50 protein-coding genes and 2 pseudogenes (1 of these 52 cut by a window edge) are annotated in these 57,671 nt (G+C 61.2%); 37 read left to right on the top strand and 15 right to left on the bottom strand.

Features of this window, described 5'->3' with window-relative positions:
- From HSW_RS01030 to HSW_RS01005, 6 genes are all read left to right on the top strand, one after another.
- Positions 1-1,050 carry the 3' portion of a hypothetical protein gene (locus HSW_RS01030; RefSeq protein WP_155832755.1) on the top strand. It extends 54 nt beyond the left edge of the window, so only the last 1,050 of its 1,104 coding nucleotides appear in the window; its start codon lies off the left edge, out of view; the stop codon is at positions 1,048-1,050.
- A complete protein-coding gene (locus tag HSW_RS01025; RefSeq protein ID WP_044000415.1) occupies positions 1,047-1,562 on the top strand; it encodes a hypothetical protein in 516 nt (171 codons plus the stop codon). Before HSW_RS01030 ends, HSW_RS01025 begins: the two co-directional genes overlap by 4 nt.
- Before the next feature lie 278 nt (positions 1,563-1,840).
- Entirely contained in the window at positions 1,841-2,191 is a 351-nt protein-coding gene (locus HSW_RS01020; protein WP_044000414.1) for a nuclear transport factor 2 family protein, read from the top strand.
- Between the two features lie 61 nt (positions 2,192-2,252).
- The gene (locus HSW_RS24670) at positions 2,253-2,666 is read left to right on the top strand and encodes a S41 family peptidase (RefSeq protein ID WP_052345965.1); all 414 of its coding nucleotides are present in this window, start codon (positions 2,253-2,255) and stop codon (positions 2,664-2,666) included.
- Positions 2,667-3,065: 399 nt separating this feature from the next.
- Complete coding sequence (locus HSW_RS01010) at positions 3,066-3,881, top strand: PhzF family phenazine biosynthesis protein (protein WP_044000413.1); 816 nt, start codon at positions 3,066-3,068, stop codon at positions 3,879-3,881.
- Positions 3,871-4,329: a DinB family protein gene (locus HSW_RS01005; RefSeq protein ID WP_044000412.1), complete on the top strand. Its 459-nt coding sequence runs from the start codon at positions 3,871-3,873 to the stop codon at positions 4,327-4,329. Before HSW_RS01010 ends, HSW_RS01005 begins: the two co-directional genes overlap by 11 nt.
- A 173-nt stretch (positions 4,330-4,502) precedes the next feature.
- Here HSW_RS01005 and HSW_RS01000 read toward each other — a convergent pair whose 3' ends face one another.
- The 4 genes from HSW_RS01000 to HSW_RS00985 form a co-directional block, all read right to left on the bottom strand.
- On the bottom strand, positions 4,503-5,237 hold the full coding sequence (locus HSW_RS01000; protein WP_262489379.1) for a type IV secretory system conjugative DNA transfer family protein: 735 nt from the start codon (positions 5,235-5,237) through the stop codon (positions 4,503-4,505).
- A 25-nt stretch (positions 5,238-5,262) separates the two neighbouring features.
- Positions 5,263-6,318, bottom strand: a complete 1,056-nt coding sequence (locus HSW_RS00995; protein WP_155832754.1) for a hypothetical protein — start codon at positions 6,316-6,318, stop codon at positions 5,263-5,265.
- A gap of 426 nt (positions 6,319-6,744) precedes the next feature.
- A complete protein-coding gene (locus HSW_RS22300) occupies positions 6,745-7,767 on the bottom strand; it encodes a DUF5712 family protein (RefSeq protein WP_262489378.1) in 1,023 nt (340 codons plus the stop codon).
- A gap of 52 nt (positions 7,768-7,819) precedes the next feature.
- Positions 7,820-8,344, bottom strand: a complete 525-nt coding sequence (locus HSW_RS00985) for a BfmA/BtgA family mobilization protein (RefSeq protein WP_044000409.1) — start codon at positions 8,342-8,344, stop codon at positions 7,820-7,822.
- 986 nt (positions 8,345-9,330) lie between these two features.
- Here HSW_RS00985 and HSW_RS00980 point away from each other — a divergent pair.
- The 4 genes from HSW_RS00980 (at position 9,331) to HSW_RS00965 (ending at position 13,006) form a co-directional block, all read left to right on the top strand.
- Positions 9,331-10,098, top strand: coding sequence for a ParA family protein (locus tag HSW_RS00980; protein ID WP_044000408.1), 768 nt, complete (start codon positions 9,331-9,333; stop codon positions 10,096-10,098).
- A complete protein-coding gene (locus HSW_RS22295; protein WP_052345963.1) occupies positions 10,098-10,574 on the top strand; it encodes a hypothetical protein in 477 nt (158 codons plus the stop codon). The genes HSW_RS00980 and HSW_RS22295 overlap by 1 nt, the downstream gene beginning before the upstream one ends.
- A gap of 836 nt (positions 10,575-11,410) precedes the next feature.
- Positions 11,411-12,457 (top strand): replication initiation protein, encoded by a 1,047-nt coding sequence (locus HSW_RS00970; RefSeq protein ID WP_044000407.1) that lies wholly within the window; start codon positions 11,411-11,413, stop codon positions 12,455-12,457.
- Between the two features lie 213 nt (positions 12,458-12,670).
- Positions 12,671-13,006, top strand: a complete 336-nt coding sequence (locus HSW_RS00965) for a Dabb family protein (protein ID WP_081768198.1) — start codon at positions 12,671-12,673, stop codon at positions 13,004-13,006.
- A 419-nt stretch (positions 13,007-13,425) separates the two neighbouring features.
- Here HSW_RS00965 and HSW_RS00960 read toward each other — a convergent pair whose 3' ends face one another.
- From HSW_RS00960 to HSW_RS00930, 7 genes and pseudogenes are all read right to left on the bottom strand, one after another.
- Positions 13,426-14,391 (bottom strand): glycoside hydrolase family 43 protein, encoded by a 966-nt coding sequence (locus HSW_RS00960; protein ID WP_044000406.1) that lies wholly within the window; start codon positions 14,389-14,391, stop codon positions 13,426-13,428.
- Between the two features lie 46 nt (positions 14,392-14,437).
- Positions 14,438-16,362: pseudogene (locus HSW_RS00955) on the bottom strand (alpha/beta hydrolase-fold protein).
- Between the two features lie 132 nt (positions 16,363-16,494).
- Entirely contained in the window at positions 16,495-18,108 is a 1,614-nt protein-coding gene (locus tag HSW_RS00950) for a RagB/SusD family nutrient uptake outer membrane protein (RefSeq protein ID WP_052345962.1), read from the bottom strand.
- Between the two features lie 25 nt (positions 18,109-18,133).
- Positions 18,134-21,565, bottom strand: a complete 3,432-nt coding sequence (locus tag HSW_RS00945; protein WP_052345961.1) for a TonB-dependent receptor — start codon at positions 21,563-21,565, stop codon at positions 18,134-18,136.
- Positions 21,566-21,723: 158 nt separating this feature from the next.
- Positions 21,724-22,761: a FecR family protein gene (locus HSW_RS00940; protein WP_155832753.1), complete on the bottom strand. Its 1,038-nt coding sequence runs from the start codon at positions 22,759-22,761 to the stop codon at positions 21,724-21,726.
- Between the two features lie 139 nt (positions 22,762-22,900).
- The gene (locus tag HSW_RS00935; protein WP_262489377.1) at positions 22,901-23,497 is read right to left on the bottom strand and encodes an RNA polymerase sigma factor; all 597 of its coding nucleotides are present in this window, start codon (positions 23,495-23,497) and stop codon (positions 22,901-22,903) included.
- Between the two features lie 328 nt (positions 23,498-23,825).
- Entirely contained in the window at positions 23,826-24,086 is a 261-nt protein-coding gene (locus HSW_RS00930) for a hypothetical protein (protein ID WP_044000404.1), read from the bottom strand.
- A gap of 16 nt (positions 24,087-24,102) precedes the next feature.
- Between HSW_RS00930 and HSW_RS25130 the strand changes: the two are divergent.
- From HSW_RS25130 to HSW_RS00845, 19 genes and pseudogenes are all read left to right on the top strand, one after another.
- Positions 24,103-24,252 (top strand): annotated as a pseudogene (locus HSW_RS25130) (hypothetical protein); the annotation flags it as partial.
- A 205-nt stretch (positions 24,253-24,457) separates the two neighbouring features.
- A complete protein-coding gene (locus tag HSW_RS23320) occupies positions 24,458-24,589 on the top strand; it encodes a Tn3 family transposase (RefSeq protein ID WP_081768197.1) in 132 nt (43 codons plus the stop codon).
- 374 nt (positions 24,590-24,963) lie between these two features.
- A complete protein-coding gene (locus HSW_RS00925; RefSeq protein ID WP_044000403.1) occupies positions 24,964-26,403 on the top strand; it encodes a hypothetical protein in 1,440 nt (479 codons plus the stop codon).
- Positions 26,404-26,672: 269 nt separating this feature from the next.
- Positions 26,673-27,116 (top strand): BLUF domain-containing protein, encoded by a 444-nt coding sequence (locus tag HSW_RS22290; protein ID WP_052345958.1) that lies wholly within the window; start codon positions 26,673-26,675, stop codon positions 27,114-27,116.
- A gap of 163 nt (positions 27,117-27,279) precedes the next feature.
- Positions 27,280-28,443, top strand: coding sequence for a response regulator (locus HSW_RS23315; RefSeq protein WP_071883031.1), 1,164 nt, complete (start codon positions 27,280-27,282; stop codon positions 28,441-28,443).
- Positions 28,443-30,560: a Wzz/FepE/Etk N-terminal domain-containing protein gene (locus tag HSW_RS00910; RefSeq protein ID WP_044000402.1), complete on the top strand. Its 2,118-nt coding sequence runs from the start codon at positions 28,443-28,445 to the stop codon at positions 30,558-30,560. The genes HSW_RS23315 and HSW_RS00910 overlap by 1 nt, the downstream gene beginning before the upstream one ends.
- Entirely contained in the window at positions 30,523-31,794 is a 1,272-nt protein-coding gene (locus tag HSW_RS00905) for an MATE family efflux transporter (RefSeq protein ID WP_044000401.1), read from the top strand. Before HSW_RS00910 ends, HSW_RS00905 begins: the two co-directional genes overlap by 38 nt.
- On the top strand, positions 31,787-32,980 hold the full coding sequence (locus HSW_RS00900; protein ID WP_044000400.1) for a glycosyltransferase family 4 protein: 1,194 nt from the start codon (positions 31,787-31,789) through the stop codon (positions 32,978-32,980). Before HSW_RS00905 ends, HSW_RS00900 begins: the two co-directional genes overlap by 8 nt.
- Positions 32,973-34,271 carry an O-antigen ligase family protein gene (locus HSW_RS00895; RefSeq protein WP_044000399.1) on the top strand — a complete coding sequence of 433 codons (1,299 nt, stop codon included), beginning with the start codon at positions 32,973-32,975 and terminating at the stop codon, positions 34,269-34,271. Before HSW_RS00900 ends, HSW_RS00895 begins: the two co-directional genes overlap by 8 nt.
- A gap of 208 nt (positions 34,272-34,479) precedes the next feature.
- Positions 34,480-34,860, top strand: a complete 381-nt coding sequence (locus HSW_RS00890) for a hypothetical protein (RefSeq protein ID WP_044000398.1) — start codon at positions 34,480-34,482, stop codon at positions 34,858-34,860.
- 87 nt (positions 34,861-34,947) lie between these two features.
- Positions 34,948-35,145, top strand: coding sequence for a hypothetical protein (locus HSW_RS00885; RefSeq protein ID WP_044000397.1), 198 nt, complete (start codon positions 34,948-34,950; stop codon positions 35,143-35,145).
- 59 nt (positions 35,146-35,204) lie between these two features.
- Complete coding sequence (locus HSW_RS00880) at positions 35,205-35,531, top strand: hypothetical protein (RefSeq protein WP_044000396.1); 327 nt, start codon at positions 35,205-35,207, stop codon at positions 35,529-35,531.
- A 335-nt stretch (positions 35,532-35,866) separates the two neighbouring features.
- Positions 35,867-38,338 carry a nucleoside/nucleotide kinase family protein gene (locus tag HSW_RS00875; protein ID WP_155832751.1) on the top strand — a complete coding sequence of 824 codons (2,472 nt, stop codon included), beginning with the start codon at positions 35,867-35,869 and terminating at the stop codon, positions 38,336-38,338.
- Positions 38,335-39,066: an acyltransferase gene (locus tag HSW_RS00870; RefSeq protein ID WP_052345957.1), complete on the top strand. Its 732-nt coding sequence runs from the start codon at positions 38,335-38,337 to the stop codon at positions 39,064-39,066. The genes HSW_RS00875 and HSW_RS00870 overlap by 4 nt, the downstream gene beginning before the upstream one ends.
- Complete coding sequence (locus tag HSW_RS00865; protein ID WP_044000394.1) at positions 39,067-40,311, top strand: glycosyltransferase family 4 protein; 1,245 nt, start codon at positions 39,067-39,069, stop codon at positions 40,309-40,311.
- Positions 40,308-41,435 (top strand): glycosyltransferase, encoded by a 1,128-nt coding sequence (locus HSW_RS00860; protein WP_052345956.1) that lies wholly within the window; start codon positions 40,308-40,310, stop codon positions 41,433-41,435. Before HSW_RS00865 ends, HSW_RS00860 begins: the two co-directional genes overlap by 4 nt.
- A gap of 155 nt (positions 41,436-41,590) precedes the next feature.
- A complete protein-coding gene (locus tag HSW_RS00855) occupies positions 41,591-42,802 on the top strand; it encodes a DUF1972 domain-containing protein (protein WP_044000393.1) in 1,212 nt (403 codons plus the stop codon).
- A 530-nt stretch (positions 42,803-43,332) separates the two neighbouring features.
- Entirely contained in the window at positions 43,333-44,691 is a 1,359-nt protein-coding gene (locus HSW_RS00850; protein ID WP_044000392.1) for a sigma-54-dependent transcriptional regulator, read from the top strand.
- A 48-nt stretch (positions 44,692-44,739) separates the two neighbouring features.
- Positions 44,740-47,934, top strand: coding sequence for a PAS domain-containing hybrid sensor histidine kinase/response regulator (locus HSW_RS00845; RefSeq protein ID WP_052345955.1), 3,195 nt, complete (start codon positions 44,740-44,742; stop codon positions 47,932-47,934).
- Between the two features lie 638 nt (positions 47,935-48,572).
- Here HSW_RS00845 and HSW_RS23960 read toward each other — a convergent pair.
- The 3 genes from HSW_RS23960 to HSW_RS23955 all read right to left on the bottom strand — a co-directional run bounded on the left by HSW_RS23960 (position 48,573) and on the right by HSW_RS23955 (position 50,365).
- The gene (locus HSW_RS23960; protein WP_155832750.1) at positions 48,573-48,815 is read right to left on the bottom strand and encodes a hypothetical protein; all 243 of its coding nucleotides are present in this window, start codon (positions 48,813-48,815) and stop codon (positions 48,573-48,575) included.
- Positions 48,816-49,220: 405 nt separating this feature from the next.
- Positions 49,221-49,814, bottom strand: coding sequence for an SMI1/KNR4 family protein (locus HSW_RS00835; RefSeq protein WP_044000390.1), 594 nt, complete (start codon positions 49,812-49,814; stop codon positions 49,221-49,223).
- A 191-nt stretch (positions 49,815-50,005) separates the two neighbouring features.
- Positions 50,006-50,365 (bottom strand): hypothetical protein, encoded by a 360-nt coding sequence (locus tag HSW_RS23955; protein WP_155832749.1) that lies wholly within the window; start codon positions 50,363-50,365, stop codon positions 50,006-50,008.
- 20 nt (positions 50,366-50,385) lie between these two features.
- On the opposite strand from HSW_RS23955, the gene HSW_RS00825 reads away from it, so the two are divergent.
- From HSW_RS00825 to HSW_RS00815, 3 genes are all read left to right on the top strand, one after another.
- Positions 50,386-50,661 (top strand): hypothetical protein, encoded by a 276-nt coding sequence (locus tag HSW_RS00825; protein WP_155832748.1) that lies wholly within the window; start codon positions 50,386-50,388, stop codon positions 50,659-50,661.
- A gap of 222 nt (positions 50,662-50,883) precedes the next feature.
- Positions 50,884-51,243, top strand: coding sequence for a hypothetical protein (locus HSW_RS00820; protein WP_155832747.1), 360 nt, complete (start codon positions 50,884-50,886; stop codon positions 51,241-51,243).
- A gap of 228 nt (positions 51,244-51,471) precedes the next feature.
- A complete protein-coding gene (locus tag HSW_RS00815; protein ID WP_044000386.1) occupies positions 51,472-51,786 on the top strand; it encodes a hypothetical protein in 315 nt (104 codons plus the stop codon).
- 1,244 nt (positions 51,787-53,030) lie between these two features.
- On the opposite strand, the gene HSW_RS00805 is transcribed toward HSW_RS00815, so the two are convergent.
- Positions 53,031-53,471 carry a hypothetical protein gene (locus HSW_RS00805; RefSeq protein ID WP_044000384.1) on the bottom strand — a complete coding sequence of 147 codons (441 nt, stop codon included), beginning with the start codon at positions 53,469-53,471 and terminating at the stop codon, positions 53,031-53,033.
- Positions 53,472-53,604: 133 nt separating this feature from the next.
- Between HSW_RS00805 and HSW_RS00800 the strand changes: the two genes are divergently transcribed.
- The 5 genes from HSW_RS00800 to HSW_RS00780 all read left to right on the top strand — a co-directional run bounded on the left by HSW_RS00800 (position 53,605) and on the right by HSW_RS00780 (position 56,511).
- Positions 53,605-54,177, top strand: a complete 573-nt coding sequence (locus HSW_RS00800; RefSeq protein WP_044000383.1) for a hypothetical protein — start codon at positions 53,605-53,607, stop codon at positions 54,175-54,177.
- A 96-nt stretch (positions 54,178-54,273) separates the two neighbouring features.
- Complete coding sequence (locus HSW_RS00795) at positions 54,274-54,774, top strand: hypothetical protein (RefSeq protein ID WP_044000382.1); 501 nt, start codon at positions 54,274-54,276, stop codon at positions 54,772-54,774.
- Between the two features lie 170 nt (positions 54,775-54,944).
- Complete coding sequence (locus tag HSW_RS00790; RefSeq protein WP_044000381.1) at positions 54,945-55,274, top strand: hypothetical protein; 330 nt, start codon at positions 54,945-54,947, stop codon at positions 55,272-55,274.
- Between the two features lie 241 nt (positions 55,275-55,515).
- Positions 55,516-55,719, top strand: coding sequence for a hypothetical protein (locus HSW_RS23950; protein ID WP_155832746.1), 204 nt, complete (start codon positions 55,516-55,518; stop codon positions 55,717-55,719).
- Positions 55,720-55,824: 105 nt separating this feature from the next.
- Positions 55,825-56,511, top strand: a complete 687-nt coding sequence (locus tag HSW_RS00780) for a hypothetical protein (protein WP_044000379.1) — start codon at positions 55,825-55,827, stop codon at positions 56,509-56,511.
- Positions 56,512-57,671 lie beyond the last annotated feature (1,160 nt).

Here is a 57,671-nt window from a genome sequence, read left to right as displayed (position 1 = left end):
ATGAATTTCCGGCAGCAGGCGTGGCGGCTGTATGAGCCGGTGGCGCCGGTGCTGATGCCCGCCTTCGGGCAGGAGTGGTGGCTGCGGCCGGGCCTCACCTTTACGCCCTTTGCCAACGCGGTGCGCTGCACAGCCCACTGCGCGTTTTGCTCCGAGGAGCTGCAGCGCTACGATGGACACCAGCTCACGGCCCGGCGCCTGATTGACGACTACCCGGCTTACTTCGACCGCCTGCGGACGGTGCTACACCCGTTTCAGGGCTGGCCGCTGGGCCTGAGCTTGTCGGGCCTCGAAGCCACGGCCGAGCCGCAGTGGCTGCGTGAGCTGCTGGCCTGCCTCACCCAGGTGGAACACGAGGGCGGGATATTCGACGAGAAAGTACTCTACACCAACGGCAGCGGCTTCGTGAATAGCCCCGACCTGGGTCTGGGCCTGCAGGACTTTGGCCTGGACCGCCTGGAGCTCTCGCGCTGCCACGACGACGAGGCGGTGAACCAGCAGATTATGCGCTTCAACCGTAACCAGCCCATGCGCCACAACGCCGTGTACGCCAGCACCGTGCGCTGGCTTCATCAGCACCTGCCCGTCAAGAATTCCTGCATCCTCACCCAACTGGGCATCGCGACCCTGCCCGACGTGGAGCGCTACCTGACCTGGGCCGCCGGGCTGGGCGTGCGGCAGGTGGTGTTCCGGGAGCTCAGCCGGCTGGAGGGCAGCTACCTGCCCAATGTCTTCACCGAGTGGATTGAGGCGCAACGCGTGCCCATCGAGCCGCTGCTGGCGGCCGTTGTGCCCACCCTGGAAACGCCACGCTCCGGCTGGCAGTACGCGGGCAGCACCTTCGGTTACTACTATTACAATGAGCACTACCGCTGGCAGGACACCGAGGTCATTTTTGAAACCTCCAGCTACCCGGCCCTGCAGGCTGCCAACGCAAGCGGCGTGCTGCAGAAGCTGATTCTGCACTCCGACGGCACCCTTTCCGGCGACTGGGACCCCGACAGCCGGGTGCTGAGCCGGGTGGCCGCTCCCGTCCCGGCACGGCTATGACGGCGGCCCACGAGCGGTTGTATCGGCGCACGCTGCACCAGCTGGTAGCGGCTGGCGTACCGTTTGGCGTACTGGGTACCTTTGCCCTGCGCCAGCAGTGCCCCACCCTGCCCCGCCACCTGGTAGCCGACTGTGACCTGCTGCTGCCGCCCGACCCCATGGCACTCAGCCACCTGACGACTTTGCTACAAGCCGATGGCTGGCACGTCACGCTCTGGGAGCAGCCCCTCGTGCTGCCACTGCGAGCGGCTGACCTGACGGGCAAATACTACCTGCGGGCCCGGCGGGCCGGGGCTGTGCTGGACTGTGCCTACGAAAACGACTTTCTGAGCTGGCCGGACTTCCGGGCCGAATGCCAGTGGCACCACGGGCTGCCGCTGCTGACACCCGCGGCCATCCTGCGGCAGAAAGCGCAGGTGGGCCGGCCTACCGACCTGGTCGTGCTACGCTGGTGGCAGCGGGAGGCTTTGGCTTGCGCAACGATTCGGTCACAACCGCCGACTGCGCCCTAACCTACCTCCATCCGATCCGCAGTGCCCTCCCCCCCTGACTCTGCGTGCGCCCCCAAACCGCCCCGTACCCCCCCCGGCCGGCGAACCTACTGGCTGGTCCGGGCTAGCTGCCCTCCGACCTGAAGGAGGGAATATTTTACCCGGGTTGCTACTGAGCCAGGCAGGGTTTCGCCGGCTGTCTACCCCAACCTATCGACTCCTGCGCTTACCACCTTTGTCAGCAACTGGTGCTACTTGCACCGAATCCAATAAACTACGACACCTAACTCCCTCACCCCATGAACCCTAATGAAGACCTCATTACCGCAGCGTACGCGGCATTCAACGCGCGCAACCTGCCGGCGGTCCTGGCCACGCTCCATCCGCAGGTGCGCTGGTCCAGGGCCTGGGAAGGCGATTACGCCACGGGCCACGAAGAGGTGCGACAATACTGGCAGCGCCAGTGGCAGGAGCTGGATCCACACGTCGAGCCAACGCGCATACGCGAGCTGGCCGACGGTCGCCTGGAGGTAGCCGTGCACCAAGTCGTACGGGATAAACAGGGAAACCTGCTTTTCGAGGGCCCGGTAAAGCACCTGTACACCATCCGGGAGGGTTTGCTGCAGCAACTGGACATCGAGCAAGGGTAATCCCCGCTAACGAGCGGGCGTTGAGCTGTCATTCACACGTGAACCGCTGCGCGGGCCGTTCGTGGTGGGTAGCCACCCAATTAGGGCGGTACTTGGTAGTGCCGCCTTCCTGCACCTGGATCGAGACCAGAAAGCGGAACCGCTCGCGCAGCTCGGTCGCGGTGAGGGGGGCGATCCGGTAGTGGCCGTGCTGACCGATACCCTAACGGCCAGCTCGGGCGAGGCCGTTGCGGTCGCCTTCAAAGCCCGAAAGCACACGAGAAGCTTTGGGGCGGGCACGTGCGGGGTATCGACCGGCAGAAGCCGCTTTGACTTGTCCGATGGGTCCGTTCTCCTGCTGACAACTGCCGTGTTCGCTGACCGCCGCCTGGTACGGTATGGCCACTCCATCGCCCCCGACGAGCCGCTCAAGCCAGCCGAAGTAGTGCCGCGAGCCACTCGCTGGATTAGAGAAGAATACCAAGCGAAGAACTAAGTGGCAGCCTCGAGGAGCGGGCCGAACGGGTCAACAAGGGGAGGCCAGCAGGATGCGGTAGGTTCCACTTTCGGGCCCCGTTTCCACCGGCCTAACGGCCACCAACTGGCGGGGCCGGCAAGGCGCACTTTGCCGGCTTCTACCTCATCGTAGCTGGACGCGTTGACACTCCCTCCCGAGTGACCGTTCGTTTACCCTTTGTACCAAATTTTCAACCAAGGCCAAGCGTCTTCCCAGGGCTGGTTTCATATTTTATCCTTCCCGGCCCGGATGTATTATCTTCGACGCCACCGCGCACACCAACCGCGTACCCGCGTTAAGTATTCATCCCGGGCCCCGGAGGGGCGCGGGGCAGGAGCACTTTTTTACCGAAACATCCACTGGCGGCCGCGTTGCTTTATGCAGACCTACTTCGTCGACTCCTTCACCACCACGCGGTTCGCAGGGAATCCGGCCGCCGTCTGCCTGCCCGCGCATGAGCTGAGCGCGGCTACCATGCAGCAGGTTGCCCGGGAGATTGGCTTTTCCGAAACCGCTTTCCTCCGTCCCGCTGCTACCGGGTCCGGCTATCGTATCCGATTCTTCACGCCCAAGCAGGAAATTCCCCTGTGCGGGCACGCTACCCTGGCGGCGGCGAAAGTCCTGTTTGAAACGACCGGCCGGCGGCAGGCGCTGTTTGTTAACCACGCCGGCATAGAACTGCCGTGCGAGCAGGCAGAAGACAGCATCCGTATGCGCTTTCCAGTCTACCCAACTGAAGCATTACCGGTGCCCGCGGCGGTGCTGCAAGCGCTGGGACTCGCCACATGCCTTGCTGCCCGCTACAGCCAGCGCAACAAAATCATCCTCCTCGAAATCGCCAGCGCCGCAGCCTTGGCTGAGCTGCAACCGGACTTTGAAGCGTTACTCCGCGCCTACGACGGTATCAACGGCGTATTGGTCACGGCTCCGGGCGACACGCCCGCGTACGACTTTCACTACCGTTACTTCTGGCCCTGGGCCGGTACCAACGAAGACCCGGTCACGGGCGGGGTGCATACCTTTTTGACCAAGTATTGGGCCGATAAGCTGGGAAAGCCTCACCTGCGGGCTTTCCAGTCGTCCCTGCGCACCGGCCATATGCGTACCGAGCTGCTGGCTGACGGCGTGCATATTTACGGGGAGGCCGTACTTGTCCTGGCCGGTACATTTTACTTGGAGCCGCATGAGCACTGAAACCTTGATTGCTTTGTTCCGCCGGGATTTGGCGCGCCTGCGCCGGGAGATTGAACTCTATAACCAGGAGCACCGGCTGTGGCTGACTGCCGGAGCCATCCCTAATTCCGCGGGCAACCTGTGCCTGCACCTGTTGGGTAACCTGAACACCTACATCGGCCAGCAGCTCGGTCGCACCGGCTACGTGCGGGAGCGGGAGTTGGAGTTTTCGCTGCGTCACGTGCCCCGGGCAGAGCTGCTGCTGCGCATCGATCAGACAAGCGAGATGGTTACCGCCACCCTGGCCAGCCTGCCGGCGGCCTCCTTGCCGGCAGAATACCCCCTGCTGGTACTCGAGCACAAGACCTCTACCGAGTACCTGCTCATCCACTTGGCCACGCACCTAACCTACCACCTGGGCCAAATCAACTATCACCGCCGTCTGCTCGACCACGTTTCTGACCAATGAACGCGGCACCAGGGGCACACCCACCGGGGTTAGTACCACTGGCTTGTTTGCCTGGCCTTCCACGCCTGCGCTGGTATAACCCGTTTGGGAAAGTAGCTACCCGGCAGCGCGGGCCGGTTGGCAGCCAGTTCGGCCCACGTCAGTAGCCTGGGTGAGTAGCCCGGGTGGACTCCTTACCGGTCGCCTTCGAGTCCTCCGGCTAGCGTGTTTACCTGCAGGGCCACGGTTTCTTTGATCTGCTGCTGCACCCGCCGGTAGTTTTCCTGCACCACGGCCGACAACGCGGCGCCGCCGTCCTCTTCGCCGGTTCCAAACGTGGCCACCGGGTGCAGCGGAAAGCGCTCCTGGGTAGCATCGGCCCGGGAGATGACGCCCTGGAAGAAGGTGCGCTCGGTTTCCACGGTCTGCCCGATAAACTCGCCCTGCTGCAGGCCGATGGCGTCCTGCACCCGCACTAGGCTGCGCTCCTGGTAGCTGGTGCTCAGGTTGGAGCTGTGGCTGCCGCGCCCGCCGCCCCCGCCCTGGCTCTTGCCGGCGCTGGTGCTGTGGATGAGCTTATCTTCCCGGCCCACGAGCTCGGAGATGAACTTAGCCGTGTCGAGCGAGTTGACCTTGCCAAAAAACTGGTTGTTCAGGTTAGAGACCATCACCTTCATCTTTTCAGGCCCATACGCGTCGGTCATTTGCGCCAAATCCTGGGTCATGTAGATGGTGACCACCTGGTTGCTGCGCGCAGTGGCCGGCAGCAGTTCCAGCCCCGGCACGTACACCGTGGCGCCCTCGTCGAGCAGTACGTAGCTGCGGTGCTTGTGCTGCTGGTTCATGAGCTTGATGGCTACGGTGATGATGCAGCTGACTACTGGCGAGAAGGTTTCCTTCAGCGTCGGGTCGTTGCCGATGCATAACAGCGCCGGCTCTTTTGGGTCGTTCAGATTAAGCGAGAACCCCCTCCCCTTTCGCCTCGTCGGGCGTGAGCACCCAGACGATTTCGGGGGAGTTGATGCGGTTGAGAATTACCTGCAGCGTACCCACCACGGCCGCTACCTGCTTCTCGGCCCGCTGCTCGACGGCCCTCACGATACTGCGCACCATGCCGGCGCACTCGGGGTCGGTTTCCAGCATGCTCAGCACGTGCTTGAAGTCCTTGTGGATGGCCGTAGCCACCACGTGGGGAATGGTGCAGTAGCGGGGAAAGTGCTTTTTGTAAAACCAGATGATGCCCGTCAGGTAAGCCACGGCGCTGATGTCGAAGAACTCCATCTTGCGGATGCTCTGCGGATTGAGGTTGTTGATGACCCGGGAGTACTCTTCGGCAAACGCCACCACCGGCAGGTCCTCGGCCCGCAGCGGGTTCACCCGCTCGCTGCGCTGCAGGTCGCGGAAGTTGATCACGTGCAGCACCACCGCTGGCTCGGGCTCCCCGCTGGGCAGCGGCCGCGGCGGACTCTGCCGGCGTCCGGCCAGTTCCAGTGCTTTCTGGGCCACCTCGGCCAGCACCGGAAGCTTGAAGTCGTAGATGAGCTCGGTAAAGTTCTTGGCCGCCAGCTGCTCAACAACCGGTTCCCCGATGAAGTAAGTCTTACCTGCCCCGGCGCCGCCCAGCACCAGCACGCCGCGGTAGGGATTGGGTACGTTCACCCAACCACCCCCTTCCGTGGGCAGGTTAAACCCGTCCGGGGTTGCCAGCTTCTTACGATCCACCCGCAGCCCAAACGCCGGACACTTGGTCGCGGCCCGCAGCAGGCCCACCACAAAGCCACTGGCCAGCGCCACAGCTACTGCAACGGGGTAGCCCACCTGAATAAAGCCCGGCTGGTAGGAAGCCATAGTGAGCAGTACGTAGGCGCTGAGCAGAAACAGCCCCGCGCAGCTGGCCACGACCACACGCACAGCCTCGGGCCGCAGCGGCTTGCGCCGGACCGGACCGCCGGGCTTGCGCGCGGGTGCCGGCAGCACGAACACCAGCACCCCGGCCGCGAGCAGCACCACTGCCCGCAGCAAGAGGCCAGCCGCGTCATAGAGCCGGCCGCCTTGACCAGCAGCCTGCCTTTGAACCCCTGCCCGGCAGTAGCCACGCGCAGTGCGGCTGCCCCTCCCCTACTCACCACTCGGTCGCCGGCCCGGCTCGTGGCCGTGGCCAGCCCGGCGGCTGGCCTGCCGACCACCGGCGTTGCCTGCTGCTGCTGCCGCGCGCGGCGGGCCTCGGCGCGTTGCTGGTTGATGACGGCCATTCGGGCCGCCAGGCGTTGGCCGGGCGCTAGCTTGGGAGCCTGCCCGGCCTGGTGCTGCAGCACGTACCATTCGCCGGCCAGCAGGGTCAGCAGCAGCAGACCGATGGAGTGGTACTGGGCTACCGGCCGAGGGAGTAAACTGGTCATAGAGGATAAGGGAAAGGGATTGGGTTGCGGGTAGGGCTCACATCTCGATGTCCAGCTCCGCGCCGCGGCGGCCAGGCTTCTCGGCCACGTGCTCAGTGCGCTCGTCCTGGGTGGCCTGCCGGGCACGGCGTACCAGATGCTGCACCGCGTGCAGGGCGGTAATGGCCTGACGCTGCGGGGCAGCGGCCTGCTCGCGGCCCATGCGCAGTAACTGCAAAGCGTTGTCGATGGGGCGGCCATCACGGGCCCGCTCCTCAACCCGGGTCAGCATGCGGTAAAAGGTCTTGTCAAACTGCCGGGCCAACGCAATGCTCTGCACCGTGTCTGGCGCTAGGTGCTGCTCGCGGGGCACCAGCAGGTTGATGCGCGCCACGCGCCTGGCAATCTTTTCCAGCCGGCTCGCGTCGTAGCTGGGGTCCCGCTGCCGGGTACCTTTGGGCCTTAGCTTCTCGTGCGCCTGGGCCACGTGGCCAAATTGCTGCTCAAACTGCCGGCCCGCCGCGGCCTGCCAGCGCATCAAGTCAAACCACTGCCGGCGCCCGCCGGGGTTGAGAGTTAGCTTCTGCTCGGCGTCGCGGGCGCTGACGATGACGTGCACGTGGGCCTGTCGGCACGCCCGCTTCTCCCCTACTTTGGCCGTGCCGGCCACAACTTCCGGGTCGGTGCCCCGGTGGGTACGGTCCTGGTGCAGCACGGCGCTCCAGACGATGTCCTGGCTGCTTAGCTGCCGGCCGCCGGGCAAGGCAAAATTCTGCGCGTACTGCTGCATCACTTGCCGGGTGTAGGCCCTGAGCTTCTCCGGGTCGCTGCTGATGTGGGCCAGTTCCTGCTCGCTCGGGCTCAGCACCAGAGAGTAAAATTTGGCCTCGCCGGCCTGCAGGCCTTTCACGTTGGTGTTAATAGCCTGCTGCACTTGCGCGGCGCTCAATGCGTCCGCATCACCGCTGAAGAACGTGGCCGGCCGCCCCTCCCCTACCGCTTCGTGCTGCAGGTATTGGAGCGTCTGCGCGCTGCTGCCGGTGTTGGTATACGCGGCTTTGCCGTGTGTTTTGGGATTAATTTAACGTACGTCCGAGAAGGAGACGGGTAGTTTACGTGCGTATCGTGGGTGCTTATCTACCCTGCGGCCCCTGCTCTGCTGCCGCTTCAGCCGGGTTGCTGCGCGTGCGCGGTCCTACTTTTTGGGCTGCTTCCAAGGCTTCTTTTACCTGTTTTTCCACAGCTTCCTCGTTGCGTTGCCGTAGCAGCTGCAGGGCCTGCTGCTGCCGTTGCAGCTGCGCTTCACTGCGCGTTTCGAGTTGCGCGTTGAGGTTGCCCACCAGCATCTCATTCAGGCGCAACACCCGTTCCAGCGTGATGCGGGTGCGCAGCATCTCCTCCAGCATGGCCGTGAGCAATGTGCGCTCCTGCTCCTGCAGTAACCCGAATACCCGGTCCCCGAGCTTCTTTATCTGTTGCATGATGAGTTGCCCCTCCCGGGCCTCCGTCTCGCGGGGGTCCAGGCCCCGGGTAGCAAAGTATTCCACCGCCGCGCTGGCGTACACGCCCAGGCTGGCACCGACTTCTGCCGCGGCCGCCTCGGCTTTCCGGTGGGCGTTGTTGTCCAGGGTGACCCGCTTGCGTAGCTCCGTGCTCATTGTGTTCTGTCCGGTTTAGCAGCTTTGTGGGTCATGTTTTATGCTTATAATCAACCACTTATCTTGCCGTGGCCCGCAAATCAGCTCTACTGATCTATAAATCACTCAAGACTAAGCCATTAGCCTTAGGATTGGATCATTCTTCTTGCTGAGACTATTCTATGGCTAGCAAAAAGTTAGTAAGAAGCTAGTACACGGCTTTATGCCTCTGTGTTAGCATCAGGTGCTTTTTCCCTTACTGTCCTGTTCATTCGGGCTCTATTGGCAGGTGGATTGGGCCAGCAGACTGTGGTTTTGGCAACTTGCCACACCTACTGATTTGGCGTCAGGTCAGGGCTTTTCCGCCTTCGAAATGCTCTTCCAGAGCCACCAGCAGGGCTTTGTTTCGGCACCGGCTTCCTGTAGTTCTGCAATGCTGTATTTCTGTTGCTATAGGCAAGCTACACTCGAAGCAGCACAGCGATGGTGGTAGTACCCTTCTACATTTCTGTGTTTCTACAGGTTTGCTTTTCTACAGGTCTTCAAGCATACCAGATACGCAAGCCAAGCTTTTTATTTCTACTTTTATACAATTCTGTTCTTCTGTATTTCTGTTACTAGACAAGACACTACCAATAGCGTTGCTTGCAGATTCACGTTTCTGCAACTTTGTAGTTCTATATTTTTGCATTTCTGTATTTCTGCATTTTCGTATTCACACATTTATACAGTTATACAATTTTACATTTACATAGTATTATATTTCTACAAGACTAATTTTCTGTTTTTCTGTTGTAGTAGTTTTCTGCATTTATGTTTTTCTGTTGTTTTGTATCTATGTTTAATAACTGATAAACAGAATTGTTTTTCTATGTTTTTGCGTAGTAACATTTCTGGTTTTCAGCAAAAGTGAGGTTCTGTATTTCTGGTTTTCTATTACTTTTGGCTCACCGTTCGGCTGGTCCCTATTCCCAGCAGCCATTCACGCCCTCACCCCCACACCAACTATGTCCAAGGTTATCAGCTTTGCCACCCAGAAGGGGGGCTCCGGTAAATCCACCCTGGCCCTCGTGCTGGCCGCCCCGCTGGCCACCGAGTACGGCCTGCGCATCGCCGTCCTGGACTGCGACTACCAGCAGAGCATCGTTAAGACCCGCGAGCAGGTGGACGCCGCCAACTTTGCCAAGCTGCGCGAAGCCAACCCCGACGCCCAGTACCCCTACGACGTGTACCCCTGGCAGCTCAGCCGGATCTTCGACTTCATTGACAACCCCGAGCACACCTACGACCTGATTATCATCGACGTGCCAGGCCGCGCCGACGGCGACGACGTGTTCAACGCCCTCACGGCCTGCGACGCGGTGATTGTGCCTCTGGTGTCAGATTACCTGGACCGGGCCTCCACGGCCGAGTTCATGACCATCCTGGAAGCCATCAAGAAGGCAGCCGACGACGCGCAGATTGACTTTCAGTACTACGGCCTGCCCACCAAGCGCGTGGCGGGGCAGCGGGAGGAAAAAGAGATGGACGAGTACATCGACGGGCTGGGACTTTCCCGCTTCAACTCCTACCTGGGCCACCGCAAGGCCTACACCCGGGCCTCCACGCTCTACAGCCTGCTTAACCCGGCCTGGGCGCGCTACGCGGGCGGCACCAAGGACACCAGCGACGAAATCCGCCGGGTCTGCGAGGAGCTCATCGAGCGCCTAGGCCTGCCCGACCGCCGCGCCACAGCCGCTACATCAGTATCCACCGTTTCCTCCTCCGCGAAATAATGGGCTTCGAGAAACCACAAATCACCCCGCGCCGCCGCATTGAAGTGCCCGAAGAAGCCCGCCAGCAGGCCCGGGCCGGGATGGGAGGGGAGGCCACCCGCACGGCCACCGCGCCGCCCACCCCGGTGGAGCCCATCGCGGCGCCGGCCGCAGTGGCGACTCCGGCCCCGGCGCCCGCTCCAGTAGAAGTAGCAGCACCGGACGCCGCTGCTTCAGCCCCGGCGTCCGCGGCACCTGTACGGGCCTCCTCCCGGGGGCGTAAGCCCGCCGCGGCCGCTGCTCCCGCTCCGGAGGCCGAAGTGCCGCTGCACACGGTGCAAATCGCCAAATCCGTAGTGCAGGAGATTAAGATGAGCCTGCTGCTGGCCACGCCAGGCCCGGATACGCCTACCAACATCAAGAATTATCTGGAAGCGGCCCACCGGCACTACGACGCGCACCTGCGCAAGACCGGCAAGCTGCCGCCCGCCAAGTAAGTGTACCAGGTAGCAGAGTCAGTAAAGGCAGCCTCTTGCGGGGCTGCTTTTCTTTTTGGGCGGTAGGGGAGGGGAGGGGCTGCCCGCCCGTAAGGCAAAAAGCAAAGACTCCGGTACCCTGGCCCATAGCAGGCGCAGATGACCGGATCTAGAAGCATGGCACTCACCCGGCTCTGGCAGCGGGAGTGATGCAACTCGCCAGGGTGCCATTTTTCACGTAGATAAGTTCCTGCGCTGTGTAGCGGGCCTATACCGGGCCGGGAGTGCCATTTTTCACGCAATTGCCCAGAAAGATATCCGCCTTCGCCTCAGCGGGTTCGGTGGTGCCGGCTCCATTTCGTTTTCCGGCCTTGCCATGCGCAGCAGAACCACCAGTGGATTGCCGGCCCGTGCTGAGTTCCTGCCGTCCAGGCAATTTTTATCCCAAAAAAAAGCCAGAACCTCTTCCGTCTTCTTAAGCTATTCTTTACTATTCTATATTCAGGGAGGCGTAACAGATTGACTACCAGATTATAAACTCTGATATCTACGTGAAAAACGGCACTCTGCTACGTGAAAAACGGCACCATTCGGCGTGAAAAACGGCACCATCTACGTGAGAAATGGCACCCAATTGCGTGACAGATGGCACCATCTACGTGAGAAATGGCACCACCTGCGTGAAAAGTGGCACTAGGAGGCCGGCCAATCCCATCTACGTGAGAAATGGCACTCAACAGTAGGGCCAACCGCATCTACGTGAAAAATGGCACTCTATGGCCTTTTGCGTGAGATTTGGTAGGTTTTCACGCCGATCCGGCTATCTTCGTACCCTCTCTCTCTGGCCCGCTTCGTCTATGCCTATAGTGCCTGCTTCGTCTGCTGCCCTCTATCCCCGCGCTTACCAGGCCAATGCCCTAGTACGAGCACCCCTGAAGCTGACGCACGTGGAGGCGCGCATCTTCGCCCTGGCGCTCGGGTGTATTCACCAGGACCAGACGGAGCTGCCCGGTATCTCCATTCCCCTGAGCCGGGTAATGACGCAGAAGAAGGGGGGAAGCGTGTACGAAACCATCCGCGACGCCTGCAAAAGCCTCATGTCCAAGGTCGTCAGCATAGAGGCGCAGACCGGCAACAAAAAGCGCTTTACCGCCTATTCCATCATCAGCTACATTGATCTGAACGAGGGCTCGGGGTTTCTGACGGGCAACTTCGCCCCGGAAATCAAACCCTTCCTGCTACAGCTGGCGGAGCAGTACACCCATGTGGAGATTGAGACCCTGCTCACGCTCAAGTCCGCCCATGCCCACCGGTTGTACTGGCTGCTCAAGTCCTGGGATGACGTAGGCCTGTGGGAAGTGGACTTTGAAACGCTGCGCAAGCAGGTGCTGGGCGATGACAACGATGTCACCTACACGCTTTTCTACGACTTTAAGCGGTACGTGCTGGAGCCCGCCCTGCGGGAGCTGCACTCTCTGGGCTGGGTAGTCAGCTACCAGCCCGTCAAGGAGGGCAAGAAGGTTAAGAGCGTACGCTTCACCATTCCCAAGCCCCTGGCCCAGCTAGGGGAGGAGGGGCTGCCCGAGCAGGCTGTGCGAAACGGCACCGGCGCCAGAACCCGGACCGGGGAAAAGCAGATGAGCCTCGCCCTGACCGCTGAGCTGCCCACGTTGCAGCAGCGCATTGTGACCCGCTTGCAGAAGCTCCGGATGACGGTTGCCCAGATTCAGCACGTGCTGGCCTTCATCGGTGACGACGAAGTGCGCATCGCCAAGCTCATGAAGGTGACTCACCCGCTGCTGCGGGACTTTGAGGCTGGCAACAAGGTATTCGATAATCTCGGTGGTGCCGCCATTAACCTGCTAAAAACGGAGTTTCCGGGGCTGTATCAAACGCTCAAGTAAGCCGGGAGCTGCCCGGAAAAGAGGCGTGCATAGGGGCATGTAAACCCCTTTGGCAGGCATGGCACGATTTAAGGAAGACTGGCTCGTACAACGATGAATGAGTGCTAAAAAAGCGTTGCAGCCAGATCTTATGTTGCAGCCAGATCTTATCCTCCTTGAAAGTTCCTGCCCATCTTGCCTCGTCCTTGTTCTTTTTACCGCGACCATAGCCGTATGAATACCTCTGCCTCACCCGCCCTGTTTGTACACCACGTGTTGTTTTACATGCCCGCCGGCGCCAGCGCGGCAGACAAGGCCATGCTGCTGGAAGGACTGCAGAAGCTGGCTCGCATCCCGTCCATCAAGTTGGCGCATATCGGCACCCCAGCCCAGACAAGCCGCGAGGTAATTGAACGCACCTACGCGTACTCCTGGCTCTGCCTGTTCGACAATGCAGAACAAGAAGCAGACTATCAGCAGCACCCGATTCACGACGCGTTTCGGCAACACTACGCGGCTTACTGGGAGAAAGTGGTCATTTACGATGCCCTGGGACCCGTTATGAGCTAATGAGAACGGGCGATGCCTCCGGCTGATAACCCCGCTGCCCTGCTGTAGATGAGGGGTTCAGTGCTGGCCGAACACGGATGCCGGCGATGGGCGGCTCGCGCAGAAGTAGGGCCTGCTTTCGCTGCTGCTTTGCTAGGGCGGCTGGCCGGCCCGCGACAGTGGGGCAACTTACCGGGGGCGGCCTGGCAGAGGCGATGCTTAGTGCGTCAGGCGGTGCACGTGCTGTCCCTGAGCCGTGCGCAGCCGCAGCGTCAAGCCCTACTAGTGGGCAGAAGGGCAACTGCGGGAATTGCCGCCGACGGGCCAACCCGATTGGCCGGCGGGTTCGCTTAGAAGCTATTCACGCAGGAAGGCGCTAGCCGGCATCATCGGCACCTGGAGGGTTGCTTGTCCACTGCCCCATACTTTCTAATGCTTTTCTATTTGATGGGTGCTACGCCCGTGGTGGTCTGCACGATGGGCTGAATGGTCCCATCCGGGTTGTAGCGCAAGTCATCCACGCAGATGGAGCGCCGGTAGCTGCCACCGGTGGGCAGCGCGCCATTGTGGTAGAAGAAATAGCTCTGGCCCTTGTAGTCGATGATGCCAGGGTGCGTGGTGAAGCTGTTGAGTACATTTTGCTGGATGATACCACGGTACGTCCACGGCCCGGTGGCGCTGGGAGCCGTGCAGTACTCAATCATTTCGGGCTTGGTGCCGGCGCTGGCGTACACGAGGTAGTAGAGCTTCCGGCGCTTGTACACCCACGGGCCTTCGATGTAGTTTTGGGGGGTGAAGGTGGTAATGGGGCCGGCCAGCGCCGTCATACTATCCTTGAGCCTCACCCACCGGCAGCTACCGTTGCCCCAGTACAGGTACACCTGCTGGTCGTCGTCCACAAAAACGGTGGGGTCAATGTCATCCCAGGCGTGCGGCAGGTCCTTGGTCATCTCGTTTGTGATGAGTGCTTTGCCAATGGCATCTGTGAACGGGCCGGTAGGCCGGTCCGAGACGGCCACGCCGATGGCCGCCCCGCCCTGACTATTATCATCCTTCTGGTGAAACGTAGATATAAACCAGTAGAACTTGCCCTTGTGGTACACGCACTGTGCCGCGTAGGCGTCGCCGGTAGCCCAGGCAAAGAGGCGGGGCGAGAGGCGGGTGCCGTAGTCCTTCCAGTGCACCATATCGGTGGTGGAGTAGATGCGCCAGTCCGGCATTTTGTAGTTGGTTTCCTGCACCGACGCTGTGTCGTGGCTGGTATACAGAAACAGCGTGTCACGGTACACCAGCGGGGCCGGGTCGGCCGTGAATACGTCACGGATAATAGGATTCTGCGCTCGCAAATCGGTAGTTGCCAACGCGATGAGCAGGAATACGAGTAGGAGGAAAAACCTATTCTTCATGGTAGTAAGCTGTGAAAAGGGGTGGTTGGCAGGAGAAGCCGGGCGCTTAAAACAGCCCCTGGGCAAACCGGTACAAATCGTGCCGCCACACGGGCCAAGTGTGGCCGCCGGGATACTCGCTATACACGTACCGGATGCCCAGCTCATCGAGTCTGGCCCGCATTACTTTGTTGTTGGCGTAGGCGATGTCGGCCGGCCCGCCCGTCGAGAGCCACAACTGCTTCAGGTTGGTGTTGATGGGGCCGGCATGGGCTTTCATAAAGGCGTACTGCGGGTCGGACAGCGCAGGGGTGTTGGCAAAAAAGCCCGAGCTGAACACGCCCAGCGAGGCAAACAGATCGGTATTGCGCAAACCGGCGTACAGCGTTTGCAAGCCGCCCATCGACAAGCCCGCCAGCGCCCGGTTCTGGGCTCCCTTTGCCACCCGGTAGCTGCTTTCCACCACCGGAATCACCGTTTGTTTGAGCTCGTCTTCAAAGCGCTTCAGCGCATTCTCGCTGGAGCCCGCCGGGCTGCCGGGGCCGCCCAGGTTGCCGTCGAGCATCACCACGAGCATGGGTTTGGCCTGTTTGGCGGCAAGCAGGTTGTCCAGGATCAGATCGGCTTTGCCTTGCCGGGCCCAGCCTGTTTCGTCTTCGCCCCGCCGTGCAGCAGGTACAGCACCGGATAGTTGGCGGTACTAGCCTCGTAGCCCGGCGGCGTGTACACGTAGCACTGCCGCCACGAATTGGTGACCTTGGAGAAGAACCGCTTCAGCCGCACCTCGCCGTGGGGCACGTCCTGCAGAGCGTAAAAGCGCGTTTCGCGGCCGGGAATTTCAATGCCGCTGGCCATGCGGCCCATCCCGTAGAAGGTGGCGCTGGCCGGGTCGGCGACGGGCAGGCCGTCGAGTACCAGCGAGTAGTAGTGCAGGCCGCGGCTCAGGGTGTCGGTCGTCACCGTCCAGGTGCCGCTGCTGTCTTTTACCAGGTCGTACTTCCGGCCCAGATCCAACTGCACCTGCCCCACGCCGGGGGCTTTCAGACGAAATACGGCGCGATTATCCGGGCGTATCTGGGGGTAGTTGGCGTTGCGCACGTTGGTGGCGGCCGGCGTGCCCAGCACGGTGTACGTGGGCAGCGCCGCCACGTCCACGGGTTTGAACAGAAACTGCGAGAACAGATAGAGGCCGTTTTTCCAGACCTTGAAATCGTGCCCGCCCGCCTCCAGGTAGTATACGTGCGGCACGCGGTGTTCGTAGAGGTACTCGTGGGTGCGCTGGCTGACGGGCAGCAGGCCGTCCTGGTCGCCGCACGAAATCCAGAGCAGCCTGAGCTGTTTTTTAGCCTTGGCTACGTCGGGCACCAGCTGCTCGGGCGGTTTGGTGTTGGGAGCCGAAGAAAACCCGCCCACCCAGGCAAAGGTATTCAGGTTGCCCAGCCCGAAATTCAGGGACTGTCCCCCGCCCATCGACAGCCCGGCCAGGGCCCGGTTTTCCCGAGTGGGCAGAGTCGGATACGTTTTATCGATGAAGGGAATGAGGTCGGTCAGCAGGTCTTTCTCGAAGGTGGCGAAGGCGGCCACTTTATCCGGCCCGTAGATGTTACCCACGGCGCGGTCGTCTTGCATGGCCCGGCCGTTGGGCATCACCACCAGCATGGGCCGGAGCTTACCCGCCGCGTACAGGTTATCCAGAATCACCTGCGGACGGCCGCCCTTGAGCCATTCCTTTTCATCACCACCGATGCCGTGCAACAGATACAGGACGGGGTACTTCTTTCTTGTAGAATACCCGGGCGGCGTGTAGACCAGCGCTTTGCGCACCGTGCCCACGGTTTTGGAGGGGTAGCTAAGGCTGTCTATGCGGCCGGTGGCACTGCCGGCAGTGGGCTGGTCGAAGCCCCTCGGAGCTTCCGGCGGGGTCTTTTGAGCCGCCGCGGTGCTGATGCCCAGCAAGACGAGGCTCAGCAGCATCGGGAACCTGTTTTTCATGACTTTAAGTGCGTTCTGCGGCTAATTATGGGCATACAATAAAACTGGCTCACTGCCTTGTGGAAAGCAATGAGCCAGCACCCTCGAAGCGGCTAGAAATCCCTGCCGGAAGTCAGGAAAATGAGCGGCCGGCTAGTACCCCGGGTTCTGCGCCAGCTTCCAGGTTTGGGCATCGTTGAGGGAAATGGGCAACAAGGGCGTCGGATTCACGGACGTCTCGGTGGCAACGTGCGACAGGGCCCGCGCCCGGACGGCCGCCGGCAGAATGCCCATGTAACGCCCCGTCCGAATTAAATCCCACAGCCGGAGCGACTCTTCCCCGAACTCTACCCGGCGCTCGTGCCAGATGGCATCCAGCAAGGCCTGGCCCGATAGGCCGCCGGACAGGTCAGGCAAGGTGCCGGCGGGGGTGTTGGCCGGCTCGTAGGCCAAGGAGCCCAGCGTGGTACCCGGTGGCCGGGTGGAGCTGCGGGCCCGCTGCCGCACCTGGTTGACCAGCGCCACCGCTTCGCCGGATCTGCTGAGCCGGGCCGCGGCTTCGGCCTTCATCAGCAGGATGTCGGCGTAGCGCAGCTTGCGGATGTTCTGCGGGCCTGATTCCGGGGCGTTGGGCGCTATAATGGCGGCCTTGCGGTTAAAATAGCCCGTGGCATTCTGCGTGATGTCGACGGGGTTGAGGATGCCCAGCACGATGTCGTTGTTCTTGATAATCGTGACTTCGCGGCGCGGGTCATTGGGCTCAAACTCATCCACCAGGTTTTGCGTGGGGTTGTTGAAGCCGTAGCCAAACGTCTTGCGGTTATTCTGAAAAATGTTGCTGGTGGTGCCTACCGAAATAGGACCGTAGCCGTCGTTGGAGGTAGCAAACTGAATTTCGAACAGCGACTCGCTGCTGTTCTCGCCGATTTCCTGGTGAATAGCCGCGTAGTTAGGCAGCAGGCTGTATTGGCCGGAGCTGATGACGGTGCTCGTCAGGTCATACACTTGCTGCCAGGTGTGGTTATTGCCGTTCACGGTGCCCAGCTGGTACATGATGACGCGGGCCAGGTACCCGTTGGCCGCGCCCTTGGTGGCCCGGCCGTTATCGGCGCCGGCGTAGGCGCTTTTCTCGGGCAGCAGGGTCGCGGCAGCTTCCAGATCTTTCTCAATGAAGGCGTACGTCTGGGCAATGGTGGCGCGCGTCACGTTGGGCGCTTCGGTGGGCGTCACGGCTTTTTCAAACAGCGGCACGCCCCCAAAGCCCTTTACCAGATTGAAGTAGAAATAGGCCCGCAGAAACAGCGCCTCACCCTTCAGGCGCGCCTTCAGGCCCGCGTCGATGGTGCCCGCGTCGATGTTATTAATCACCGTATTAGCCCGGGCAATGCCCGTGAAGCTGTGCACCCACAGCGTGGTCACGGGCGGATTAGAGGGCGGAATGTTCCAGGTTTTAAGCTCAATCAGGGACAGGAAGTCGCTGGCCGAGCTGCCACCTTTTTCGGCATCATCGGTCATCAGATCCCCGAACATCCATTCGTAGGTCTGGGCCACGTACTGGCCGGTGGGGTCGCCCCACTTGGGTCCCTGGTCCCAGGCGGCCACGTCGTACACGGCGTTAACGGCCTGTACGGCGTTGGTCGGGTCCCGGAACAGGTTGTCCTGGGTAGTGGTGCCCAGGGGCTCTTTCTCCAGAAAGTCTTTGCAGCTCTGCGTGAGAGCGGAAGTTAGTAGCAGGCCGAGCAATACGGCGGCGCGGGTAGGTTTCATACAGGATGGGATTAGAAGTAGTAGATTAGAACTGCACGTTGAAGCCCAGCCGGTAGGTGCGCGCCTGCGGGTAGTTGCCGTAGTCGACGCCGTAAGCCAGGGGGCTGTTGTAGAACGCCGCAGTCGATATTTCGGGGTCGTAGCCCGTGTACTTGGTGATGGTAAACACGTTGTCCACCGAGACGAACACGCGGGCACCGGTCAACTTGGCCTTGCCCAGCAAACCCTGGGGCAGCGTGTAGCCCAGCTCCATGTTGCGGGCCCGCAGGTAGCTGGCGTCTTCCACGTAGCGGCTGCTCATGCGGTCATTGCCGTTGGTGTCGGTCGAGGTTACGCGGGGCTGGTCGCTGTTGGGGTTGCTGGGCGTCCAGCGGTCCATGCGGCTGGCGTAGAAGTTGCTCCACACGCCCACAAAGTCAGCCGATTTGTTCAGGTTAAAGCCCGCCCCGTTCAGGGCTTCGGCGCCTTGCACCCCGTAGAGCAACACCTTGAAGTCGAAGCCCGCGTAGTTCAGGCCCAGCGAGCCGCCGTAGGTAAAGTCGGGGGTGCCGCTACCCAGGTACGTGTAGTCGGCGGCCGTAATCACGCCGTCGCCGTTGGTGTCCTGGTAGCGCACGTCACCAGGTTGGGCCCCAGGCTGTACCAGGTCTCCGGCCGCGTTTCGGTAGGTGTCAATTTCGTTCTGGCTACGAAATACACCCTGGGCCTGTAAGCCGTAGAAGAACGCAATTTCGCGGCCCACGTCGGTGAGCGTGGTATTGTTGATTTGCGGGAGCACGTTGCCGCTGGCAATGGGGTTGCCACCGCCCAGGCTGGTCACTACGTTGTTGATTTTGGTGAAGTTAAGCCCCACGTTGTACTGCAGCTTGCCTATCTCGTTGCGGTAGTTCAGGGCCAGCTCCAGGCCACGGTTGCGCAGGGCGCCCACGTTGGCAGGAGCAGGAGCCTGGCCCACGTAGTCGGGCACCGGCAGCAGGGCAATCATGTCCTGGGTGCGGCGCTCAAAGTAGTCGGCCGTAAACGTCAGTCGGCTGTCGAACAGCTCGGCATCCAGGCCCACGTCGGTAGTAATGGCCGTTTCCCACTTCAGGTCCGGGTTGTTGATCTGGCTGATGGCCAGGCCCGGCGCGGGGACTCCGTTAAAGGAGTAGGTCTGGTTGTTGGTGGCCACCGAGGCATAACCGTAGTTGGGGGCGGCGTTCTGGTTGCCCACCTGGCCGTAGCTGGCCCGCAGCTTCAGCGCCGATAAGTAGCTCACATCCTTTAGAAACTGCTCGTTGGAGATGTTCCAGGCCGCGCCTACCGACGGAAAATACCCGTTGCGCACCGCCCCCAGGAATTTCGAGGTCTGATCCAGGCGTAGGGTACCTGTTACGAGGTAACGGTCACGGAAATTGTAGTTGGCCCGACCGAAGTACGAGGCTAAGCTGCCGTCGTACTGGCTGCTGCGCACCACGTTGCCGGTGCTGCGCGAGGCCGATGCGTATTGCAGCGAGACATCGGCCGGCACGTTGAAGGCCGTGATGGAAATGCCGTTGCCGTAGCCGCGTTGCGCCTCCTGGCCCAGGGTAGCCGAGAAGGAGCTGTTGTCGGCGAAGGTTTTGGTGTAGTTGGCGTAGTTCGACCACACCCACGAAACGTTCTCGCTGCGCGTCTCAATCAGCGCGCTCTGGGCCCGCTGGTCTACCGGCCCAATGTAGTACTGGGGCTGATATACTTTGGGGTGGTTGTTGAAGTAGTTGATGCCAAACGTGGAGCGGAATGAGAGCCCCTTGAACAGGGCCACATCAATATAGCTACTGCTAAACAGGTTATTGTTCTGCACCTTGTTCAGTTTTTGCTCGTCGAGGTAGCGCGGTACGTTCAGCGCATTGCGCGTGATGTTGTCCTCGTTGTAGGTGCCATTGGGGCCGAACGGGTTAAGAACCGGGTTCGTCTGCAGGGCGTATTGCAGCACCAGGTAAGGCTGCGAGCCTCCCTGCCCATCACCGCTGCCCGTCTGGTTGTTGTTGGTGAAGGTGGCCGCTACGCCCGCCTTAATGCGTTTGGTGAGGACAATATCGTCGTTCACCCGAATCACGAACTTCTTGAAGCCGGAATTCTTAATGATGCCGTCCTGCTGAAAGTAGCTGCCGCTTACCAGGTAGCGGTTCTGCTCGGTGCCGCCCGAGGCAGACAAGCTATAATTAGTAATCAGGCCTTTCTGCGTCACCAGGTCTTGGTAATCAACACCTTCGGCGTTGGTCGCAATGGCTTCTTGCAGTTGTGGGGCGTATTCGGGCAGGGGCCGGCCGGCATTGGTGAAGGCTTCCAGCACGAGCGTTGCGTATTGGGCCGCCGTGGTCAGGGGCAGCGTGCGCCGGACCTGCTGGAAGCCCGTATAGCCCGACAGGTTGAACTGCGTGGCGCCCGCCTTACCGTGCTTGGTGGTGATGAGCACCACGCCGTTGGCCCCGCGCGAGCCGTAGATGGCCGTCGCCGAAGCATCCTTCAAAATCTCCGTCGACTCAATATCGGCCGGCAGTAGAAAGCCGATGTCGCTGGTCTGGATGCCGTCCACCACGTACAGCGGGTCGCTGTTGTTGATGGTGCCCACGCCCCGCACCCGGATGCGCGTGCCCGAACCAGGCTGGCCGCTGTTGGACGTCACTTCCACACCGGCCACGCGGCCTTGCAGCGCCTGCACCGGGTCGGAAGTGGCCACCTGGGTCAGCTGGGCGCCACTCACGGAGGCCACAGAGCCGGTCAGGTCGCTTTTGCGCGCTGTGCCGTAGCCGATAACTACTACTTCGCTCAGGGCCTGCTTGTCTTCGGCCAGCGTCACGCTCAGAGAGGTCGTGGCCCCGCTTACGGGCACTTCCTGGCGGGTGTAGCCCACAAAGCTGAATACCAGCACGCTGTTTTCGGGGGCTTGCAGCGTGAAGCTGCCATCCGGGCCCGTGCCCGTACCGATGGCCGTTCCCTTTACAATGACGGTTACGCCCGGGATACCATCTCCTTTGGCATCCACTACCCGCCCGGAGATGGGCACGTCTGGTCTACCGGCAGCCGTGGTCGCTCCCGCCCGGGAAGCCGCCTGCAACACCACGCGCTTGTTGGCTACTTCGTACTGAATTTTGAGCGGCGCCAACACTTCATCCAGCACGGCCAGCAGCGGCGCATCCTGGGCGTTGATGGTCACCTTGCGGTCGGCACCCACCAGCTGCTGGCTGTACACAAACCGAATGTTGGCCTGCCGGGCAATCTGATTCAGCGTTGCCTTAATTGTTTGGGCTTCTACCCGCAGGGTAATCTTCTGCTCGAGTACTCCCTGGGCCAGGAGCAGGTGGTTAGCGGCGCTTGCAGTAACGGGATGCGCGCCTGCCGCCAGGGCTGGCAGGCACACCAGGGCCGTTTGCAGCAACAGGGCCTTGGCTGCGGGCCAGGCAGGCGGTGGGAAGTGTACAGCTTTTTTCATGGATGGGGAAATATGTTGTGGGAATTCGAAAAAAAGCACGGGTAGGAGAGGAGCGGAGCTGCGCAATCGATTGAGTAAATAGATGATAGAGATAAATAGCTGATATGTAAACAGATGGCGATTCTTGTAAGCACCGGTGGGAACCGGGTATTAGCTGCCTAGCTGCCTAGCTGGCTTTGGCAGCCTTCGCTGTGAATCAGGATGTCGGCGTCGGAGAGTGTGTAGTAAGCCCCCAGCGACTTGCACAGCAGACCCAGCTTTTCAAACAGGGGCTCGTCGTAGAAAGTGATGCTGACGGTGCAGTTAGCCAGTTTGGCCTTATCATAGATGATGGCCACCCCATAGGCTTTTTCCAGCGCCCCCAGCACTTCGGCCACGGGCCGCGCCTCAAACTCGAAGGATTGGGGCACCAGGACTACCGGCCGGTCCACCAGTTCCTTCTGCAGGCGCCGCCGGGCGGCCGAATACACCACCTGCTGGTTGGGCAGCAGCAGCACGCCCTGGGCCGCCGGGTGCGCGGGCGAAGCTTCCAGCTGCGCACCCTCCCGCGCCTGAACGGCCACCTTGCCTTCCTGCACCGCCACCGAGGCTTGCTGGCCGCCCGCGTAGGCTTTCACGCGGAAGCTGGTGCCGAGCACCGTGGTGAGCACCTGCTTGGTAAACACCAGAAAGGGCCGTTTGGGATTTTTGCTGACCTGAAAGAAGGCTTCGCCTTCTAGGTACACTTCCCGCCGGGGGCCCGCCAGGGCCGTACGGTAGCGCAGGCTACTGCCCGGGTGCAGGCTGATGTGGCTGCTATCGGGCAGCAGCAAGTGCTGTACCTGCCGGGTCGGGTTGGTTTGCCGTATCCAGCCATTCGCCGAAGCAACTGCAGTCAGGCGGGCGGGGGCCGGCAAACGTGTGGTAGCCAGCAGCAGCAAGCCAATGCTGACTGCCAGCAAGGCCAGGGCGGCGGCCCAGCGCAACGGTGCTGGCCACAGCACCACCACCCGGGGCTCGGGTGTGGCAGGGAGCCGATGGGTCATCAGCCGCGCCCAGATGGCTTGTTCTACATCCGCCTGATGTTGGGCGCGCACCTCTTGCCCCTCCGCCTGCTCAAGCTGGTCGTACCAGTGCTCGACCAGTACCTTTTCCTCCGCCGTACACTGCCCGCTCAAGTAGCGTTGCAGGAGCTTATGAAATTCCGGTTCTGTCACGGGGAAAGGGTTTGACGGGTTGCTACTTAGGAAGTCACCCAAGTCGCCGATTACCCTCAACCCAGCCGTAATTATTTTTTATCCGCGTGATGCGATTCCTTCTTATTTGATAGTAAAAGGCTTATTATAAATAATTTAACTACTTGATAAAAAACCAGATGGGCCATAGTAGCAGGAAATTGCGCAAGTAGAGCCGCATTAGTTTGAGCGACTTCCGAAGGTGGTATTCCACCGTCTTCTCAGATAAGTTTACGCGCACCGATATTTCGGGTATGGTGTACTGCTCCAGCCGGCTTAGGCGAAAAACCTCCTGAGCTTTTTCAGAAAGGTGCTGCATACCCGCCGCCAGCGCCTCATTCAGATCATTCAGCGCTACGGTTGCTTCCGTACCCGGGTCGGCGTCGGTGTGGTGGAGACGGCAGAAAAGCTCGTAGCTCGTCCGGACTTTCTCGGACTTGATGTAGTTGATAATGCGATAGCGCAGGGCCGAAAACAGGTAGGGACTCAGCTGCTGGATGTGGACATCAGTGCGTTTGCTCCACAAGGTTTCGAACAAATCCTGTACCAGTTCCTCGGCTGTCTCCCGGTTTTTGAGCTTGCCGTACGCCACATTAAACAGCTGATAACTGTAGCGCTTATACAGTTCCGCAAAAGCTGCTTCATCGCCCGCATTCATTGCCTCGAGCAAGGCCGCATCCGGCCGGGAAGCATGATCTGGTAGAGTAGCGGACTTCACACTGCTTGCTAGTTAACACACATGGAGAGTGACAGCGAATATACAATTGACTGTCAATTTAGTTCCACTATCAAGCTCCGGCAGCCGCCCGGTGTTTACCCGTAAGCAAGAATGTGTTACTAGCAGCTACTGGTTCAACTTCTGGTAGAAGTACCACGCACGAGAACGTGGCTTGGCTTCTCCCCACTTTTCGATGCTTTCACCCTTTTAGCCTTAGGTGAAAAAACAATTCAAAAGCCGCATTTAACGACTATAGGCTACACATGCAGTTACTGCATGGCAATGAGTCAGGCTAGCAGCGGGAAAGCAAACGACATAGAGCGGCGAGTTAATCAGGTCGGAATTTTGGTCCTCGACAAGTACAGCCCAAATATTTTGAGCCCGCTGCCACCGGCAGCCAAAGGGCCGCTACCATGGGGTAGAGCACCGTGCGAACCAGCAGCAGAAGCAGGAACGACTTGTGGCGAAAGTCGCTGCCGATGACAAACACTTCGCCTAATCCGACGAACAGCCTCACATCCCACCCGGTGAACGCATGACGCACCAGTAAACTCAATTCCTGCTGTAACAGGCCGAAACGCAGGAACAAATAGTACTTCGGGCATGATAAGGGCCTGATGTCCTACGGCTTTCTCGATAACCGGCACCGGCTGTTTTATTCGATGATCTTCACTTCTGCTACCCGGAAAACCCCCTATCTGGTCGATGGCCTGCTGCCTAACGACCTGGTGGAATTGACCATGCACAGCACCGATACCCACGGCTTTTACCGAAGTCGCCTTCGCCGTGACGTACCTGATTTAAGTGGCCTTTGCCCCGCGCAACCAGTCGTTTCAGGATCAGCAGCTGTGGCCTTCGCCGGCCTGGACGTATCCGACTTGGCCGCGTACGCCCCGCGGCTGGGCAAGCCCCTGAACCGGGGAGTGCGGGAAACCATCCTGCGGCTCACCCTCAGCCTCTGTGCTCAAGCGCCTCAATTCCTATTCCCGGCACCACCCGCTCCATCTGGCGCTGCGCGAGTTGGGGCGAACCGTGCGCACCGAGTTCCTGCTGCGCTACATGGACGACCAGGACCTGCGCTGGGCGCATTGACGACCAGTTGGACAAGCTGGAAAGCATCCACCAGTTCGCTTACGCCGTGTTATATAGGCAAAACGGGCAGATTCCTTACGCTGGCGAGCAAGAGCAGCAGCTGCCTGCAAACAGCTGGTGCAGAATGTGCCTGTGTGCTGGAGCTGCTTGTCCCTGAACCAGCAGTTGTTCCAGGCCCCGCCTGTAACCAAAGCAAATGGGACTTTGTGGAGCAATTGTCTATGAAACGGACTGTCACTCCACAAAATAGATACCTGATGAGATTGTTCTGTATCTTATATGATTGATATTCAACCATATAATATCATGGCGCTGTATTGGCAGCAAAGAGTGTACTCTACGAAGAGGCTTTCTTTCTCCAAAAGAACAACAGTATGGTGCCACATTTCCTCCGGATTCAACAACCCGCCTCCCTGCTCCCTGAGCGTAGCTGCACGACCAATCGGGGCCTGGGCCGCCAAGTACGCGCCGTTGGACTGCTACTGGCAGCAGTGGGCAGCGGCGGAGCGGCCCAGGCCCAGCAGGCACCTTGGCAATGGCTGGTGCAAAGCGCCGAAACCCGCTCGGCCGTGCTGCAACGCCTGACCACCGACGTGGCGGGCAGTGTGTACATGACCGGCCGGTTTACGGGGCAGATTCGGTTTGGTACTACGCGGCTGGTCAGCCAGGGGCGCAGCGACACGTTTGTGGCCAAGCTGACGGCCGGCGGGCAGTGGGCCTGGGCCGTGGCCGCCGGTGGTGCGGAAAATGACGGTGCCACCGACCTGACCCTGGATAACGACGGTAACCTATTAGTTGCGGGCTCATTTGGTGGGCAGGCCACCTTTGGTGGTCGGCAGGTAACGAGTAACGGCGGCCAGGATGTGTTTGTGGCCGCCCTTACCCCGCAGGGCGAGTGGCGCGGCGTACTCACAGCCGGCGGCCCTGAGCAGGATGAAGCGCTGGCCCTGACCATCGACAAGCAGCACAACGTGCTGCTTGGGGGGCGCTTTCAGGGAGAGGCCACTTTCGGCTCCCATCGGTTGCACGCGACGGCGGGCAATGATGGGTTCGTGGCCCGGCTGGGCGAAGGCGGCTCCTGGAGTTGGGCAACCCAACTCGGGGCCACGGAGCAGGGCGCCGTCCGGCGCATGGTGGTGGATACGCAGGGCGCTATTGTGGTGACCGGCTACGTGGGCGGCACCGGGCAGTTCGGCACCCACCCGCTCGTCAGCCAGGGCACGCACAATGCCTTCGTGGCCAAGCTGAACGGGGCCGGTGCCTGGCAGTGGGCTACGGGTGCGCGCAGTGAGAGCACCACGTATGGCAACGCCTTAGCCTTAGATGAGCAGGACCGGATTTACGTGACGGGCTCCTGCAGCGGGCCGACGGCGTTTGGCCCCCATCAGGTTACCAGCCATGGGGGCGATGATACCTACGTGGCCCGCCTGAGCGCAGCCGGCCAGTGGCAGTGGGTTACCAGTGTGCAAGGCCCGGCCCTGGAGGCTGGCCGTGACTTGGCCCTCTCGGCCCTTGGTACGCTGTACGTGGTGGGCAGTAGCAGCCCGGCTGCCACCTGCCCCGGCACTGTCCTGGCCGGCAAGGGTGGCCTTGATGTCTTTCTGGCCCGCCTGACCACCGAAGGCAAGTGGCTGAATGTGCAGGCGCTGGGCTCGCAGGGGGCCGATGAAGGCACCGCCCTAGTGCTGGCCCCCAACGGGGAAGCCCTGGTAGGAGGTACGTTCAGCCTTCCGGAACCAGCTTCCGAGGTGACGCCTCAGGTGTTCGTGGGCCGGTTCCGGTTCCCGGTTACTACCCCCCACGACCTGCAATAACCCCTCCCCGCTACACACGACCACCGAAACCGCCTGGATAACCAGGCGGTTTTTTGCGTTGCCGCGCCCGCTGCCCCAGCTCAAAAAAATGACTTTTTTTGAGGCTATAAAAAATATCGGAATCGAAAAACCGTTAGTAGCTGTTCCGTCGTAAGCTCCCTTCGCTATCAGGCCCAAGCGTGTGGGCGAAGGATGCCAATTTTTTCGCAAGAAGTTGCTGATCAGCGCAATCTGGTTTTTGAAATCATTTGCATTATCTTTCCTGTGTAATGCCACTTTACCATCTCCTGTACCACAGCTGCGCCAGTGAGGCCTTCACGAGTGAAGAGCTGCCCCGGCTGTTGCAGCAGTCAAGCCTTATCAATCAGTCAGTAGGTATCACGGGCCTGCTGCTGTACACGCCCAATGGCCGCTTCGCTCAACTGCTGGAAGGCTCCAGGCAGCAGGTCCTGGATATTTACCAGCGCATCGTGCACGACCGCCGCAACCATTCCTGCGAGGTGCTCGTGGAAGGCCCGTGGTCGAGAAGGAGCTTCACTAGCTGGTACGTAGGCTTGGCTGACACCAATCTAGCCCCCAAAGGCCTGCCGATGGTGTGCGTGGACTTTCAGCAACTTCCCACTTTCCTGACTCAGGTGGCCCCCACGCGCCCCATGCTCGTGCATCAGTTGCTGAGCTTCGTGGAACCTTTCCTACCGGCCGCATCCTACTAGCCGGCCACAAACGGTCCTAGCAGGCTCTATTTTCTGGATTTCACTCCAGGAAATAGAGCCTTTCTTTTTTAGTAAATTATTTTAAAAAGCTGATATAAAGCATCTTAGATATCAATTCATAGGGTGGCACGCTCCTCGCCTCTGGTAGGCCAAACGTACCGCTATGCACCCAGATCAACCCAAGATTTTCCTCGTCGACGACGACCTGTTCTGCCTCAAGCTGATGGAGCAAGCCATCCGCAGCCAGGGTTACCACGATATCCAGACCTTCGACAACGGCTCCGACTGTCTCAACAGCCTCACTGAGGAGCCCGATATTATTTTCCTGGACCAGATGATGGGCAGCGTGTCGGGGATGGACGCGCTCAAGGCCATCAAGCGCTTCAACCCCGATATTTTCGTGGTGTTCGTGAGCGGGCAGCAGCAGGTGGAAGTGGCCGTGGAGTCGCTCAAGTTCGGGGCCTTCGACTACATCGTAAAAAACGAAACCCAGCGCACCAAGCTCAACTCGGTGCTGGAGAAGATTATGCTGGTGCGCGAGCGGCTGAACCAGCGCAAGCCCGCCCGGAGCAACCGCTTCTTCTCGCTGTTTCAGTTCTTCTCCTTGCTGCTGACCCTGAGCCTGCTCAGCAGCTGCACCCAGAACCTGTTCCAGGCCGCTGGCCGTAGCAGCCGCCCAACCCAGCCGCCGCTGTCGGCCCCGCTCGACTACCAGTACCGTCTGCGCCCCGACGACCGGCTCACGCTCAGCGTGTGGGACCATGACGAGCTGAGCGTGGGCTCGGTGTACAGCGCCCAGCCCAGCACCGAGCTGGATGGCAAATACCTGCTGGTAGACAACAACGGCGAGGTGACCGTGCCCAAGTTGGGCAAAGTGTCCGTGGGCAGCCTTACGGTGCCCGAGGCCGAGGAAACCCTGAAAGCCCGCTTCGGCAAATCCATTGTAAACCCGCTGGTAACGGTGCAGGTACTCAACAAGGAAGTGACCGTGCTGGGCGAGGTGAATGCCCCCGGTAAGCTGGTGCTTGATAAGGACCGCACCACCCTGGTACAGGTGCTGGGCCGGGCCGGCGACTTCAACAACTACGCCGATAAGCGCTACGTGAAGGTGCTGCGCCAGCAGGGCAGCAAGGTGGAGGAAAATCTGTTCGATCTGACCCGCATGGACCTCTACGTGCAGAGCAACACGCTCATCCTGCCCGGCGACGTGGTGTACGTGCCGGCTAAATCATCCAAGGAGTTTGAACGCAAATCGGGCGGGATTCTGGCCATTGCCTCGGGCCTGAGCGCCATCATCGTAATCACTCGTCTTTTCCTCTCTATCTGATGAACGAACTACAACAAAACCTGCGCCTTCTGCGCCCCGTGTGGCGCGGCCTGCCCCTGATTGCCCTCTGCACGGTGGCGGCCCTGGCCCTGGCCGGCCTGTACCTGCGCTACGCCACCCCGCTCTACGAAAGCACGGCCAAAATCAAGCTGGCCGAGGGCAATGAGGGTGTGGTGAACACCACCCTGCTCAAAACCCAGGATGTGTTTTCGCCCGATAACCGCACCGCCGCCGAAGTGGAGCTGCTGAAGTCGCCGCTGCTGCTGGATAAGGCCCTGGCCCGCCTGGAGCTGGGTACCACCGTGTACCGGCTGGGTCAGTTGCGCAAAACCGAGCTGTACCACGACAACCCCATCAGCGTGCACATGCAGCTGCGCACCCACCGCTGGGAAGATGCGCCGTTCCGCCTCACGGTGCTCTCGCCCCAGAGCGTGGAGCTAACCAGCCCCAGCGGCGAAACCGTGCAGGGCGAATTCAACAGCCTGCTGCACCTGAGCGAGGGCGACGTGGTGGTGGAAAAAAACCTGCCGTTGCTGGCCGGCCGCTCCGAGTTCCCGCTGCTGGATACTTACGAAGTAGTGCACCACTCGCCGGCCCGCCTGCAGGACGCCATCCTCAGCCGCCTCGATATCACCAGCGTGGATAAGGAAACGCCCGTGCTGCGCATCACGTACCGCAGTGCCGTGCCCGAAAAGGCCGCCGACCTGGTGAATGCGTTGTCGCAGGTGTACATGGAGGACTACCTCGAAACCAAGTACAAGGTGGCCAACACCACCGTGGACCTCATCAACAAGCAGCTGCAGACGGTGGGCCGGAACCTGGCCGGCTCCGAAAACTCGCTGGCCGGCTACCGCGACACCAAGCGCATCGTCAACATCGGGCAGCAGACCGATACCGATCTGCACAAAGTAGCCGAGCTGAAGGTGCAGCGCGCCAACCTCGAAATGAGCCTGTCGGCCGCCGAGGACGTGTACCGCCAGATGCAGGCCGGGCACCGCAACGTGCTGGACCTGGCCCCGAGCTTCGCTGCCTTCAACGACAACGCCTCCAGCGACATCGTGCGCAAGATGAAGGACTTGCAGGCCGAGCGCCGCGACCTGCTGCTGCGCTTCACGCCCGAGGATGAGCAGGTGCAGTCGCTGGACCGCAAGCTGGCCGACCTGAACGGGCATCTGCTGGAAAGCATCCGCAGCACCCGCAATACGCTGGCCGTGAAGCGGCAGCAGCTGGACCAGGCCATCGGTCAGGCTGAGCAGGTGTTCACCGGCCTGCCCGGCCGCGAGAAAAACCTGGCCATTCTGGAGCGTAACCTGCAGCTGAACGAGAAGCTCTACACCTTCCTGCACGAGAAGGAAACCGAGGCCCAGATTGCCCGCGCCGCGCCCAGCTCCTCGCACCGCATCATTGCCACCGGCCTGGTGCCCCAGGAGCCCATTGCTCCCAACCCCGTGCTGATTTTCACGGTGGCCGGCTTCCTGGGCCTGATTGCCGGGGTAGTGCTGGTGTACGTGCTGGATACGGCCCGCGCCACGCCCCAGGACACGCTGCGGCTGCAGCGCAACACCCGCCTGCCGCTGGCCGCCGCGCTGCCGCTGCTGCCCGAGCCCGCCATGCAGCTGGCCTACTTCCGCCAGCTGGTAACGCGCCTGGAGCTGAAAGGGCTGCTGCGCGAAGGCACCAAAGTAGTAGTGTCGGACTTCAGTGGCACCGAGGGCCAGGCCTTCTTCTTCCGCCACTTCTCGACGGCCCTCGCCGAGCACGGCCGCCGCTGCCGCAGCATCACCCTCCACGACCGCGCGTCGCTCAACCCCGAGGCCCTGCCCAACGAAGTGATGCTCATCCGCAACCTGCCCCTGGACGCCGACAGCCACAGCCTGGCCGTGATGGCCGGGGCCGATGTGAACCTGGTAGTGGTGGACAGCCTGCGCACGCCCCTCACGCGCCTCTCCGAGCTGGAGCAGCTCATGGACGAGTATAACCTGCCCAACGTGCAGTGCTGCCTGAACCGCGAAAACTACCGCCCCGGCTTCCTGGCCTGCCTGTGGCCGCGCCTGGCCGTGGCCGCCCCCGCAACCCGTCGTGGTGAAGTTCGCGCTGGCGCTCCCGCTACGGCGTAGCGTCTGGCAGGTACTGCCCGCCCGCTACTGGGTGGTAGCCGACCAGGCCACCGTGAGCGGTACCACGTTCCTGACCAATCTGTTTGTAGCCCGGATGCTGGGGCTGAGCACCTTCGGGGAGTTCAGTGCCTGGCAGATGGGGCTGCTGCTGCTGCTGGCGGCGCAGGGGGCACTCATCACCCAGCCCATGCAGGTGGTGCTGGCCACGGTGCCGGCGACCAACCGCGCCGCCTACCGCCGGGCGCTGCTGGGTATGCAGGGCGGCTTTGGGGTGGCGGCGGCCGGTCTCGCCACCGGGGCTGCGCTGCTGCTGCGGCCCCAGGCCGGGGCCGTGCTGGTAGCCTTCCTGGTGTACCTGGCTACTGCCATCCTGCAGGATACGGTGCGCAAGCTGCTGCTGGCCGAAGACCGGGTGCCGCTGGCCCTGCTCACCGATGCCGTATCGTGCGGAGGGCAGCTGCTGGCGCTGCTGGCCTGGGTGGCCGCTGGCCGGTCCGCCACGCTGGCGGCCGTGTTCTGGGTGATGGGGTTGACCACGCTGCCGGCCCTGGCGCTGGGGCTGCCGGCCCTGCTCCGGGACCGGAGTGCCGGCCCCGGCTGGACCACCTTCGCCCGCCAACACTGGCAACAGGCCCGCTGGCTGCTGCCCACGGCGGCTCTGCAATGGTTGTCGGGCAATGTGCTGCTGGTGCTGGCGGGGCTGAGCACGCCGCTGGCCACGCTGGGCATTCTGCGACTCGCCCAAACTATCATGGGCGTGTTCAACGTGGGTTTGCAGGCGGCCGAAAACTACGTGCTGCCCCGCCTGAGCCTGAGCCTGCGCCGCAGCGAGGCCGAGTTCCGGCGGCAGCGCGCCCGCCTCACCCGCCTCATGCTGGGGCTGGCTGCCGGCCCGCTGCTGGCCCTGGCCCTGCTGGCCGACCCGCTGGTACGCTGGGTGCAGTCGGCGGAGGCGGCCCACAGCAGCGTGCTGCGCTGGTGCTGCCTGCTGTACGTGGTCATTCTGCTGGTGTACCCGCTGCGCCTCACGGTGCGGCTGCTGCCCAGTGCCCGGCCCTACTTCGTGGGCTACGCGCTCAGCATCGGCTTCTCGGTGCTCAGTGCCCGCTGGCTGCTCACGCACTACCAGGCCACGGGCGTGGTAGTGGGCTGGATTGGGGCTCAGCTGGTGCTGGGCCTGTACTGGAGTCTGATTTTATCCCGCCGACCTTCTTTTCAACACCCTCATGGTTAGTATTCCCGAATTCCTGATCCTCCCGCAGGCGGCCGACGCGCCCACCGAGCTGGAGCCCGATATCCGCATTATTCACCTGATTTTGGGCAAAGCCAACCCCGAGCGCATGAACGGCGTGAACAAGGTGGTACATGCCCTGGCCACCCAGCAGTACCGCGCCGGCTGGAACGTGGAGGTGTGGGGCATCACCCACGACCGGGAAGTAAACTACCCGCCCCGCGAGTTTGCCACCTCCCTGTTCCGGGCCTGCCGCAGTCCGTTTCAGCTCGATGAGGAGCTAGTAGCGGCTCTGGAAACCATCGAGGACAAGACGGTGATTCACCTGCACGGGGGCTTTATTCCGGTGTACCACACGCTGGCCCGCAAGCTCACTGAGCTCAACCTCTGCTACGTGCTTACGCCCCACGGCAGCTACAGCGCGGCGGCCATGCACAAAAGCCGGCTGATGAAGCGCCTCTACATGCAGCTCTACGAGCGGTTTCTGCTCACCCACGCCGCCCAGGTGCAGTGCCTGGGCCACAGCGAGGTGCGCGGCCTGCAGCAGCTGCCCAACGAGGTACGCACCTGCCTGCTGCCCTACGGCTTCGAGATTCCCGCGCCCCTGAACCTGCCGGACCGCGACGAGCCCCGGGGCATCTTCCGCGTGGGCTTCTGCGGCCGCCTCGATGAGCGGCACAAGGGCCTGAGCTGCCTGATCAAGGGCTTTGCCGAGTTTGCCCGCCGCACACCCGGCGTGGAGCTCTGGATTATCGGCGACGGGCCCGACCGCAAGCGGGTGGAGCAATGGGCGGCTGAGGCCCCCAAAGGCAAAATCAAGCTACTGGGCAGCCGGTTCGGGGATGAGAAGATGGGGTTGTTGTCGCAGCTGGATGTGTTTGCCCACCCCTCGCACTACGAGGGCCTGCCCACGGCCGTGCTGGAAGCAGCCACCCTGGGCGTGCCTTGTCTGGTAACGGAGGCCACCAATTTCGGCTCCTACATCCGCGACTTCGATTGTGGCCTGGTGCTGCCCACCGCCGACCCCGAGCTGCTGACCGAGGGCCTCGACCGGCTGCGCCGCCAGTGGCTGAATGTGCCCCGCCGCCAGCTCGCCCAGCGCTGCCACGCCATGGTTACCACGGCCTTCTACTGGCCCACCCTGCTCCACGAGTATCAGCGCATGTACCGCCGCGCCTACTATGCTTAAAACCTCTACATCCTCCAACCACCACCGGCTGCTGCGTACCGTGCAGGTGCTGCTCACCCTGATTCTGCTCATCAAGCTGGCCGGCTTCTTCACCTGGAGCGAGGACGTGGGCCTGACGCGCGTCCTCAAAATCGGCTCCCGCCTGGCCATGACGCTGGCCGCCGCCGGCGTGAGCCAGTGGCTGCAGCGGCGCGGGGCGGTGGCCGCCTGGCGGTGGCAGCACAGCTTGGCCGTGCTGCTCTACGGGGCCTACCTGCTGCTGGGCCTGGCCTCACTGCTGTGGTCGGGCAACCCCGGCTACTCCCTGCTGCAGCTGCTGATGGTGATGGAAACCCTGGTGTTCGCCTACTTCTACGCGCAGTGCTTTGTGCTGCTGGATACGTTCTACGCGGGCAGCAACATCCATTTTGCCCGGGTGGTGGGCAACGCCTGCTGCTGGCTGGTGCTGGGCTTCCTGGTGGGGGCCGTGGTGGCGCCCGATACGTTTTACCGCCTCACCCACGGCGGCGAGGAGGCCCGGCTGGGCGGCTTTATGATGAACCCCAACGAGCTGGGAATGCTGTGCGTGGTGGGGGCCTCCTGCCTGGGCTTTAACTTCTACCAGGGCCACCGCCCGCGCCTGACGCTGCTGCAGCTGTTGCCGCTGGTGGTGGCCCTGGTACTCACCGGCTCCCGCTCCTCGCTGGCGGGCTTCGGGCTGGTGCTGTTCTTCCACCTGCGCCAAGCCGGCCGCCGCTGGCAGCTGCTGGCCCTGGGCGGGGTAGGGGCCAGCCTGCCGCTGCTGGCCGGGCTGGTAGTGAAGCAGGGCGGGCTGGAGGAAGTGCTCAGCCTCACCGGCCGCCTCCCGTTCTGGCAGGCCCTGCTCACCGAGGGCCTGCCCCGCGAGCCACTGCTGGGCTACGGCTTTATGCGCATTGCCTACGGCGAGTATTTCCAGAGCACCCATACCTACGCCGCCCAAATGACGCACAACACCTTCATTCAGGTGCTGCTGAACCTAGGTATGGTGGGCTTCGGTGTGGTGCTGGCTCAGCTGCTGCTGCTGGTGCGCGGGGCCCTGCAAAGCCCCGATAAGCAGGCCCGACTGCTGTTCGTGGGGCTGCTGATTCCGCTGCTGATCAACTCCTTCACCGAGTTCGGGATTTTCGGGCAGTCCAACTTCGGCATCCTGTTCTACCAGCTGCTCATCTTCCTGACCTGCCTGCGCTTCAACTCCCGCCTGACGGCTCCCGAGCGCCGGGTGCTGCGCCTGCGCCGCCCCGAACTGGCGTTGCTGCCCACGGCCGGCTAACTAGGCGGCCCGCATTCGCCAGCAACCAGTTCGGGTAGTCGCGCACCCGGCCGCTCCATTGAACCCGTCCCGGGTCCACAACTGCCGCTTTGGCCTGACGCGCTGCCGGGCCGGCTGGCGGAGCCGCGCTTCAGGTACGGCCCGCGTGCTGCGGTCGGCAAATTCCGGGCGCCTTTCTCTGGCTTTCTCCTCTTCCTGCTCCCTGCTTATGACGGACGATTACTCCATCCTTTACCGCCCCGACCTGGGCATCCTGGTGGTGCGCTGCCAGCAGCCGGGCGGGCCGCCGCAACTGCGTAAAGTGTGCCTGCACAGCCTGGAAACGGCCCGCCGGCACCACGCCGCCCGCTGGCTGCTGGATATGCGGCGGCGCGACCCGCTCTGCTCACACCAGACCAGCTGGCTCACCGACACGCTCTACCCGCTGGCGGCTCGCTGGCTGGGCCCCGAGCCGCTGACCCTGGCTGTGCTGAGTCTGCCTACGTCCCGCACCGACCCGGTCTTGGCTCCGGAGCCCGCCTGGCTGCGCGTTTTTGCCGAGGAAGGTGCGGCCTGCCAGTGGCTGCGCCACCGGTCCGGTACCGCCTGAGTCCGACACGATGGGGCCAGCTTCGCCGCGGCCTTCGGGGCTTTTCTGACTGCCTTTTCTTCTTGTTTTTCTTAACCCTGATATGCTATGAAGCACTTCTCCATCTGTCTGCTCATGCTGCTGCTGCTGGTGCTGGGCAAGCACAACGCGGCCCGGCTGACCCTGGCTGCGCCGCTGGCGCAGCAGCGGGTAGCCCCGGTCCGGCCGGGGCAACTGCCCCGCGTGCCGCTGCGCCGGCCTGGCACCGGCCCGGGGCCGCGCGTGGCCGCTTTGGTGGCCCGGTAAGACTGGTTCCGTCGCCTGTTTCTGCTCAACTCTTCCCTGTTTACCTTTCTCCACAACTCATGCAAAAGCTGATGTATGCTCTGCGGCTGGGTCTACTGACCAGCCTGTGTCTGGTAGTGCAGCACGCCGTGCCCGGCGGGGCCCACGCCCGCACCCTCATCCGTGAAGTGCCGGAAGTAGCCGCCGCCACCAGTCTGCGCACGCCGCCCGCCCTGCGCCGCCACACTGCCCTGCGCCGCCACACCGCCCGCCTCCGCCGCGACGCCAACCCCGCCGCCGGCACCGGCCGCGACTATTTCCGTCCCCGCCGCCTACCCAGCCAGCGTAAACTCGATTCGTTTAGCGAGCGGGCCCAGCGCTGGTGGGCCAGCCACCGGCCGCTGTAGCGGCCTTCCGCGCAAGTAGTAAGCCGTCCCCGTCCCGGATTTACTCCCGGGGTGGGGACGGCGTTTGGCTAATGGGAGGGCGCGTTGCGCAGGTGCAAACCGCCCGCGGTGCCCGGCTCTGCTGACGCCCGGGCGGGGCGGACTCCATTTACCCCGCAACTAGAGAGAAGCAAAGCAAGCCGGGGTTTGGGGCCCACGTCCGAGAACCGGCTCCAGATTCTAGAGTGTACTCCAGACAGTGGACTAGTGGAGAGCGGGCTTGTGGTATAAGTCACTGTTTTTTAGTCTATTGAAAATAAAACGCAGGCTGGCACTGACTTGGCAGCGGGGCTGGCATGCGCCAAATATTTACTTCTTCTGATTCTGACTTGCTGACCGGGCTGCTCGGACGGCTTGGTTTCGCGGCCCGGCCTGATGGCGAGCTGCAGCTGCGCGGCATCCGCAACCCCGATGGCTCCCTGCGCTGGGTGTGGCCGGCTGGGGAGCGGCAGCCGCTGTTTCTGGCTTTCTACAACGCCACTACCTGGAAAGCCCGCCTCTTCAGCCGCGCCGTGCGGCTGGCCTTTACCTGCCGCTTGCAGGGGCTGCTGTTTCCGGTGCTGCCCGGCCGCTATGAGGCTGTGGCCCGGCCCGGTTGGCTGCCCGGCTCGTTTGCCCTGTTCACCGGTACGCCCGGCCCCAACCGCAAAGCTGTGTGCTGCGCCCCCGATGCCCAGGGCCGCCGCGTATTCGCCAAGCTGGCGCTGGGCCCCGAGGCCGAAGCCAAAATAGCCCGCGAGGCCGCCGTGCTGGCCCGCCCCCGGCCCGCCGCCTTGCGGGCCGTGCCGCTGCCCCAGCTGCTGGCCAGCGCCCCCGGCCTGCTGGTGCAGACGGATGTGCAGCCCGTCCGCGCCACCCGCAGCGCCACCCTGGAGCTGCCGCACCGCGCCTACCTGTGCGCCACGGCCGCCGCCGCCCGCCGCCTGCCCCTGGCGGCCACCGGGTTCTGGCACACCGTGCACCACCAGGTGGCCGATCTGCTGAACCTGCCCGACACCCGCCTGCCCGTGGGGTTGCGCCGCCACCTGGCTACGCTGCTGGCTGGCCTCAGCCCCCAGCAGCAGTTAGGCTTCGGCTTCGCCCACGGCGACTTCACGCCCTGGAACTGCTGGGTAGCCCCCGGTCACGACGACGCCACCCCCGGCCACCTGGCCCTTTACGACCTGGAGTTTGCCACCGAGCAGGCCCCGGTGCTCTACGATCTGTTCCACTTCCAAGTGCAGCAGGGGCTGCTGGTGGAGCGGCTGGCCCCGGCCCTCATCCGCGACCGGGCGCTGGCCCTGGCCGCCCAGATAGACCCGGGGTTGTCGGGGGCGGAGGTGCGGCTGGCCTGGCACCTGTACCTGCTGCACCAGATAAGCAGCGGCCTGCTGCTCTACCACGCGCAGGCGGAGTGGCACACCCAGGTGCAGTGGCTGCTGGCCGGCTGGCTGGGCCTCGTGAACCTGGAGCTGGCCGCCACCGAGCCCCACCGCCGGCTGGTGCTGGCCGAGCTGCTCGATGCCCTGCCCGGCCGGGGCGGGGTGGTGCTGAAGCTGCGCGCCGCCGATGCCTACGAGCTGCGCCCCACCTCCGACGTGGACGCTTTGCTGCCCCGCGCCGCGGCCCGGGCCACCGCCCGGTTCCTGCGCCGCCACCCGCTGGTGCGCGCCGCCACCGTGCGTACTCAGGCCCACATGCTGTCGGTGGATTGCCACCTGCACGACGACACGTTTCTGGCCGTGGACCTGCTGCACGAGGTGGAGCGCAAAACCCTGCGGCTGCTGGCGGCCCCGGCCGTGCTGGCCGAGGCGCGCACCGTGGCCCCCGGTGTGCCGGTGCCCTCCCTGGCCCACGATTTCGCCTACACCTGGCTGTTCTACTGGCTGAACGACAGCTCTGTGCCCGCCGGCCACCTCTGGCACTTCGAGCAGCAGCCCGCCGAGCAGCAGCGCGCTTTGCTCGACAACCTGCGCCGCGACTATGGACTATCTTTTGGCTCCCTGGCTGAGGCGGCGGAGTTTGATGCGGCCCTGCTGCCGGCGCTGCAGCGGGCCGTGCAGCGGCAGCCCGGCAATGGGTGGCTGCAGCGCGGGCGGCGGGCTCTGGCCTACGGCTGGCACACGCTGGCCTCGCACTTCCGGCCCCAGGGCATGCTCATTACCTTCAGCGGGGTAGATGGAGCCGGCAAATCAACGGTGATTGAGCACGTGCGGCACGGGCTGGAAAAGCAGTGGCGCAAGCGCGTGGTCGTGATTCGGCACCGGCCCTCGGTGCTGCCTATTCTCAGCGCCTGGAAGTACGGCAAGACCGGGGCCGAGCAGCGCGCCGTGCAGAGCCTGCCCCACCAGGGCCAGAACCAGAGCCAGTTGTCCTCGCTGGTGCGCTTCGCTTACTACTACCTCGATTACGTGGTGGGCCAGGCCGTGGTGTGGCTGCAGCACACCCGCCGGGGCCACATCGTGCTCTACGACCGGTACTACTTCGACTTCATCAACGACAGCCGCCGCAGCAACCTGCGCCTGCCCGAGGGGCTGACCCGCTCTCTGTACCGCTTCGTGCATAAGCCCCGGCTCAACTTCTTCCTCTACGCCGACGCGGCCGAGATTCTACGTCGCAAGCAGGAAATGCCCGCCGCCGACATCACCCTGCTCACCCGCAAGTACCAGGACCTGTTCCGGCAGCTGGGCAGCCGCTACCGCCACTCGCGCTACATCCCCATCCGCAACCACGACCTGGACGCTACGCTATCCACCATCAGCACCTATATCCGGCAGGAAATCCAATGAGACAGTTATTCACGCGGCTGGTGCGCCTCCGCAACCCCGATTTTTCCATCCACCCGGCCGTGGGGCTGAGCGGGGTGGCCGGCTTTGGCTGGCGCACGGCCCGGGCGTTGCTGCGCGGGCAACTGCTGTGGCTGCGCGGCCGCAACCCCCACGGGGCCATGCTGGGCCGCGGCGTGCAGTTTGAGTACCTGGGCAGCATCCGGTTTGGGCAGTGGCTGAAGGTGGGCGAGCAGGTGCGGTTCAGCGGCCTTTCTACCGGGGGCCTGCAGCTGGGCAACCACGTCAGCATCGGGGCCTTCAGCCAGGTGATTGTGTCCACCTCCCTGCAGGCGCCGGGCCAGTACATCTTCATCGGCAGCCGGGTGGGCATCGGGGAGTTTGCCTACCTGGGCGGCGGCGGCGGGCTGCGCATTGAGGATGACTGCATCATCGGCCAGTACTTCAGCTGCCACCCCGAAAACCACGTGCACGCCGACGTGCAGACGGCCATCCGGCTGCAGGGCACCACCCAGCGGGGCATCCACATCGGGGCCGGCTGCTGGATTGGCAGCAAGGTTACGGTGCTCGACGGGGTGAGCATCGGGGCGGGCTGCGTGGTGGCCGCCGGGGCCGTGGTCACCCGCTCCCTGCCCGACAACTGCGTGGCCGCCGGCGTGCCGGCCCGCGTCATCAGCTCCCGGGTGGCCCGCCCAGTGCGCGCCGCTCACCTTCAGCCCGAACCCGCCTAAATGGAAACACGTGTACTCATTACGGCCTACGCCGTGAATCCCTACAAAGGCTCGGAGGATGCCACTGGCTGGAACTTCCTGCTGCAGGCTGCCCGCCACCAGCAGGTGGTGGCCGTCACGCGCCGCAACAACCGCCCCGATATTGAGCGCTACCTGCTGGCCCACCCCGAGCTGGCCGCCCGGGCCGCCCGCATCGAGTTCCGCTACTTCGATTTGCCGGCCTGGTGCCGGTGGTGGAAGAAGGGGCCGCTGCTGTCGGTGCTCTACTTTTATATGTGGCAGCTGAGTCTGGCGTTGTGGCTGTGCTGGCGCCGCCCGGCGGTGGACGTGGTGCACAGCCTCAACTTTCACAGCGACTGGACGCCCTCGTTTCTGTGGCTGCTGGGCCGGCCGCTGGTGTGGGGGCCAGTGGGGCACCACCCGGCCATTCCCCATAACCACCTCACCCGCCACGGCCGCCGCGCCTACCTGCGCGACCGGCTGCTCTGGACGATGAAGCGCGGCTTCTGGCGCTTCGACCCGTTTCTGCGGCTCACGCGCCGCCGCGCCGGCCACGTGCTCTGCGTGAATTCCACGGTGGCCCCGGTGCTGGGCCTCAGCGGCCAGCAGTCCTCTTTGGTGCCCGCCGTGGCCGTGGAGCTGCCGCGTCTTCACCATACTCCAGCAACTCCGGCCGACGAGTTTGTGGTGATGATTGCCGGCCGCATGGTGCCGCTGAAAGGCTTTGACATGGTGATTACCGCCTTTGCCCGCTTCTACCGCGGTCTGGGCCCGGAGGAGCAAAGCCGTTGCCGGCTGCAGCTCATCGGGAGCGGGCCTGAGGAAGAGCGGCTGCACCAGCTGCTCCGGCGCCACGGCCTGGAGCACTGCGCGCGGCACCAGGCCTGGCTGCCGCGCGAGCAGGTGCTGGCCAGCTACGCCCAGGCGTCGGTGTTCTTCTTCCCCTCGCACGAAGGCGCGGGCATGGTGGTGCCCGAGGCCCTGAGCTACGGCGTGCCGGTGCTGTGCTACGCCAACGCCGGCCCCGGCGAGCTGGTGCCTCCGGCCTCGGGCCTGAAGGTGCGCTACGGCTCCTTCACCCGCAACGCCGACGAGTTTGCTGCCCGCCTCACGGCTTTGCTGCGCACCCCCGAGCTACGCGCCGCCGAGGCCACCCTGGCCCGCCGCCACGTAGCCGCCCACCATACCTGGAACCGCCGCGGCGAGCAGCTGCGGGCCATTTACACCCACGTCCTTGCCTCATGAGCCACATCATCGCCGTTCATTTGCTTAACGACCGGAGCGGCAGCCCGCTGGTGCTGCGCCAGTCTTTGGCCGCCCTGCACCAGGCGGGCCACCGCCTCGAGCTGCTCACGGCCACGCCCGGCCCGGCGGGCCACCTCAGTCACCTGCCCGGCGTGCGCACCCACGCGCTGCCCTATCGGTGGTCGGCCAGCGTATGGCACACGCTGCTGCGCTTTGGCTGGGTGCAGCTGGTGGTGTTCTGGAAGGTCCTGCGGCTGGCCCGGCCCGGCTCGGTGGTGTACGTGAACTCGCTGCTGCCTTTCGGGGCGGCGCTGGCCGGCCGGTGCCGGGGCGCGCGGGTGGTGTACCACGTGCACGAAGTGTCCATCCGGCCGGCGCTGCTCAAGCGGCTGCTGTGCGCGGTGGTGAACCGCACGGCCCACGAGGTGCTGTTCGTATCGGAGTACGTGCGGAAAACGCTGGGGCTGCGGGTGCACCGGCAGCAGGTCATCTACAACGCCCTGAGCCCGGCTTTTGTGCGGCAGGCGGCTCAGGCCGCGCCGGCTGCTGTCCCGTTCACGGTGCTCATGGCCTGTTCGCTGAAGGACTACAAGGGCGTGCCCGAGTTCTACGCTTTGGCCGCCGCCTTGCCCGACATGCGCTTCGAGCTGGTGCTGAATGCCGACGCGCCCACCGTGCAGGCCTACCGGCTTGCGCATCCGGCCCCGGCCAACCTCGCGCTGTTTTCCACCACTGGCAACATGCATCCCTTCTACCAGCGGGCGGCCGTAGTGCTCAACCTCTCGCGCCCCACAGAGTGGGTCGAAACCTTCGGGATGACGGTGCTGGAGGCCCTGAGCTACGGCCGGCCTGTGGTGGTGCCCCCGGTGGGCGGCGTGGCCGAGGTGAACGTGGTGGGCCAGACCGGCTTTGCCATCAACGGACAGGATTTGCCCCGGCTGGTGCAGGTGCTGGAGCTGCTGCACCGCCACCCGGCCACCTACGCCCGCCTTTCCGCCGCCGCCCGGCAGCGTGCCGCCGCCTTCGCCCCAGAAGCCTTTGCCCGGCAGGTGCAGCAGTGCTTTGCCGCGGCTGATGCCCCGGTGCTGGCTGCCCCCGCCTACGCCACCTGCCAAGCCGCCTGAATGGTATAGAGACGCAATAGGTGGCGTCTCGTCATTGAACGGCCCGCAGCTGTCGGACCCAACAACATCAGCCCCGACGAGACGCCACCTATTGCGTCTCTACACCGGCCCATCGGCACCATTCTTCCCATCCTCGTATTACATCCTCCCAATCCATGAAATCTCAGAAAGTAGCCGTTATCGGCACGGTGGGGCTGCCGGCCTGCTACGGCGGCTTCGAAACCCTTACGGCCTACCTGGTCAAGTACCTGCACGCCGAGCACGAGCTGACCGTGTACTGCAGCGGCAAAAAATACCCCAAGGAGCAGCGCCAGACGCACTACCAGGGCGCCCGCCTGCGCTACTTGCCGCTGGAGGCCAACGGCTTCCAGAGTATCCTCTACGACTGCCTCTCCATTCTGCACGCGCTGTTCTTTGCCGATGTGCTCCTGATTCTGGGGGTGCCGGGCGGGATTCTGCTGCCCTTCGTGAAGCTGTTTACCCGCAAGCGCATCATCATTTCCATTGATGGTATTGAGTGGCGGCGGGCCAAGTGGAGCAAGCCCGCCAAGTGGTACTTGCGCTTCGCCGAATACCTGGCCGTGCGCTTCAGCCACGCCGATATTTCCGACAACGACGCCATTCAGAACTACACGGCCCGCGCCTACAGTACCCGCAGCCGCGTTATTGAGTACGGCGGCGACCATGCCCAGCCCCAGCCCGTCACGCCCGCCTACCAGCGGCAGTACCCGTTTCTGCAGGAGCCCTACGCCTTCAAGGTGTGCCGCATCGAGCCTGAAAACAACGTGGGGCTGATTCTGAGCGTGTTTGCCGAGCTGCCCGCCTATCCTTTTGTGCTGGTGGGCAACTGGAACAACAGTGAGTTTGGCCGCCAGCTGCGGGCCCGCTACCAGTACTACGACCACCTGCACCTGCTCGACCCCATCTACGACCAGGCCACCCTGGACGTGCTGCGCAGCAACTGCCACGTGTACGTGCATGGCCATAGCGCCGGCGGCACCAACCCCTCCCTGGTGGAAGCCATGCACCTGGGTCTGCCCGTGCTGGCTTTCCACGTGTCGTTCAACAAAGCCACCACCGAGCACAAAGCCCGCTACTTCGGCAGCGCCGAGGAGCTACGCGCCCACCTTACCGGCACCACCCCGGATGCTTGGCAAACCCTGGCCCAGAACATGCGCGAAATTGCGCACCGTCGGTACCGCTGGGAAGTGGTGGCCCGCAAATACAGCTACCTCATTCAGAAAGTGTGTTCCGAGCAGCCCAGCACCAACCTGGCCCCGCGCATCAGCCAGCTCGGCACTAAGGAGCTATTGCAGCATCAGCTGGCTCATTATCAGGTACTCACGCCATTTTATGAGGAGGAATAGAAGCAACTGCTCAACCGTAGCGCCAGAATAATGATGGTATTAAAATATTCTGATTTTTTCATTGCGAGAATAAACAAGCAATAATCCCGGGAAAGGATAAGCCATTCTTATTATTGGGCAATACATTAGGGAGATGACAGTTTCATTTTGATAAAGTAGCGCCTGCTCACTAGTGGATACCGGATGAGTTGGGGCATTTTCTTTGCCTTTGGGTGCATCCTGCACGTATCTTTGTACTCTATTAGTCCGGTGCCGCGCTGGTATCCTCTTCTTTCTTAGGTGCTATTTATTTAAACGTCCGTACACGAGTGTAATAACTATGAGTAGTACTGTTTGTGCGCTGGCATCCACTGGCCCTGATGAGGGCTGATGCAGCACGCCGAGCACTGATTTTGCCGCTAGTCTGATAGCGCCTCCTGCCAGTTTAGGCAGCTACCCCGTTGCTTTTCCCGAATTCGTTCCCCGTCCCGGCTGCCGCCATTGGCAGCAGTGGCCGGGTTGCTCCGTTGCGTCATTTCATTTTTCTGCTGATGAGTACACCTCTACCTTTTTCCATTGTGATAGTAGAAGATGACCCGTGGTACGGGCAGTTGCTGCAGTATCATTTGTCGCTCAACCCCGATTACCAAGTCACGCTGTATACTTCCGGCCAGGAGCTGCTACATAATCTGCACACTCTCCCCGACGTGGTAACCATCGATTTTGGTCTGCCCGATATGGAAGGCCGGGAATTGCTGCGCCGCGTCCGGGAGCGGCAGCCGGAACTGCCCATCATCGTTATCAGTGCCCAGAGCAAGATTACTACGGCCGTAGAGCTGCTGCGCATGGGCGCTTCCGATTACCTGGTGAAAGACGAGTACACCAAGGACCTGCTCTGGAACGCGGTGCTCAAGATTCGGGAAACCAGCCGCCTGCGCCAGCAGGTGCAGCAACTGCAGACACAACTGCAGGAAAAGTACGATTTCAACCGGCTGCTGAAGGGCAACAGCCCGGCCATCCAGCGCACCTTTCACCTGATGGAGCGCGCCGCCCAGACGCCCGTAAACGTGTCGGTGACGGGTGAAACCGGCACGGGCAAGGAACTGGTAGCCAAGGCTGTGCATCTGAAATCGGAACGCAGCAAGAAGCCTTTTGTGGCCGTGAACATGGCCGCCATTCCCACCGAGCTGCTGGAATCGGAGCTGTTTGGCCACGAAAAAGGCGCCTTTACCGGGGCCATCGGCCGCAAAATCGGCAAGTTCGAGGAGGCCAACGGCGGCACGCTGTTTCTGGATGAAATCGGGGAGCTGAGCCTGCCCATGCAGGCCAAGCTGCTGCGGGTACTGCAGGAGCGGGAGCTACAACGCGTGGGCGGCAATGAGCGCATCAAGCTGAACGTGCGCCTGATTACGGCGACGCACAAAAACCTGGCGGAGGAAGTCAAGAAGCAGGCCTTCCGGGAAGACCTGTACTACCGCGTCATCGGGCTGCCCATTGAACTGCCGCCCTTACGCGAGCGGGGCAGCGACATTCTGTTTCTGGCCAAGCACTTTCTGGAGGAGTTCTGTCAGGAGCAGGGCCGCCCGGTGCCGGCCCTCGCGGAGGAAACGCAGGTGCGCCTGCTGGCCCATAGCTACCCCGGCAACGTGCGGGAGCTCAAAACCATCATGGAGCTGGCCGCCGCCCTCTGCAACGGCCAGGAGATTCTGCCCCGCGACCTGCTGTTCACGCCCGCTACCAGCGGCGCCGACTTGGGCCTGCTTTCGGAGCAGCGCACCCTGCGCGAGTACAGCCGGCACATCATCCGCCACCACCTCGACAAATACGACCACAACGTGCCCCTGGTGGCCCGTAAGCTTGATATCGGCAAATCCACCATTTACAAAATGGTGCAGGACGGCGAACTGTAACCCGGCTTTCTATCGATTCCACTTCTCCACCTTTTCCTTGTCACCAGTATGGAATTCTCCCCGTACGCTGCCCGCCAACAGGCGGAAATCGACCGCCTGCAGGCCCAGGTGCTCCACCTGGAGCAGCAGCAGCAGCAATTGCAGCAGGCCCTGCACCTGAGCGAGTGGCGGTTTGAGAGCGTAGCCGGGCAGGTACCCGTGGTGTTGTATCAGTGGCGGGAAAATTTCGACGGCTCTTTCTGCTTCAAGTACGTGAGTCCCCGACTGCACGATCTGTTCGGCATTCCGCTGGCCGATGCGGACCGTCTGGGCGACTTTATCCACCCCGATGATCAGGAGCGGTGGCGCAACTCCGTGCACGAAGCCAACCAACGGCGTCATCCCTGGCAGTTTGAGGGCCGTATGGTGGTGCCGGGCCAGCCGTTGCGCTGGTGGCGGGGCCACTCCGTGCTTTCGAGCCAGGATGCGCAGGGGTTGGTGTACACCGGCATTATGGAGGATATTACGGCCCTGCAGCAAAGCCAGCAGCAACTGCTTACCACCGAGGAGCGCTGGCAGGAGGCGTTTCGCCTGATCGGCGACGGGCTGTGGGAGTATGATATGCGTACCGGCCAGCCGACGTTTTCGGTCTCGTTCCGCCAGCTGCTCGGCTACGCCGAAACGGAGTTGCCCAACGACCACCAGGCCTGGCTGGCCCGAGTACACCCGCACGATTTGAAGCAGATCCGGGCTACATGGGCTAGTCATCAGCAGGAGCAGGCGCCCGTGTGGCTGCTGGAATTCCGGATGCTGGGCCACGATGGCAGCTACAAGCACCTGCTGTGCCGGGGGGTAGTTACCCAACTGACGGCTGAGAACACGCCCGCTCTGCTGTCGGGCATCGTTACGGATATTACCCGCCAGAAAAACACGGAAGCGGAGCTGGCCTTTTCCTCCCTGCGCCTGCGCAACGTCATTGCCAGCCTCAACGATGCCATCCTGCTGGTAGATGAGCACGCGCGGGTGCTGCTGACCAACGAAGAGTTCTGCCAGCTCTACCAGTTGGGCTGCTCCCCGGAGGAGCTGATTGGATTTGACCTCTCCACCTGCCTGGAACGCTCGCTGCTGGCGGCCCAGCACCCCGCGCCCATTGGCAGCTGTCTGCGCGACCTATTTCGGCAGCGCTGGCAGGGTAGCGAAACGCTATACCTGGCCGACGAGCGGATTTTTCAGCGCCGTTCCCAGCCCATTTATCACCACCAGGAGAATATCGGCCACCTCTGGACCTTTCAAGACATCACGCAGCAGGAAAAGGATGACTACATTCTGAAGCGGCGCGAACAGAAATACCAAGCCATCATCGAAAACATGAGCCTGGGCTTGGTGGAAGTGGACCTGGACCACCATGTCCGCTACGTAAACGACAGTTTCTGTGAGCTGGTCGGCTACGAAGAGGCGGAGATGCTGGGCATGTCCATTTTCTCCCTGATCCGCGCCGCAAAGGATAACGACCTGCTGCGCAACAAGCAGCTGGAGCGCCTCCGGGGCATTTCGGATGTATATGAAGCGCAGGTAACCACCAAAAACGGCGTGATGAAGTGGATGCTCATCGGCGGGGCACCGCTCTACGACGAGCACAGCACCGTGGTAGGGACCACTGGAATTTTTATGGACATCACGCACCAGAAACTACTGGAAAACAACCTGCGCGAGGCCAAAAAGCAGGCCGAGGAGTCATCGAAGGCCAAGGAGCTGTTTCTGGCCAACATGAGCCACGAAATTCGCACGCCCATGAATGCCATCCTGGGTATGAGCCAGCTGCTGGCCAAAACCCCGCTTTCCAAAAACCAGGACAACTACCTGAATGCCATCAGCACCTCGGCCGAAAACCTGCTGGTCATCATCAACGATGTGCTGGATCTGACCAAGATTGACGCGGGCAAGCTCACACTCGAACACATCGGCTTCAGTATTCAGGCAGTATGCGAGCAAATTGAGAAAACCCTGCAGTACAAGGCCGAGGAAAGGGGACTTAATTTCGTAACGTGGGTAAAAGCCGGCATCCCCGATGTGCTCATCGGCGACCCGTACCGCATCACGCAGGTGCTGCTGAACCTGGCCGGCAATGCCATTAAGTTCACGGAGAAGGGCCAAGTAACTGTGAGCTGCGAGCTGACCGATTTCACGGAGCAGGACGTGGTAGTGGAGTTTACCGTTAGTGACACGGGCATTGGAATTACGCCGGAATACCTGAACCGGATTTTCAACGAGTTCAGCCAGGAAGATTCCTCCGTGACGCGCAAGTTTGGCGGTACGGGCCTGGGCCTGAGCATCTGCCGGCGGCTGGTGGGACTCATGGGCGGGGAATTGCGCATTGAGAGCGAAAAAAACCAGGGCACTGTCATCAGCTTCACGTTGCGCCTGCCCGTTGGCGCGGTCACCGATATGCCCAGCAAGCAGTTGTCGTTCGGGGCCAAAGCCATTCAGGCCGGCATCAAAGGCCGACGCGTACTGCTGGTCGAAGACAACGACTTTAACCGCCTGTTGGCCAAGTCATTCCTGACCCAGGCCAGCGTGGAAGTCACGGAGGCCGAGAACGGAGCCGTAGCCGTTGAGCTGGTGCGCCAGGCCCCCACGCCCTTCGATTTGATTCTGATGGACGTGCAGATGCCGGTGATGAACGGTTTTGAAACCACCGAGTTTCTGCGGCAGGAACTAGGCCTTACCACGCCCATTGTGGCGCTCACGGCCAACGCCATCCGCGGCGAGCAGCAGAAGTGTCTGAGTGCCGGCATGAACGATTACCTGGCCAAGCCATTTCAGGAGCAGGATCTGCTGAAAATGGTGTACAACTGGACGGAACGTAATCACAACGAAGAGCAAGCCGCCAGTAAGCTCTACGATTTGACGCTGCTGCACGAAACCGCCCGGGGCGACCAGCAATTCATCGATTTTATGCTGCGCACTTTCCTGCAAAGCAGTACGGCCATCCTGCAGGAGCTGCACGCTGCCATGGCCGATGGTAGTCTGACCCGCTTACAAGCCGGAGCGCATAAGATCAAGCCCAGCCTTATGCATCTGCACATGAAGCAGGTGCTGGAACCCGTGGATCATCTGGAAAAGTACTCCGGCCTCTTCGATGTAGCAGCCCTGCAACCCCTGCTTGACATCATTGATGCAAACCTGCGGCAGGTAATGCAGCAACTAGAACGGGACACCAAAACCAGCACGCTGCAACATGTGTCTTTTCCTGAAATAAGTTGACAGTTTTTCACCCTTAAAACTGTCCTTATACAAGACCACATTCAGGATGTACTGGCTCGCTTTGAGTATAGCGAGCAATTCCGAGAAACGGCCGTGTTTCGTATGCTTCTTTGGCGGCGAGGAGCCTAGCCAAGTTATGGCCGATTTGGCTATTCCCATCAGCTACACACTGCGGGACTGGGTGAGTCTGTACCAGCGCAAAATCCAAACGGGTATGCTTACCTGCCATGACGACCACGCAAAAGCAGAACAGGCAGGTCTTGGAGCAGCGCAGTACCGAACTTGAACAGGCTGTGAAACAAGCAAACTTGCTGATTCTGGCGCTGAACACTATGATGGAGGTAGGGGAAAAAGAATTCAAAGACCCCGAGCCGAAAAAAGTCTGGTACCGAACAGTACAAAAGCTTCGTTACAACGAGCTTGCCAAGGTGAGCGTCGGCCGCCGTTGCCAATCGAATGCGACTTTGGGACCACTTTTATGGACTAGAGCCGTTTATGCGGATCGGCTTGGCTGGCGGAGCGCCTGCTGGAGCACCGCCACGCTTTGGGTTAATTCGTCGGGGTTCATGGCGGCAAAGCCCAGGCGCAGGTGGTGGGCCCGGGCTTCGGTCCTCTCAGCAAATAGAATACGTAGCCCGTTACGGGAGTTGACTGACGGGGTGGGACATGACTTGAGCAGTCGGCTTGCCTGCTGAGGCTTTCCGATGCCTGTGGATGACCACGCCCCGTAGGCGCGGGCAGGTGTAGCGCGTGACGGTGGAAATGCGCAGGGGTTGGACAATCTCGTTGCCGTCCCGTTGCTGCTCCTGGTAGAGCATCTCAGCTAGGATGGCCGTACGCTCGGCTTCTGCCAGGAAGGCGAAAACGGAGCCTGGCGGCACTAGCCGCTACTTGGTGCACACACCCGGCCTTAAAAGCCGGCGGGTAGTTCTTCCGGGTGGCGGCCCAGCCGTCAGGATTTGATTTATCAGTCATGGGCAACCGAAGTTAAGACTTCGCGCTGTCCGTTTTAGCTAGCCCACCTCATGTTAGTCGGGGGCAATTCCTCGGTAATCATCGGCCCCTTTTTTGGTGTTAAAATTTTCTGAGGTAATAGTACTCTCAACGCATACCCTACTCCATAGTGAAGCACTAGCCTATCTTAAGATGGATGCATAATGCGACAGTTCATCTAGGGGTGCTCTCAGAAAACGGAAACTATAGCACGCTAAGGAACTCACCCTTTTGCTGAACTACGACAGCGAAGCCCGTGAGCTACTACTGCTGGTAGCCGCCATGTACCACTACTATTCTTCCAGTTGGCGAGGATTTTCTTGTACGGCGCGCAAACTACGCATCAGGTCCGCGAAAGAAGCATAGAGAATAGTCATTGGCAGCGGCTCGTCATAGAGCAACTCGTGGTCAATCAACACGATTGGACAGTCGTTGTCTTCCGGCCGCTGGTTGTTGGTGTCAAAGCACAGGATGCCCCAATCCGAGTAATCCGCAAAGTAGATATATCTCTGCCCAATGAGCTTGGCGGGTTCCCACGACTGGAAGTAACCGGCAAGTAACCGGTCTTTCCACTGCGCAATGACGTGGGGAAAGAAGTTGATTTGTTGCTCCGGCCAGAATTCGTAGAAGTGCTGGTAGCGCAGAAATTCCTTATACAAGGCGGGGTACTGCAATTCAATGCGTTCCTCCAACGCCTCCAGGTCACCTGCGGACACGGTGCTGGGTATTGGTTTCCAGGGAATTGAGTCATCCACAATCGGCCGTGTTTCGTCGCGCATTTCTACCGGCATGTCTGAATCAGCCCAACGCATTAGTCCGCCTTGGTGCCATGATTCCAGGGCGTAGTCGACAAACTGCTGCATGGTGCGGAGGTCGCTGGGGCTCATGTGCTTTCTTGTTTTGCGGGATGAGAAGCTAAGTTCGTTTTGTTTTCGCGTTTGCTTCTTTGCTCCTCTCACTAGAAGGGGCGCGTTTGCAGCAGCACCGTTTTGCTGAACTAGCGCATCTTGTAAGCAAGCGTATCAGCCTGTTCGCGTGTGCCGCTCTTATATTCGTTTAACCGATGATTGCTGCTGATTTACTCTACCAAGTGGCCCATGCGGACGGCGAAGCGCGGTCGCAAGCATTTGCCACCTTGGCGCAGGCGGCTGGTAATCCCGCCGCGTACGCCGTGGTCGTGGAGACGCTGGCGGGCACGACCGACAACACCATCGCGTTTTTCTGCCTCGATGCGCTGGTTAAACAGTTCCCTGCCCTGCTGCTCGCCGATGCCGCACGCCTGGTGCCCGTGTTGCTGCGCCAGCTCGTCGACCACGACTTCACCGTGGCCGACCGCGCCCGGTGGGCCCTGAGTATGACCGGCCCGGCTGCGGTGCCAGCGCTCTGCGAAGCCATTGCCCACGCCCCGAACACGGACCACCGGGTGGCGTACGTGCACGCTCTGGCAAGAACACGAACGTGTACACCCAAGCCGGCCCGGTACTGGCCCTGCTGGCGGGATTGCTGGAAGACGCGGAAGCACCGGTGCGGTACTGGGCCATGGTGGCCCTGATGGACATGAGCCCGCTTCGGCCCTGGTTTGATGCCCGGCTAAACGCACAAGACTTTGACCCCTTGTACCCCGGCATTAGGCGCGTGACCGAGGAATTCATCCGTAACGACCAAGACGACTTCGCGGGACGTTACCACGACCTGATTGCCCGCTACTGGCAGAATAAGGAGAAGGGCCGATAGATAGGTATAAATGCTCTTTCAACTGGACGGAGCGCGTTTACTTTGCCACCGTTTCGCTGTACCCCGAGCGAGTGATTCCGGTGCTACTGCCGTTTTCTCCAGTAGCTTAAGTGCTCGGTTTCCTTCTTTTGACTGTCCGCTAGAGAAGCCTCCCCTTTCAGCATCGTCTGTATGTACGCCCCTGGCTGGTTACTACTTATACTTATTATACTACTGGTGCCCGTGGGCGCACTTCACCTCGCAACCGGAATGTTGCGTGCATGGCCCCGCTGGCTGACGAGAATCTGGTTGCTGGGGTTGGTGCTTACCCTTCTTTGTTCCTCCATCGGAGAATCATCCGACCGTTCCTTTCCATTTTCTTTGATAAAGGGAAATGGGTTTGAGGCGGTCGTTGACATGATTTTTGTCTTCACCGGACAAATAAAAACGACCGCGGTAGGGGACATCATCCGCCATAATGCGGCTGATTTCTGCTGGGTCCTTTTGCTGCCGGCCATGCCGCCAATGCTGCTATGGCTGATAGGATTACCCATAAGAAAACGATTTGCCAAGACAGAAAATAGCCAAGGCAACAGTGCTTAATTTAACACTCCTAAAACTAAACGAAGCGCGTTTGCCTTAGGACCGTTATCTTGAACGGGGGCACCAAGAAAACTGCACCTTGTTTTGCCCCCGAGTGGCCCTTCTTCTTCGACTTTCCGCAGTGAACTATTTGGCCCGTTCGGCTCAATCAGAAGACCAGTGAAACGAGGTAATCTAAAAGCGAGAATTAGGCGGAACGGGCTGGACCAGCTTTCCGGCACCTGTTACGTGGACGAACAATCACCGCTCGTTCAGCACCTGAACCAGACCAATCGAGACGCCTTGGTCGGCATCCAACGAGCGGACGGCGTCTATACGGTCATCGGGCAGGAGCACGTCTATTATGCAACCCCTGCTGGCGCGGCAGGAGCAATCGCCATCGCAGACTTGTTGACTATTTTACGGAAAAATGCCTTACGGCTTGGTAAAAGGGCACCATTTGAATTCGTTGAAATAAATGAGACGGATTGCATTTGGGTAATGAACAGCCAAGTAATGAATGCGCTGTGGAACACACTCTTACTTTTGGAACCGTTAAAATGAACGCAAGCACTTCACCTCATTCTGGGTGCGAGCGCCCCATATTTCTCCACAAACTCCTTCGCTTCTCTTAAATTTTCTGGGTACTGCACATAGTTTCCAAACTTGGTGGTGGCCCATTCCGGAAAATGACCCGGGGCGAGGTGTTCGTAACAATAGCCGTGCTCTACCAAGTAACGAGCGGCTGCCCATTTGTCCTCTTCGCGTTTTTTAGGCGGACGAAAGCGGTGGGGCAATACTACTAATTCAGCCCCACAGTCCGTGCATCGTACTGGACCAGTGGCGCCATAAGGCACATTAACTGCTTTGTGGCAATCGAAGCATACATGTTTAGCGCCCATACTCGAAAGTAACCCTCCTTAAACTGAATTGCCGCGTTTAGGCCACCACCGTTTGCGCGGACAAGCCGTTAGGTAGCTCCTCCCAGCCCGCTCAGTGATTATTATTACGGATCACTTCTGCTCCTGCCTGATGCTTTCGAAATCCTTCGCCTTGTGTTGCGTGTTGTTGGCTGGGCCGACCCGGCCAGTGTCTCCCGACCCACAAGGGCCGCCCGAACTCGTCCGCCGCTTCGTGTTCCAACGGACGGGCGCGGGCGGTAATCCGTATTTCTCGGTACTCTTGTCCACTCCGTCTGAGCCGGAACTGGCGACGTCTTATGAGCGGGTGCGCATCGTCCGGGGCCGGCGCAAAAGCCCAACCTATACCCCTCAGGACGCTAAACGGATCATCCTTGACATGCTGGTGCGCCGCGCCGGGCGCCAACTCCGGTACGTGCCCCAACTCGTCTCCCTTACGACGAACGGCCGCATCCCGTGTGAGGCAGTGGAGAGTCCCTTGCTGGACCTGAGCGACACGCTTGGCACCGTCCGAAGGGTGCCCTACCAAACCTGCCACTTCCACCTAAAGTCAGCATTGATTGCCTGGACAATAGACCCCAGCAGTGCTGACACGCTTTATCGCTATCGAGTAGCAACCCCGGCCTCGTCGACGCACCTGCCGCACCTAGTCGGCGTGGAGGTCGACCAGCAGTTGCGCCTGCGAGGCTTGACTTATTGGACCATGCGTGGCAATCAAGACATATGGCTTACCTACCGCGGCCAAGCCCCCCTTGCGCCAGCATCCCCCTAATGCGCCGCCCAAACAAGTACCTTACCGCCTCCTATTTTTGAACGGCCCGTGTTCACCGACCCACCCTTTCGCTAAACACGTTTTGGCCAAAGACAGCCCAAATACAATGGCCCATTTCAACCGGGAGGTAACAGCTTTTTGTTCGCGGGGAACACGGTGATGGCCTGAGTCTCTTCGTCTTCCGGCCATTCTTTCACCTCATAGACCAATTCTGCTTCGAACAGCAACCAGGTGTAGGGGTCTGGCATATTATCGCCACTCACGAGAACGGGCAACTGGCTTTCCCGAGAGAACGCGCGGGCGAATGCCTCCTGGCTGTCGTAAATAGCTTCCAGTTGCCCATGCGGATAGACGCCCAACTCCACGAAAAAGCTGGAGGCGAGAGCAGCACTGCGAGGCGTTTTCGATTGGGCAAGTAAGTGAAGATCGTAGTATAGCTCAGTGGATGAGACCGACAAAACATCCATCACCTTCCCTGCGTCGATGGCAAACAGGCGCCCGAGCAAGGTTTGTATCCTTGTTATAGGCAACTCACAGTTTAGGAGCAGAAAAAGCATAGAACATTCACGAACGAAACGATGAAATCCACTGGAGCGAAGCCACTGTAAAGTAATGCTTCTTAAACTCAATTGCCGGGTTCAGGACAATACCGTTTGCCTGAACACTTGCCAGCAGTGGCTTTCTTGCTGCATGAAACTACTTGTCATCGGCCTGTTGGCATTGATAACCGCTTCGGGCTGCACCTCCCAGGACCAGGCCCCATCGGAGCAGTTGGGTACCGTTCAGCGCCCGGCGGCTACGCCTGCGTCACGTCGCACCTATTGGCCCGTGGATTCTGCGGTGGACCGGCGCAACACCTCGTTGCCCGGACCGGAGCGGTACCGGGTGCAGGTGGTGACCACGTGTTTGAACGATAGCGCCGTGGTCAACCCCATCGTGGAGGACAGCGGCCCCGCGCAGGATGTCTCCCACAATTACCAGAGCGAGCTGTTCGTGTTCCGGGGCAATAAGCCGTGGCTGCACCAGCGGCTGACGAAGGGGCTATTTGTGGGCCACCCCGTTGCCAAACAGTTAGGTGCGGTGCAGGAATGGGCGCTTTCGCGCACCACTTTCTTAGCGCACCGGCAGGGGCAATTCCTCTTTTCTACGCGCTTGGGTATTCCGGATTCTGACATTTTTGTAGAGGCAGAAGTAGCCGTAAGCCCAACGCAGGGGTTGCGAATAGTGAGTGTTCGGCAACCTGTGGAACAACTGGAAAAATAACGCTCCTTAAACTGAATTACCGCGTTTAGGCCACCACCGTTAAAATAGAATGGCCAAGGGGGCGTAGAAGTTGGGGTGCATCATTTCTTGTATGGTATGAAAGTCTGCGTTTTCCTCCTTCTTGCAGGTAGCACTGCCCTGCTCTGTGGGGCTTGCGAATCAGAATACACAAGTTTCGAACACTCGTTAACGCCCATCGGCTTGGAGGATAGTACGCTCTTCCGCGACCCGACGGGCAGGGTCTTCATCCGTCTGCCGTACCGGGAGGTGCATGAAGACATCAGCCAGGACCCGCCCTACAATTACGAGGAGTTCGTGTACTTCGACTGGCTCAGCCCGGTCAGCTTGAAGAAGGGGGTTGACATCGCTACGTTTCGGCGGGTACCGGGCACGTCCAACTACTGGCAAGACCGCCATTTTATCTACACTGACCCCTGGGTGCCCTATCCGGGCCAACGTTATTTCTTCTCCTTGGGGCGGCGGAGGGAAGTACGCTTTTTGCCGAACCCGGAATTCGCCCGCGTTGCCGGAACGCTGTTTTACCGAGGGGTGCATGTGCCCGGAGATACGGTGCCTAGGTCAGGACACTATCCTTGATGCACTCGGCTGGCCACCTCTGCATAGGCCAGCACAATCGCTCCTTAAACTGAATTGCCGCGTTTACCTTGCCACCATTTTTGTAAACTACCAGTGGCGGTTCGGAGCTATCGGTCAAGGAGGGGATTTGTTGTTCAAAAGGATTGCTCAAACCGACTATACCAATTTGCATGCGTTCTTTTTTGTTCGGACAGCTTATCCGGTCATTACTTATCGGGGTCGTGGCCATCGGGATAACGGTGTGGCTGTATTGGAGCGGCTTGGGACTGACTATTGAGGGCACTCGGGTAAAGTACCAGATAGCTTTGGCATGGGTGGCACTCAGCATTGGCGGCTCGTATGTGTGGCACACGCGGCACTTGGACCGCAAGACGGTGGCAGGCACCGTGTCCGAAATCCTGATGTGGTTGCTCTATGCCTTGCTGCTGCTGCTGGCGCTGCGCATATGGTTTTTTATGCCGGAGCCATTCGATCCGAATAAACGTCCGTTCATGGACTAAGCTGGGCTTGGCGCTTGCTGAGCCGAGGGCCACTAGGGAATAACGCGTTCAAAAAATATTGTCATTTCATACCAGTGGATGCTAGGACATGCCGGTACTTCGGTCGCTGCTAATCGGGTTTGTCACCTTCTGTGGGTTGCTGGCCCTGTTTTTGGCCAGTGACTTTGAACTCTACACGGAATACTTGGCCGGGCTGCCGGGACTGCCGGTGCTTTACTCATATAGAGTTTATTACTCCATATTGATAATCATCTGCCGGTTAAGCTGGGTGTGGGTGTTGCTGAGCATCGTTGGCTCGTACGTGTGGCACACGCGGCGCCTGGACCGCACCACCCGCGTTGGCGTTGTGGCCGACGTACTGATGTTGGTGCAGTACGCCTGCTGGCTAGCGCTGGCCCTGGTGATGCAGTTTTTTATGTTCGATGGACTAGGAATCACTGAATAATTATGCTCCTTTATTTGAACGGAGCGGGTTTACGGCCCCACCCTTTTCTTGTACCGTGCGGGCGGGAATGCCGGCCTCTTTTATCCTCATGTTTGCTCTTCCTGTATGAAAAAGCACATCCTGGTTGTCTGCTTTTTGACGCTATCCGCTTGGTTAGGCGCTTGCAAAAAACAGGACGTGGTACACGACTGCGACCAGGTAGAGAAGGCCCCGCAGGAGTTTTTGGATTACTGGTCGTTTCCTCCTGGCAGCTATTGGGTGTATAAGCAGCGGGGTAGTGTACCGGCCGTTTTTGATACCGTCCGGGGCGGAACTCAAACCCGCGTGTTCAAGCCCGGCCAAGCGACGTATGGGCTGCCTACCTGCGTGACCTTATACGAAGCCCACTTCACGCACTCCAACCGCACGTTTTTTCGCGGGTATAGCTCGCTGCAAAATTTTGCGGGAGGAGAAAGCCTCTTCTGCCAAGGCAGCGGCAACGAATGGGGCGTCCAGCAGAGCAACGAGGCAGGCAATATCTACTCGACCGGGCTCATTCTGGTTTATCCACTGCCGCCGCCGGGCACGATGCTTTCCCGCTTGGGGCCCACCTTACTGGACACCGTGCCTGTAACAGTGCCCGCTGGGCGGTTTCCACACAGCCTGCACTTCGGGACGGCATTTATCGATTCTACCACCAGCGGCATCAATTTCCTGCGGCGCTTTCACCTCGCCCGCGGCGTGGGCTACACCCGTAAGGTCTACACCCGAATTGGCACCTGGGAACTCGTTGCTTATAAAATCAATCCTTAATCCCTCCTTAAACTGAACGGCCGGTGCGCAACCAGCTGCGCAGCTAGGTGCCGCCCCATTCCATCCCTGCCGCACGCGCAGGACTGGCCATTCCGTGGTAAGTTGGCGGGATGAACGCCTTCGCTGCCCGCTCGTTGCTTTCCCTCAGCACCCTCGCCGTTGCCGCCCCGATGGGGCTAGAGCAGCCGCGGCCTTTCCCAGGAGCCGGGGCGGTCCGGCTGCATACCCGGGAGACCCCGGCCGCGGCCCTTGCCCGGCTGGCGGCGGTTGCCCGAAAACAGGGGTACGCCGTGGACACGCTCTCTCTCCGACGTCCGCTTCGCCACGGCCCCGCGCACATACGAGTTCCCCAAGGGCGGTGCGGTGACCCGGGCCGTGTACCGCTTTGCCGCGGACGCGGCCCCCGAGGGGCCCGGGGCAGTGCTGACCCTGGCCGGCACCTATCGCGTGCTGCGGGAGACGCCGAGCGGGGAGGAACCGATGGCGTACGGCGGCGCCCGGACGTCGCAAAGCGCTGCGTGCTTTGGACAAGCCCAGCGCTTGGTCTTTGGGTACCGCGGGGGCAAGGTGGGCTACCAAGCGCTGCCGTAGCGGAAACGGCTTTGCCATTCTGCCCAGTACCCCTTTCCCATTTCTACCCTTCAGAAAATGTTATAAGCGCGGCCATCGCTTTTGCAGGGTCATTTGTAGTTTGTGCAAAAGCCAAGGTGACATTTTCGCCCTTAGTGCATTAACTATACGGCACTGCTACATTAGGTAGATACTCTCTACACGCACCTTGTTAATGATTTGCCACCTATCTGTTCGGTTTTTCTGGCACAGGGTTGTTCCAACACTCGGATTGCTGGCGCTGAGTAGTTGCACGCCGCCTCAGCGAACGCACGTCGATTTACTCGAATGGGTGGTAGCTAATAACACACCCGATACGCTGGTCGTGACCGTGCGCTATCCCTTGGATTCTGTGCAGCTGACAAGCGCGCATGATTCTCAACTGCAACAAACGTGGCGCATAGACTCCGCAGCCTATCAAGGCCGGGGCTTCCTGCGTCATCCCCTACGGCGGTTCACTAGACACCAGGGCAAGTGGTATCAGGTAGATACACGCCAAAGCGAGGTAAATCCCTTTCTTGACGACACGCCCGAAGTACACGCGGGTCGCC

It is taken from the genome of Hymenobacter swuensis DY53 (assembly GCF_000576555.1).
In the GTDB taxonomy this organism is placed as follows: domain Bacteria; phylum Bacteroidota; class Bacteroidia; order Cytophagales; family Hymenobacteraceae; genus Hymenobacter; species Hymenobacter swuensis.
Note: the sequence above shows the minus strand (reverse complement) of the source record. Positions and strands in the feature narration are given on the sequence as shown.

Excerpts from the sequence above, each read along its gene's own strand:
- HSW_RS01025 (WP_044000415.1), top strand. The coding sequence starts at position 1,047 with ATGACGGCGGCCCACGAGCGGTTGTATCGGCGCACGCTGCACCAGCTG.
- HSW_RS01020 (WP_044000414.1), top strand. The coding sequence starts at position 1,841 with ATGAACCCTAATGAAGACCTCATTACCGCAGCGTACGCGGCATTCAAC.
- HSW_RS01010 (WP_044000413.1), top strand. The coding sequence starts at position 3,066 with ATGCAGACCTACTTCGTCGACTCCTTCACCACCACGCGGTTCGCAGGG.
- HSW_RS01005 (WP_044000412.1), top strand. The coding sequence starts at position 3,871 with ATGAGCACTGAAACCTTGATTGCTTTGTTCCGCCGGGATTTGGCGCGC.
- HSW_RS00985 (WP_044000409.1), bottom strand. The coding sequence starts at position 8,344 with ATGAGCACGGAGCTACGCAAGCGGGTCACCCTGGACAACAACGCCCAC.
- HSW_RS00980 (WP_044000408.1), top strand. The coding sequence starts at position 9,331 with ATGTCCAAGGTTATCAGCTTTGCCACCCAGAAGGGGGGCTCCGGTAAA.
- HSW_RS22295 (WP_052345963.1), top strand. The coding sequence starts at position 10,098 with ATGGGCTTCGAGAAACCACAAATCACCCCGCGCCGCCGCATTGAAGTG.
- HSW_RS00970 (WP_044000407.1), top strand. The coding sequence starts at position 11,411 with ATGCCTATAGTGCCTGCTTCGTCTGCTGCCCTCTATCCCCGCGCTTAC.
- HSW_RS00965 (WP_081768198.1), top strand. The coding sequence starts at position 12,671 with ATGAATACCTCTGCCTCACCCGCCCTGTTTGTACACCACGTGTTGTTT.
- HSW_RS00960 (WP_044000406.1), bottom strand. The coding sequence starts at position 14,391 with ATGAAGAATAGGTTTTTCCTCCTACTCGTATTCCTGCTCATCGCGTTG.
- HSW_RS00950 (WP_052345962.1), bottom strand. The coding sequence starts at position 18,108 with ATGAAACCTACCCGCGCCGCCGTATTGCTCGGCCTGCTACTAACTTCC.
- HSW_RS00945 (WP_052345961.1), bottom strand. The coding sequence starts at position 21,565 with ATGAAAAAAGCTGTACACTTCCCACCGCCTGCCTGGCCCGCAGCCAAG.
- HSW_RS00925 (WP_044000403.1), top strand. The coding sequence starts at position 24,964 with ATGGTGCCACATTTCCTCCGGATTCAACAACCCGCCTCCCTGCTCCCT.
- HSW_RS22290 (WP_052345958.1), top strand. The coding sequence starts at position 26,673 with ATGCCACTTTACCATCTCCTGTACCACAGCTGCGCCAGTGAGGCCTTC.
- HSW_RS23315 (WP_071883031.1), top strand. The coding sequence starts at position 27,280 with ATGCACCCAGATCAACCCAAGATTTTCCTCGTCGACGACGACCTGTTC.
- HSW_RS00910 (WP_044000402.1), top strand. The coding sequence starts at position 28,443 with ATGAACGAACTACAACAAAACCTGCGCCTTCTGCGCCCCGTGTGGCGC.
- HSW_RS00900 (WP_044000400.1), top strand. The coding sequence starts at position 31,787 with ATGGTTAGTATTCCCGAATTCCTGATCCTCCCGCAGGCGGCCGACGCG.
- HSW_RS00895 (WP_044000399.1), top strand. The coding sequence starts at position 32,973 with ATGCTTAAAACCTCTACATCCTCCAACCACCACCGGCTGCTGCGTACC.
- HSW_RS00890 (WP_044000398.1), top strand. The coding sequence starts at position 34,480 with ATGACGGACGATTACTCCATCCTTTACCGCCCCGACCTGGGCATCCTG.
- HSW_RS00885 (WP_044000397.1), top strand. The coding sequence starts at position 34,948 with ATGAAGCACTTCTCCATCTGTCTGCTCATGCTGCTGCTGCTGGTGCTG.
- HSW_RS00880 (WP_044000396.1), top strand. The coding sequence starts at position 35,205 with ATGCAAAAGCTGATGTATGCTCTGCGGCTGGGTCTACTGACCAGCCTG.
- HSW_RS00875 (WP_155832751.1), top strand. The coding sequence starts at position 35,867 with ATGCGCCAAATATTTACTTCTTCTGATTCTGACTTGCTGACCGGGCTG.
- HSW_RS00870 (WP_052345957.1), top strand. The coding sequence starts at position 38,335 with ATGAGACAGTTATTCACGCGGCTGGTGCGCCTCCGCAACCCCGATTTT.
- HSW_RS00865 (WP_044000394.1), top strand. The coding sequence starts at position 39,067 with ATGGAAACACGTGTACTCATTACGGCCTACGCCGTGAATCCCTACAAA.
- HSW_RS00860 (WP_052345956.1), top strand. The coding sequence starts at position 40,308 with ATGAGCCACATCATCGCCGTTCATTTGCTTAACGACCGGAGCGGCAGC.
- HSW_RS00855 (WP_044000393.1), top strand. The coding sequence starts at position 41,591 with ATGAAATCTCAGAAAGTAGCCGTTATCGGCACGGTGGGGCTGCCGGCC.
- HSW_RS00850 (WP_044000392.1), top strand. The coding sequence starts at position 43,333 with ATGAGTACACCTCTACCTTTTTCCATTGTGATAGTAGAAGATGACCCG.
- HSW_RS00845 (WP_052345955.1), top strand. The coding sequence starts at position 44,740 with ATGGAATTCTCCCCGTACGCTGCCCGCCAACAGGCGGAAATCGACCGC.
- HSW_RS00835 (WP_044000390.1), bottom strand. The coding sequence starts at position 49,814 with ATGAGCCCCAGCGACCTCCGCACCATGCAGCAGTTTGTCGACTACGCC.
- HSW_RS00805 (WP_044000384.1), bottom strand. The coding sequence starts at position 53,471 with ATGCTTTTTCTGCTCCTAAACTGTGAGTTGCCTATAACAAGGATACAA.
- HSW_RS00800 (WP_044000383.1), top strand. The coding sequence starts at position 53,605 with ATGAAACTACTTGTCATCGGCCTGTTGGCATTGATAACCGCTTCGGGC.
- HSW_RS00795 (WP_044000382.1), top strand. The coding sequence starts at position 54,274 with ATGAAAGTCTGCGTTTTCCTCCTTCTTGCAGGTAGCACTGCCCTGCTC.
- HSW_RS00790 (WP_044000381.1), top strand. The coding sequence starts at position 54,945 with ATGCGTTCTTTTTTGTTCGGACAGCTTATCCGGTCATTACTTATCGGG.
- HSW_RS00780 (WP_044000379.1), top strand. The coding sequence starts at position 55,825 with ATGAAAAAGCACATCCTGGTTGTCTGCTTTTTGACGCTATCCGCTTGG.